The sequence below is a fragment of the Desulfurococcaceae archaeon genome (assembly GCA_038845865.1).
Classification (GTDB): Archaea; Thermoproteota; Thermoprotei_A; order Sulfolobales; family Desulfurococcaceae; genus UBA285.
In genome coordinates this window covers 114,604-172,274 of record JAWBQJ010000003.1, presented here as the reverse complement: position 1 = coordinate 172,274, position 57,671 = coordinate 114,604, and the positions used below count along the sequence as shown (strand labels likewise).

The following is a 57,671-nucleotide window of genomic DNA, read 5'->3' as shown; positions in this document are numbered from 1 at the left end:
CCCAGTAAAGGCGTTAAGGGCGTGAGGGAGGTGTTCAAGGTGTACGAGAGGCCGATCGTGGGCACGGTCCCGAAGCCCAAGGAAGGTTACACGCCCGAGGAGTTGGAGAAGCTGGCTTACGAGCTCTTGTCCGGGGGACTGGACTACGTGAAGGACGACGAGAACCTCACAAGCCCAAGCTTCTGCCGGTTCGAGGCAAGGGCGAGGGCCATTATGAAGGTCATCGACAGGGTCGAGAAGGAGACGGGTGAGAGGAAGGCCTGGTTCGCTAACATAACTGCAGATGTACGCGAAATGGAGAAGAGGCTTAAACTCGTAGCAGACTATGGTAACCCATACGTGATGGTGGACGTGGTGATCGCGGGTTGGAGCGCCCTGACCTACGTAAGGGACCTCGCGGAGGAGCACGAGCTCGCAATACACGCTCACAGGGCTATGCACGCGGCCTTTACGAGGAACAAGTACCACGGGGTTTCAATGCACGTACTAGCTAAGCTGTACCGGGTAGTGGGGGTGGACCAGCTACACGTGGGGACTGCCGGTGTAGGCAAGCTGGAAGGCGAGAAACTAGACGTGGTTAGGTGCGCAAGGATACTAAGAGAAGCGCACTTCAACCCCGACCCCGACGACGCGCTCCACTTAGAGCAACCAATGCACCACATAAAGCCGGCGATGCCGGTATCCTCTGGTGGGCTTCACCCGGGCATACTCCAGCCTGTGGTCGAGGCGCTGGGTAAGGACATAGTGGTGCAGGTGGGTGGAGGCGTCATAGGGCACCCCGACGGGCCTAGAGCGGGTGCACTAGCGGTTAGGCAAGCGCTTGAAGCGCTGAGTAAGGGAGTACCGCTAGAGGAGTACTCGAAAACTCATAGAGAGCTAGCGAGGGCTCTGGAAAAATGGGGGTTCGCGAAGCCGATCTAGGCGGGAAAGGAGCCCACGGGCCATTACCAGCACTGGGTGAGCCCCTTATTACGCGCCCAGCATCCTCGCTAAGTCGTAAATCACCGGCGGCTTCCACCACGTCTTTCCAAGCGATTTCACTATTCCGAGTACCCACACCACTAGCATTCCGAGGTTTATCAGCACTGAGAAAGCCCAGCCCACGAAGGGTATGAGTGCAAACACCATGCATGCAACCTGCACCGCGACGATCAGTATGAAGAACGATATTGAGAGGTAAGCCCAGTGCTTAGCGTACCTGTAACCCGGTTTAAGTACGAGTACGAGAACCCCCCCTATCAGCGGTATCAACCATGCAATAAAGCCCCACAGCTTCTCTTCATCACCCACCTCATAGACTCCACTAGAAGGCTCCACGCTAACACCGGTATTCCTTAAACGCCACTAGCTAATAAACCTTTGTAAGCCCCCTATTCACGGGGCTGAGCACGGCGGGATCCACGCCCTCAGAGGAGGGGTTTCAATGAGGAGGGCGACGCGTATACCGGTAAAGAAAATAAGTAGCCCGCTGGAATAAGAGGTAATGGTGCGAGGGGTTCAGCTCTTATGTTGGTTTGCACTGGTTGATTTCACCGCCTCATCTCTGTTTTCCCGCATTGGTCTGGGTTGGTCCTGAACGGGTTCAAGGCAATGCTAGAAAATAAAACCCGCATATCCTCGAAGCGCTGGATAAAGACATGTTTTTAAGCATGCCTAGTATGGGAGGGCCCGCTGGGCAGGCTATTAATGGGGATGAAAACTACGCTTTCTTCCTGGCTCTGAGCACTAAGTACACCACTACGGTGACCAGTGCGATTACAGCAGTGACCGCTATCGCGGCCACCATGGCTACAGGTATCGGCTGTTCCGCCTCGAGGGGCCCCTCCATTACTACCTTGTCACTGACGTCTATGAAACCGTTAAACTCCGCGTAGACTAGTCCTCGTAGGATGCTCCCGGAATCGCCTGTAAGTGCGAGCTTCGCCCTTGCAGTTAGCGAGACGCTACCATCGCTATACACGCTTACCACGAACGACTCCATGTAGAGCTCTCCCAGCAACGCGGCGGGATATAGAACTAGTAAGGCTACCGTGACCAGCGAAGACGCCTTCCCAGCCAAGTTCAAGGTCGACCTCACGGAGATCACCAGCTACTCAATACAAAGTGATGTGGAAGCACGTATAAAAAAACCCGCACTCACCGGAAAGCAGTAAGGAGCATGAAGAGGGGTCCAAGGTGCGGGCAAGACCGCGTACTACCCACAGGGGTACCGTTATACCGCTGTTAAGCTCGAGATCGGTGGTTTAAGCTCCACGGTAGATCCTAGCACGGCGTACACGGCCTTGAGGGGCTGGGCGGGAGGAGCTCGCAGGACCTTATAGGGAGGCCCGATCACGGGAGGCCGCGTTGTAGTGGGGGCTTTGCGTTCACTTCTATCTTGGTGGTGCACTAGGTGGTCTGCTACCCGCTGGAGGGCTCTCTGAGCCTTAGTTCCCTGAAGAGGGAGAGGAAGCAACTTAGTAGTATTATCCCGGCAATGAAGGAGAACAGCGCGGGTATGTAGTCTCCTAGCGCCGAGAGGTAGATGCTCGCGCCTAGGAATGCTATTGATGAAAATAGCGACACCATTAAAAGCGCTGTAGTCCGCATCAACTTCTACACCCGCTTAGACTAGTATAGTGTAGGCCCTGATTATAAGTACTATGAAGACTGGTATTAGCTTTGACACCGACTCCAAGAACACGCTACCCGTCTTGTCGAAGACCCTGTCCGCGATTACCACCGACACCGCGTAACCTAGCAGTACGGGTAGCCCCATTACCCCCCAGTACACGAGCGAGACCACGCTCATGATCAGCATCAACACGCCCGACACCAGCTCCAACCTGTCAACCAGGCTATCTATGTCCAGCGATATGAAGTCCGCGATGAAGGACATCCTCTCAGCCTTCGCGTCGATGATGTTAACCAGGGTGAGCGCCGTCATGGCCATGACCACTACCGAGGACGACCATTCATCCATTGCTGGGAGGACCATTTTCATCGAGATGAAGCTCGCCATGATTACTAGTAGGAGCACTAGTAAGGGCTCCTTAACCAGGTCAACGAACATCATTGGATTCCGGTAGGTTCTCGTTACAGATGCGAACAGCACCAAGAACCTCTGAACGACGAAGAGCAGGGCCCCGCCGATCACCAGAAGATCGTCGTAAATTACGGCACCCAGTAAAACCACCACAAACGACACGGTGGGGGTGATGTCCTTGGAGTACTTCAAGTCGACCACCACCGAGGAGATCACCACTAGCAGTGCCACTACCCCGAGGAACACGCCTACTCGCCCTCTACCACTTTTAACGGCTCTTCGAGAAAGATCACCCCACCTATTCCCGCCTCGCTGACGTGCTTGTAGGTAGCGTAGACCACCTGTTCCTTCCCGCTCTTTAACACCTCGTCGTAGTCGTATGCCGGGATAACTATGGTGAGCTTACCCCCCGTCGAAATGAAAATCCTCTTCAGCACCTCCGGCCTATTGTACAGTAGTGAAATGGGCGAGGTCAGCATGAGGACCAGGTCATACCTCTCAGGGCTTACGAAGAGGTATTCGAACCACTTCGCGTAGACTTCGAACGAGGTGCACCCGCTACCCACCGGTATGAAGAAGTGCGTTTTGCTAATCACCTCGACGGGATCTCCAGCCCCGTACACCGTCCTCACCGTGAAGCCTTCAACGCACGTGACTACGTCTATGTTGCAACCAGCTCTAGCTAGGTAGTTAACTATTGAGGCGAAAGTCCTAGCCTTAATGTGAGCTAGGCTGTTACGCCTGCTCCCAATTAACCAGTCAAAAGGCGCCACGTCCAGGATAACCAGCGCTTTCAGCACCGATTCACCGTAGTCTTCCCTGACGTAGAGCTTACCGGTTTTAGCGTAGTGTTTCCAGAGTATTTTCCTCGTGTCGTCGCCCGGTACGTACTCCCTCATGTTGGAGAGCTCGTAAAGGCCCGTTTTCGACTTGCCTGCAATGTGCGTTCCCGCGAGCTTCTCCAGCGACCTGAACTCAACCTTCATGTCAGTCGTTAACGGCAAGACGGTCACGGACCCCGGTACTTCGAGCGTTAACTCATCGTAGAAAAAGCCCTGAAACCCCGAAACCCTTAGCAGTGCTTCCTCGTAGGACAGGTGCCCTGGAGCCAGCGGCTTGACGTCGTAGTACATGTCTACCTCGGCTCTACTCGGTAGCGCGAGCGCGAACCTGTTCACGCTCATCGCCTTGGTGAAGTCCGGTTCCTTGTCGAGTATTTCAATCCACGGAATGGCTTCGCCCTGCCTGTTGGTGACCCTTAATTGCATGGTGAACCTCTCCTGCTCGTTCACAACGCTTCTCCTTATAACCCTCTCGACGGTTAGTTTCCTGGCTACGCTTAGGGCCTTTCTCGCGGTGACGTAGTCTAGGTAGAGTAGCATTATCAGTAGAACCGCTATTGAGAGCGCTAGCACGGACCTGGTGGATAGAGCGTAGGTGAAGATCACCGTGGTCAGGGACGCCGCTAAGACCCCTCTCCTCGAGATCTTCAAGGTACTTCGACCTTCTCCAACACGTCGTCTATTACGCTTTCAGGCGCGATGCCCGAGATCTTGGCTTCCGGCTTGAGGATTATCCTGTGAGAGAGCGCTGCCTTGGCGACGTACTTCAGGTCGTCTGGCGTAACGTAGTCCCTGCCCCTCATGAACGCTATGGACTTAGACAGCTTGTAAAGAGCTATAGCGCCTCTCGGGGACGCACCGAGTTTAACCCACGGGTGTTTCCGCGTGGCTTCGACGATGTAGGCTATGTACTTCAGGATGTTCCTTTCGACGTATACCTTTTTAACGGCCTCCACCAGGCTGGAGATGTCCTCGGCGTTTAGGACGGGCTTTACGTTGGATAAGTCCGTTATCTCGTAGTAGTTGTCAAGTATCGCCACGGTGTCTTCTACCGGCGGGTAGCCTATGCTGATCTTTGCCAGGAACCTGTCCACCTGGGCTTCTGAGAGCGGAAACGTGCCTTCGATCTCTATGGGGTTCATGGTCGCGATTACTAGGAAGGGCTTGGGTAAGCTATACGTTACCCCTTCAACCGTTACTTGCAGTTCCTGCATCGCCTCGAGCAGTGCTGACTGCGTCTTCGGCGGCAGCCTGTTGATCTCGTCTACGAAGAGGACGTTCGTGAAGATTGGGCCTTTTCTAAACACGAACTCGTTTCTACGGGCATCGTAAACCACCGAGCCTATTATGTCGGAGGGAAGCATGTCGGGCGTCGCTTGTACTCTCTTGAAGCCCAGTCCTAGGGCCAGCGCCACGGTCTTAGCCATGTGCGTTTTCGCCACGCCCGGAACACCCTCTAACAACGCGTGGCCTTCGGAAAGCAGCGTAGCTATTGTTAGCTCTATTTCCTTCGTCTTGCCCTTGACCTTCTCCTCGATCGTTCTAATCAACGATGGGATCCGCTTGCTCAAGCCCTCCACGAGGCCCTACCTCTTAGAGTACTTTTCCACCTCTTTCTTAACGGCGTTAACGACTTTATAGGTATCCACCGCCCTTCTCTCAGTGGTAACCAGCGGTAGCGGTATGATCGAGGATGCCAGGATCAGCGTTACCAGCGCCGGCAACGAGACGTAAACGGCCACCCTAATTAGTAAGTCCCCTTCTTTAACCAGTTCAGCCCCTCTCGTCGCCGCGCGCACTAGTAGTGAGAGGGCGCCCATCACGTTCTCGAGGAAAACCTGCCTTTTCGCCGTGTAGGTGTCGTATATTATGATCTTCCTGTGCGACGTCAAGGCGTTCAGGAACTCTACGTTCCTGCTCTTTATGTCGGGGTAATCTACCATCTCGTTTATTACTAGGCTCGAATCCCCCAGCACGTAGATGACTCCCCCACCGTAGTTGATCTTCCACGCTACCACGTCACCCCTAATCGTGCAAACAGGCTCCATTAGCCCGCCTTCCGCCGCCTTGCGCAACGTAACGTACTTGTTAAACGTAACGTTGATTTCCAGCCCGTTGACCACGCACCTCGCATCCTCCACTTCTAGCTCCGTAGTGCTTGAAGGGACTAGTCCAAGCCTCTGCAACAAGCCCGCTGATTTATCTGTCTCGTCCATTAAGACCAGGATGCCCCCTTCTTCAACCCACTTAAGGATTCTTTGGAAGCTTATGGCATCAATAGCCGTTCCAAGCCCCGGTATCAGTAGCGCGTGCCGGGAGGGGTGCTTACCGTACACGTCTACAGCGTCCTTGACGACTATTACTTTCGCGAAGTTCTCGGTGTAGAACTGGGACAAGCCCCCGGGTTTCATGTTGCTCACGGATGGGGGGTCGTACTCGGTGAAGACCTCCACGGCTACCGTTGCCTGGGATACCGCGATTAGGATGAGGAGTGCTATTACGATGATATTACTCTTCAATGCCGAACACCCGTTTAACCGCGTTAACTACTGAGAGGGCTTCACCGCGCTCCTTATCCCCGTACACGACGTCTTCGTACATTTCCGCGAACTTCTCCAACTTCCTGTCCATGCCAGCCATCTCTCTGGGTGTTTTATTACCGGCGTTCAGCTTCTTCCTTACCTTTAAGAACACGTCTCTAAGCACCCGCTTTAAACCGGCGTACTGGTACAGTGCTTTCTCGAAGTACCTCTCGCTGTGGTCGACTAGGCCCCTTAACTGGATCGCCCCTCCAAGAGGGCTTGACCTAAGGACCATTAAAGCTAGAAGAACCCCCATTACGGACACCAAGACGAGGCATACTAGTAACCACACGTTCCTGGAATGCGCTAGTAGCTGCTCATAGCTAGTTACGATGTTAGGTTCCATGGTGGCACTAGTGGTTTCCGCGGTGGCGTTATACCCGTGCTCCCAGTAAGGGGCCCCCTCCGGCCTGGGGGGTATGGGTATGTACCTTAGTGTTATACCCATGCCTTTTCGCCAGGACCTCCTCGAAGCCTCTACACTCTTAAACCAGTAAGCCGTTCACCGCGTTATATACCTTCCCCGCTGAAGCGCGGCTCGAGGCGAATCCGGTAGTGCCGGGTCGCGGCGCCCCTCGAAGAGACTACTCGTAGTGTTCCTCTACGTTAAGGCCGCGACCCGCTCCTACCTTACCGGGAATATTCTCGGAAACCTCCTAGCCCTAGTAGGCCTCGGTGTAAGCGCCATTACCACCCAGTTCCACTTCTCGTTAGACGCTACTTGCGTTACGGCCAGGTAAATACTGTCATAGACGGCGTCCATGGACCCCGGAAACGCGATCAGCATTTGCGGCTCCCCCGCTAGCCTCGCCGAGCTGACTGGAGATAGGTTCTCGCTTGAAAGCAGGTAGAGTTCGCTGTCTGACGCGACGGCAACGTAAGCGCTTATGGGCGATGCCCTATCCTGGGAGGCGTAGATCTTCATTGCTTGGGGTAGCTCCACGGACGCGACCACCTTACCTTCCGGGTCCATCTTCACGACCCTCTTCCCGTCTACTGCGTATATGAAGCCGTTGGCGTCTACGGCTAGGCCCGATATGGAGCCCCTTATTCCCGGTTTCACTACCTTATCCAGCTTCAAATCCTCGTTGTGAAACGTAACGAGCCACTCCAAGCCCGACTCTGCCTTGGCGTAGCCCCCTACGACGACCTGCTTGGTTGTGTTGTTGTAGGCCACCGCGTAAGCGCCTGCCCCCAACCCTTCAGAGTCCGCCGTGAAGCTACTTACTATTGAGAGGTCGCTTGCGGATACCTTAGCTACATACATCGCCGTGGTGCCTTCTCCTGGTACGGTCGTCCCGGCCACGTAGAGGTAGAGGTTAGGGTACCTGTCAAGTATTATCGAGGAGAGCGGTATTACGTGAGGGTTATCCACGTCAACTCTACTAATGACTTCGAGCATCCTGTCAAAGACTAGCATGCTCCAGAACCTATCAGTGGCGCCGAAGGCGTATACGCGGTTCCCGTAACTAACGCACGTGAAGAAAGAAGCCAGTGGAAGGCTCCGCCCATCAGTCCACGCGGCGATCGTCTTACCGTCCTTGACGCTGAAGGACTCTATTCTAAACCTCTTCTTCCCCAGCCCGTGGTACTCGTCGAAGCCAACCGCGTAAACCCTATCCCCAGACGCGCACACGCTGTAAACGCCGTCCCTGTAGTTGCTGACGCTGATCACCCTGCTCCAAACAACTTCCAAAACACGCCACCAAGAAAATATATGGTACAGCGGGTTTTATTATACCTAAAGGCGGACAGCGCGCCCACCAAGCAACGAGCACTAACCCTTAAACCCGGATCTCTAGCCACGGAGCACACCTGACAGGAGGTTAACCTCCTAAACGGGACCCCCCTGAGAGAGGCGGGGAGTACAGTGAAGGAAAACATGCACGAAGACTGTGAGAAGGGGTGGAAGGAAGTAAAAATGCTCTGAGGGAATGAGGCACTCAGCCCATCTACTTCGCCTGCACAGTCGCCGAAATGACGTTACCTGCTCTAGTGTATATGGTGACCTGGTACCTGGTGCCAGCAACGGCTGCTGTTCCTAAACTGCACTCTATCCACCCCTCAGCGCCCGGATCTACTTTTACTTCTCCACCGCTAGGCGCACCAAGGGTGCCATTGGTATTAGTAATACTTGCTGTTCCTAACCCCGATACCTCTATCTTGTATATTACTGCTGCGGCCGATCCTTCGTTCTTGATGTGCAGGTAGAGCATAGTATTCGTGATGTAACTGTCCGGGTATACCCTTATGCTCTCGGTCGCTCCGAATGTCCCCCACCACCCCATTATCCAGCCTATTACTCCAATGGCTATTACCAGCGTCACCGCTACCAGTATTACTACTGCTATGATCGGTTCTATGCCCTTGTAGCGCCTGCTCATAGTTTTCCCTCTCTTACTATATCCTCTTGTTAGGGGTTATTATAAACTTTGCCTATATTGCTTAAACCTATAGTGCTACATTCCACCGTAATACGCTACATACGGGTACTTCTAGTACTGTTACCGTTACCCGAGTAGTATGTCTACTATGTCTAGCCCACTCACGGCCTTATAACCCTTTCAAGCACGGGGTACACCGTCCCCGACTTCAGGTAAAGCCTTACAGTGTACATCGTTCCGTGCGTGTACTCCCTGCTCAGCTTGAAGTAAACCTCCCGCTGGTTTCCGGGCCCAATAGTCTCCGGGCTATCCAGCTCTATTGTCTCCATACCGTGCACTTCCACCCTGTATATCTCCGCCACCCCTTCACCCTCATTCACGGCCACCACTCTCAACCACCAGGAGCCATCCGTTTCGTTAAGGTACATCTCTATGTCCAGTATTCTCAGTACTTCGGGTTTCCAAGTCATGGAGCGGTAGGTTGTTATGATCCAGGTGACCGCTGCCGCCGAGATGGCTATGGCCACCCCCAGGAGCACTATTACGGCGAAGAGTCTGTGCAAGCTACACACCAATAAACGTGAACGTCACGGACAGCGTAAGCACCGTTACCAGCGTAAGCACTATCGCGTGCTGGAAGCCTGCGGCCATCGTCGCCTGCGACGCCTTCCCGGCGATCAGGCCCATGATGTATGAGTTTATCAGGCTCCCCAGCGAAAGCACCAGTAGTAGCGGGGTCACGGTCGCTATGGGTATTCTCGCCAGCGACAGCAGCATGTAGAGTATGATCATGGGGGTGGAGGCCAGGAGGACGGCGCCTAGATACGGTAGCACTACCTGCGACCTCATCCTCCTCCTGGTCTCCTCTTCGAGTTCGCTTAAGACCTGCGTAAACCTAGCTAAGGTGTCTATTACGTCGGGGGCGCCCCCACCGACAAGTATGGAATCTGTGAGAAACCTCAACGAGGCTATTACAAACCACTCCTTGACTCCCTTAAGGGCCTTCCTGAGCGCCTCTTCGAGGTTTAAACCCAGGGACAGCGATGCGGCCGCCCTCTCTATTATTGGAGTCAGGTTCTTGTAGCTTCTACTCGAAACCAGTATTATGCACTTCTCCGGGCTCAACCCCGTCTTCCTCACCTCGCTGACATCCCTGAGAAAGTCCGCTACAGACCTCACTAAGCCGCGCTGCCTCCTAGCCATGAGCCTGTACTTAATTGCCGGTGGCAGGGAGGCGCCTATGAGTGTTGCCGATATCGCGTAAACCAGCGATTTAACCTCTTTAATGCCCACCTTCCCGGCGAAGATGCTTATGCCATTTGTAAGTGCCAGGACTAGCACGAATATAGCTACGGATATGGGTAACCACACCAGTAGTACCAAGTAGACCTCCCCGTAGCGTACCGGGGTCCTCGGCTGGTTTACGTGGACTGCGAGCGTTATAGCTGAGCCTAGTAGGGGTAGGAAGAAGAAGTTGTAGATGGCTGGAGTTGTTACGTCGACGTTTAGTACTGTAAGTCCTTCAGGGGTTCTAGCCACCTGTGCAGCCGTTATCGCAGCTGACACGGCGAAGAAGACGAACAAAGTTATGGATACGACGACACCGAATATGGTGTAAACCTCTAGGAAGGACATGAGCCTGCCGATGGTGTTCCTGATCTCCACTATCCTGGACTCAACCAGCTCGCGCGTCCTCACTTCGAGGTAGTGTACTACGTCTCCACCGCTTCTCAGGGTCGTGATGTAGCCTAGCATGATGTCTCTAAACCTAGTACTTGGGTGGTGTAGAGCCACTTTTTCGAGGGCCGTTGCGGGGTCCTCCCCCATCATCTTGATCCTGGTCACGATCCTTCGAGCTTCCTCTCTAATGGCCTTAAACACTTTGAGTTGCGTAGCCCTCTCTATGACCCTTTCAAGGCTGTACCCGCCCCTGACCATCGTGGCTACGTAAGACATGAAGAAGGGTAGCTCGTTTTCGGTTTCACTCTTTCTCAGCAAGGTGGCCGTGTACGGCCGCGCGAGCCTGAGTACGAAAACCATTATGGGGGCGGTAACCGTGATGGTGGCCCCCACGATGGTTTCTACAAGCGTTAACCTCGTTGTTAGTAGCATGGTGATGAAGCCTAGGGTGCAAAAAACGGCCGCGATCATGACCAGGGATACCGTCTCGGCACCGTATTTGACCGGGTGGATGTTCATGCCGGCCCTGGTGAACTGCTTTTCCAGCTCAAATGTTCTAGCAAGCCATCTACCCGCGGGCTCGAAGAAGGATAGGGAGAACGCCGTGAAAACATCTCTAACGGTGATCCTGACCCCAACGGGTTTGGTGATTCTCGTTACAGCTAATTGTTCCCGCGTCTTCGCCTCTTCTTTCCTCCCGCTCAGCTTCTTCAAGAGGTTCATAAGCCTCTTCATCTACGTACAACCCCAATTTTCTCTAAGATGCTCTGCGGGTTCATGTAGTACAGGTAAACGTGCGTTGACACCGAGCTGTAATCGCTCAGCTTCCTATCAGCTAGCCACTTCAAAATCATTTTACGCCTCTCCACCTCTTCGAGGACGCCCTCTTCGGGTAGCCCTGACAGTTCCCGTATCTTCCTGAGAACGATGCTCTTATCGAGGTCTATGACCATCTTATCCTCCACGGGGTCCCAGCGGGCGATTTCGACGTAGTCTTCATGGCCCCTCACCTCCCACACGTTGGTTATTCTCCTGGCAGGCCTGATCCTACCCCTCTCGTCCCTCACCTGCACCCTTCTTATGACCAGCGCCATGTTGACTAGGGGTATGTAGGATGGGGGTATGTTCATCGGCGGCGAAGTGAGCCTCTTAACGGCGGCGTCAATGTTCTCTGCGTGTAGAGTCGTTATGCCGCTGTGCCCCGTAGCTATTGCCTGGAAGAGGACGTACGCTTCCTCGCCTCTAACCTCGCCTACAATTATGACGTCAGGCCTGTACCTTAGTGAGAGCTTAACCAGGTGGAATAGCGATACCTCGCCGACACCGCTACCTATGTAGGAGGGCCTCGAAACCAATTGAACCCAGTTCTCGTGGGGCAACCTCAACTCCGGGGTGTCTTCTATGGTCACGATCTTGTACGTTGGCCTTAGGAGGGTTGCCATGGCGTTTAGCGTCGAGGTTTTCCCCGCGCCCGTCGTGCCGAGGATTAACGTAGTCATCTTGTAGTCCATTGCCAGCCAGAAGTACGCGGCCACTTCCGGCGATATCGTCTTGAACAGCACCATGTCCACTATGGTTATGGGAGACTCGCTGAACTTCCTAATAGTGAACGTAGACCCGGAGGTGGAGACCTCCTTTCTGAACGTTGCGGCAAGCCTGTGCCCACCCGGTAGAATCGCGTCTAATATGGGGTACGCCACCGATATGTGCTTACCCGCCATGTGTGCTAGTTTGAGTATGTACTCGTCTAGCTCCTCCTCCGACTTAAACTCTATGTTTGTTGGTACGGACTCGTACTTCCTATGCCAAACATACACCGGTTTCCGGGGCCCATTGCACGATATGTCCTCTATGAACCTGTCACGGAAAACCGGGTCTAGCATGGCGAAACCTATGATGTTCCTCTCCACGTAGTACATGATCTTGCTCCACGAGAGGCTGGGAGTTCTCGTAAACCTGATCTGGAACTCCCTGATGATCCTCCTCGCGCTCTTCTTGATCTCGTTGGCTACGTCCACGTCCAGGCTCTTTACGGGTTTGAGCTCCCACACCAGGTGGTCTCTGATCTCCGAGTATATCTTCTCCTCTTCCGGTGTAAGGGAGATCTCTTGTATTTCGTAGATCAGCTTGCCGTTGGGGTCTTCCACTATGTTTATGTAGGCGAAGGGCTCGTACACGGGGTAGCTCTCTATAACCTGGTAGCCGGGTATCATGCTGTAAAGCTTATGAGTGAACATGCGCTCTTCAACGGCCTTGGTAATGACCTCCCTTTCAGCTTCCCCCTCCCCTTCTACGCGCTCTTCAACGGCCTTGTCCCTTCCCCTTCGTAACTTGCCGAAAAACCTAAACCACTTACTCTTCTCGCTCAAGGCATTGAACCTCTTTAACGAGCTTGATGGTCCCGTTTTATCACATATATATTATATTTTAAATGCTTATTATAAACCTAAGCCCCATTAAGGCGCGATCAACCGCTACGATGTAACGTTATTAAGAATATTGTAAAAATATAATAAGGGTGCCTGCCAATAAAGCTTTACTGAACGGCGCTGGGATTGGTGATGAGTACCGGTAGGCTGTATTTGGCGTGCTTGCTGGGCTTATTTCTAGTAGTCGTAGCCTTACCGCTAGCATTGCCGCAGGGAATAGTGCCGGCTGCGTTCATAGAGCCTGGTGACAGGGTTTACGGGTTTAAAGTAGACTTAGTTAACTTGGGCATAGTGCCGAAATACGTGAGCATAGTAGACGAGTCTAGAGTAGCTGTCATAGGATTGATAGGGGAGGTGTACGGCGTTGCAGTGCTTAGAATGGTCAGCCCCCACGTAGATCCCTTAATAGAGGACCTATACCCGTTAACCGGTATTCCAACGTACGTAGCGAAGGACGGTTACCCCGTTACGAGAATGGCCGTTGGGACTGACAAGGGTGAGGTGCTTCTCTTCAAAGTCGATAGAGGCAGGATCACGAAACACCTGTACCTGGTTCTCGGAGCAGACTTCTACGTAGATAAGCTATACCTGGCTAAAGACCCCGCTGGAAACGTGAAAATCGTGGCACTAACCGTTGAAGGGGGGAGCCGTGGATACCCGTGTCTAAACTGCTACGTTTACGTTTTAGATGAGGAGGCCCAGGGTATACTTAGAATAGGCCCTAAGGTCGGAAAGGCCACGCCGACGTGTGAAGGCTTGAAGAACATACAAGTACAAGATGTTGCCCCCCTGGTAGTGTACGCGCCGGATGGCTTTTACTGGGACGCCTCAAACGTACTAGTAGCGCACATACCCCAGGTAATCAGCCTCGTATTCAACGTAACGTACCTTAACGAAACCACGGGAGAACTCATACCACTACCTGCCACCCTCGTGGAGGTTTCACTAGCCTACGGCGACTTGAAAGAAACCCGAGTAGTATACGGCGTGAACGCCGACGAGAAGGGCGTAGCACGCGTACCAATACCCGTGGAGCAGGATAGAAAACTGACTATTAACTTAACCATACGTAACTTGGAGGGTAGCGTTGTCTGGAATTACACGTTCGTTTACGACCCCCAGCAGTACGTAGAAGTACCCAGCGAGATACCTCTCCCAACCGCAGTGCTTCCAACGAGCAACGTAGATAGGAGGCCCGCGATGAAGATCTACGGGATGCCCCCCTTCCTAGCGGTTAAACTAGACCTCGTTGATATGACGTACGCGCCGTTTGGGTGCCCCCGTAAGGGTTCCGCAGACTTTTACCTAACCCCCTCCGCGGTCGATATAGCGTTTATGCGGGGTAGGGATGACATTAAAGCTAGCGTCACGTACATGGACACCACCGAAGGGCTTCTAAACGTAGTTACCACCTCTCTCTTGCCTTCCGGTATTAGTAAAATTAACGCAGTAGACGACTACGTGGGCTCCAACGTGAGAATTACCGCAAGCGGCACGTACAGTAATGGAAACTACGTAATAATTGGTTTATCGGACGGAAGGCTGAGAATATACGTGTCCGGGGAAAACGGCTACAGGCTTAGGAACATCTACACCATGGGCTCACCACTAGTCAACTTAGTGACTATACCCGGCGTCGAGGGCTACACCTACGTAGCAATCTCGGCTAGCGGCATCCAGGTCTTCAAGGTGGAGCCATACCCTCTACCAGTGTACAGAAACCTAGCATCACTCTACTTGTCAATGCCGGGGTATATACACGGAGATGTCTCGGCGAACATTAAGGCCGTATCACTGGCCGATCAGCACGGCATGATCGTCGTTAAGAACAGCGATATAGCCGTGAAGAACGGCCTCGTACTAACGATGGACAGGTTCATGGCTAAAGATGTTGAGCTCGCCGTCAACATGCCCAGAGGCGAGGAGGTCGGTGGAACGCTCGTGGTACTCAACTACCCTGGAGGATCCGCCGAGTACAGGCTTCAAGGTAACAGCACGACTTTGAAGAACATCATACCCGGCGTGGAGTACACTGTAAACATCTACTCCCCGGTACCTTACGTTTACAACGGCTCACTGACGTTTACGCTCAGCGATACCATGAAGGTGAGCGTGCAAGGTTATCGAAACGTGACCGTGGAGGTACCGCAAGCTTGCTGCAAGCTCGTAGCTAACATGTTGTACAAGGAATTCACAGTAAAGCTGAGAATACTAGACGAGATCTCGGGCGTAAAGCTAATCGCACCCGTGGACATATATGTTGATGGAAAGGAGCTCGTGAAAGCTACGAATAGAAGCGAACACGTGTTCGGAGTGCTCTGGGGCGAACATGTCATCACCGTTTCACCCTCTAAGGGCTTTGAAGGCGTATACCAGGTCTCTGAAGTGCCCGTGATCGTCAACGACAACATGGAGCTGAACGTGCGGATCACGAGGGCAGCGTACTACATGATCATTAAGGTCGCAGACGTGTACGGAGAACTCATTTCACCAGTGGACCTCGTCGTAGAAGGCCCGGAGAGCGTAACTAAGACCGTTGAATCCACTGGCCTGCCCATCCAGTTACTACTACCCTATGGAGAGTACTCGTTGAAGATTATCCCGCACAACACCTCCATATACATACCCTACACTATGACCCTACTCTTAGACTCGCCGCGAAGTGTCGTTGTAACCGTTCAGCGCGTAAGCTACAAGCTCAATGTAAACGTTATTGACAGGTTTGGAGTTGTAGGGAGGTTTGAACTGTACGCGAATGAAACCAAGATCGCGGAAAACGTCGGGGAAAGGATCACCGTTGAGATCCCCTACGGTTCATACGTTCTAAAGCTCGTACCCGTACCTGGATGGGACAAGGCATATGATGCGTCTAAACCCCTAACCATCACCGTGACGAACGATACCTCGGTAACAATATACGCTAATAGAAAGTCGTACCGCTTAAGAGTAGTAGTAGTGGAGGAAGAAAAGCCCGTGGGTAACGCGATCGTATACATTTACAGCCTGGATATAGGCGATCTGATCACCATACTCACAACGGACATTAGTGGGACCATTGAAACGAACCTTCCCTACGGAAACTACAAGGTAGTAGTAGAGCACGGACAGTACATCCGGGAAGAAATACCCGTTCTCGCCGTGGACAAAGACATCAATAGGATTGTCGCACTGAGGCCCACAGTGCTGACCATACTATGGAGGTACGTGCCCGTGATCGCTGTCTTGATAGGCGTGGGCGTTGGAACGTATATTGCAATGAGGGTTAGAACAATTATAGCGAGGAGGCTTGTAGAGGAAGAGATGTTTTAACGAGGTCGAAAGCGCGAAAATTCAAAAAACGATAACTTTGCTGTTTTCTCACCGCTTACGCCTCTTCCATTACAGGCTTCGCTCGTACACGGTGTTAGCTAAATTTCAGCATAACGGTTCTAGGTACGTCATCTATGTAAACAACGAGTATTCTTAAACCCACATCCAGCCCGCTCAGAGCCTCAAGGTCCTTTCTGATAGCTGCTAGCGTGGAAATCTTGTTGTTGAGAGCTTCTACGAGGGCCTCCATGGCTGAGAGTTCTTGGTGAGGTGAGGGGTTTACCACTATTCTTAAGCTACGTAGTTCTAGTACGTTCGGCGGAGTCGCCTCCGTTACCCCCAGCTTTGTCAAGATGCTCTTCAGCTTCTTCTCCTGCTCGCTCTTAATCCTCAGTTCCTCGAGTTTTCTAAGTAGGTCACCTAGCATCTTCCTGTATTCGGCGATCGAGTCATCCAGGCTCTTTGCGAACTCACCTATGCTCGGAAACTCTCTTACAGTCATTGACATAATAGCCCACCATATCACGCTCCTTTAAATACTAAGTTAAGATGTACTTAAAAACCCATTAAGTAACTCAACTCCGCGAGATGTGCTGACTGTAGAGTTTATATTTTAAGTACTACTGCTAATTTAAAGTTAGGGAATCGCGGATGTCCTGGGTTAGCGGCACACTCGTAGAATCCGTCGAGACCAAGGTAAGGTCTTTGGGGCGCGTTCTGAGCGAGTACGTGGAAAAGAGGTTCACGGGGTACGTAGTTTACAGGAACATGTCCGCGGGTATATATATACTAGTAGCGATGATAGACGGTAACATCGTCGCGTGCAGGTCTATAAGGCAGACCCCTGCCGCCAGAACCATAATCTACGATGGTGTCGATTGCTGTGGAGTGGCGATGAAGTATATCAGTGATATCGACGGCGTCGTAGAAGTGTATAGCCTAGACCGCAAGATCATCATAGCGGACCTACTAACGTTCCCGCAGTCTAGAACGGAGGAGAGCGTAATACTGGCGAGCGCATTAAACACTGGAGCAGGCATCCCGGTAAAAGCGCCGCCGAAGCCCCCCACACCGCCTCCACCACCTAAACCGCCCGTGAGCGTGGCGGAAAAGCCCCCTGCTCCACCTCCCACACCGCAACCTCCAGCCCCCCCGGCGGCTGCGAAAGCCCCAGTTGCGGAGGCCGTGGTCAGGGAGGTTGGAGTCCGAATAATGGATGAATGTGTTGATCCCGTAACTCTCTACATGATCATAAAGTCCTCGCAACTCGTAGAGTCGGCGCGGGAATTGCCCGGCCCCGCTGTTCTCGAAAGAATTGAAGGCATGATTAAGGAGAAGAAGCCCAAGTACATTTACTTGAGTGGAAACGTTACGGGCGCTGCTCTCAGAGTAGTATACGATTCTCAGGCAAACGGTGTGAGCGTCGAGCTTGAAAAAAGCGGGACATCGAGGTGCGGAAAGGCAGTGGTGGATGAAGTAAGGAGCAAGAGCGTCACTGATGTAAAGATATGGATCGCTGTATAGCATGAGGCCTGGCCGCTACCTCGGACTCCTAACGCCGCACTGGCTAAGTACGGTTAGAGGTTAAGTGGGCTGCCCTTTACTTAAGCCTTTTCACGAGCTTTCCTCTAGGTGAAGGTATTACCTTTATTTTAGCATTAGTGAACTCCAAGTGTAACTCCCTGCCTTCGTTGAGTCTGTCCAAGAACACAGCTAATGCTGCGATTTCGGAGTGTGGCTGGTGGCCGATTGCGACGTTGTAATCGGCAATTTCGTAGAAGAACCTGGGCACTTTCCTAGCCCCCACGACTACGAGCACGTCGCGGGGATCCCTCTTAATATCTTCTAAGACGTCATCTACGTGAAGACCGTACATTGTCAGGTGCACTATTAACCCGCCGTCTGCTTTCCACCTTTTACAGTACTCCACCGAGCTAACGCCCATCTCGAAGTGCATGCTTCCCCCCCACGTCTCTAAAACCTTTGCTAGAGCCCTGTAGACCACCTCGTCGACCACGTCGGCAAGTAAGAAGCCGTGAGCGCCAAAAGCCCTAGCGACCAGTGCAACGTGTGTAGTGACCCTCTTGTCTCGTCCAGGCCTGTGCCCATATCTAAGCACGTATATCTTCTGCCTCACGGCGTCGCAACCCCCTGCTCTTCAGCTTTTGGTACATTTTATCGAGTAGGAGGTCTATGTTTATCCTCTTAGTGCAGGAGATGGCCACCACGTCGTCCTGTTGCTCCCTTACGTGCTTCGACACCTCCGCTAGCACCAAGCCTATGGACCCTACCCGGTCTACCTTGTTGAGGGCGTATATTACTGGCTTACTGTAGGCGCCGATTCTCCTAAGTATTTCTTTACCGATTTCCACCTCTGCGATCACGTCACTGAGCCTCTTAGACGCGTCCACCACGTCCACTACTATATCTGCCTCGACCACTTCTTCGAGCGTGGCGTAGAAGGACTCTATGACCTCGGGAGGTATGTCCCTTATGAAGCCTACCGTGTCGGTAACTATGAAGCTTAGGCCTTTGTACTCCACGCGGTAAGCCTTGGGGGTCAAGGTCGTAAACGGTTCAGGGCCTACGGGCTTGGAAAGCCCCGTTAACGCGTTGAACAGGCTTGTCTTGCCAGCACACGTGTACCCGACGATCGCGACGTGCGGCAAGCCAGCCTCTCTCCTAGCCTTTCTCCTCGTACTTCTCACTTCGCGCAGTTTCTCCAACTCCCGCCTTACTCTAGCTTCTTTCCGCTTGAGCACCAGGTAGTACTTCTCGTACCCGTACCTGCCAGCGCCCAGGAAACCGTGCAGTTCACCTAGCTTAGCGTACCTTATGGCCTCTTTTACCAGCGGGAGCGTGTACTTTAGCCTCGCCAGCTCTATTTGGAGTAGGGCCTCTCTAGAACCTGCGTGGTTGGCGAAGATCTCCAGTATGATCAGTATCCTGTCGACGACCTCCTTCCTGAGTTCCCGTGCAAGGTTTACGAGTTGGGATGGCTTGAGCTTGTCCATTACTACGAGCTTGTCGAAATCCACGCCCTTTAACTCCTTCGTCTTGTCCAGCGGTAAGTAGGCCTTCGTATTAGTGTTCCCGACGACGAAGTAATCCACTATATCGTTGTAAACGGTCCTTACGAGTGCTAGTTCCTCTTCGAGGAAGGGAGCGTACTTCTTGGGGATGGCTACTAGGACCTTCAATTACCTCCCTTATGCTGCTTTTTCTTTGATTCCTCTGTACTTAGAATATCACCTATAGTTAAAAACTCCTCCTTGTGCTTGGAGGAAGAAACACCAGGTTCTTCTACCACGGGCTCCAGTAGTTTAATGCCGAGTAGCCTTTCAAGCCTCTGCGCGAGCTCAATACTTGGTTTGAGCTTTCCGGCCTCTATCCGCTTAATGGTATTCACGCTCTCACCGGCCTTCTGAGCTAGTACTTCCTGGGGCCAGCCTTGCCTTTCCCTAGCAGCCTTAACCCTGATGGCGTAGTCTTCGACAACTTCGTACTCCTCTACCCGCCTTACGGGGCTCTTTACACCACCTCGCTGCTTATTTGTAGTCTTCGTGGGGGTCCTTCGGGCAAGGGAGGGTGGGGCCTCCCTCACTACATGCTGTTTTGAAAGCCTAGAGTAGCAACTGGGACAGAGGATGAGAATGGAGCCTTCAACTACCGCCTTCTTGGCTTCTTTCCGGTCTAGCTCTCTGCCGCACATTTCGCAATAATAGGACATCTCCATGAACCCCTCTCACTTCTTAAAACATTAGCTGAAGGCTATTATATGTGTGGGTTTTCACCATGAGTGGTGATTTCAAGGGTTCCGAGAACGTTGATGACAAGAACGTGAGCGCCCTAATAGAGAACGACGAAGACTACGTGAGGTACCTCGAAACGAAGGTCAAGTACCTGGAAGAAGAGCGGAAAAAGCTCTTACTCAAACTAGAGTACTACCGGTCGGAGATAGAAAAGCTGCTTTCTCCACCGCTCATAGAGGCCTATCTAGAGTACATGCTAACAGATAACAAGGCTGTCGTTAAGAGTAGTAGTGGTCCCAGCCTAGTCGTCTACGTCGCGGACACTGTTGATAAGTCCAAGCTTAGACCGGGTGCGAGAGTTGCCCTTAACCAGCGGGGCTCGGTAATAGTCGACGTGCTTCCAGAGTACTCAGACCCATACGTGCAGTTAATGGAGGTCATCGAAAAACCGAGCGTCCGTTACAGCGATATCGGAGGGCTTGAGGAGCAGATTAGGGAAATACGCGAAGTTGTGGAACTCCCATTAAAGCACCCCGAGCTCTTCGAAGAGCTCGGCATAGAGCCCCCTAAAGGAGTACTACTTTACGGGCCACCGGGATGCGGGAAAACACTACTAGCAAGGGCCGTTGCAGCCGAGAGTAGTGCGGTGTTCGTATCGCTGGTAGCTAGCGAGCTCGTACAGAAGTACATTGGGGAGGGAGCTAGAATAGTGAGAGAGCTCTTCGTGCTCGCTAGGAGAAAAGCCCCCGCAGTAATTTTCATAGACGAGATAGACGCCATAGCCTCTAAAAGGCTGGAAATAGGGACGAGTGGGGAGAGGGAAGTTCAAAGAACGCTCATGCAGTTACTAGCAGAGCTCGACGGGTTCAAGCCCCTCGACAGGGTGAAGGTAATCGCCGCTACTAACAGAATAGACATACTAGACCCCGCCATTCTGAGGCCCGGTAGGCTAGACAGGATAATAGAGATACCTCTACCAGACAGGAAGGGGCGCATCGAGATCTTCAAAATACACATGAGAAAGCTAAAAGTAGCTGATAGCATAGACTACGAGCTCTTAGCCGAGCTCAGTGAGGGGTTTAGCGGTGCCGAGATAAGGCTAGCCATTACGGAAGCCGGTTACCGTGCCCTCAGGGAGGGGAGGAGACGCGTTACGTTGAGCGACCTGATCAGCGGCATTGAGAAGGTCAAGGTTAAAAAGGAGCTTAGAGGCCTGCAAAGCCAGACGTATGGAGAGAGGAGGCCTGTTTACATACTTTAACGGAGTTACCTGCGTGGAGGCGGGATCGGCAACCACGCGGCTACCTAGCCCGTTGCGTTCTACTGGCGGGGTTTTTAAAGGTACTTGTTTGTCTAGTTACTGAAAGGGCCGCGAATCCCGGCGGGTCGTGTACGCATTGATCATAAGAAGACCTACAAGGAGCGAACTAGAGGAATTGCGGGAAATCGCGGAATTGCAGTTTGACGTTAACGGGGAATCACTGATACCTGAAACGGTAAAAGTGGCTGTTAGTCCCAATACCGGGAAAATACGGTTCCTAGTTTTAAACGGTAAAAGGTACCTCGCACTGCGCTCAAAAGACTACAGGTTCAACCTCTACGTAGCTGCAGGCGAGGTTTTAAACGGGATTTTACCCCACCCACGATTAAGGGTGTACGTTAAGGGCGACTACGTAGAGTTCGTGTCGAGGGGGGGCTCGCTGTTTTGCAAGCACGTACTGATGGCAGACCCCGACATTCGGCCCGATGACGAGGTTTTAGCCGTTGATCCGCAGGGCAGGCTCGTAGCCGTGGGCCGCTCCCGCCTAGCCGGATGGGAAATGGTATTTTATAATAGGGGAGAGGCCGTTAAAGTGAGAGAGGGTGCCTTGAAGTGGTAAAGCTCATCCAGCTAGAGGGCGCGGATTTAAGTAAGCTAAAGGGGTCGTTTTTCATAACGGGGTTCCAGGGCTTCGGGCTCGTAGGTTACCTCTCCACCAGGCACCTTGCTAGGGAGCTAAGGCTCGAAAAGGTGGGGTTTATAAGAACGAGGTTCATGCCCGAGGTTACCTCGTACAATAGAGATCTCGGCTTACAGTACCCGTTTGAAGTGTACGCCGGTAGGGCCGGCTCTAGCAACGTGGTAGTCGTGGTACATAACAGTACGCCAGTAGAGCGCGAGAGAACGTCTTACGCGGAGTTCTTGGCTGTGTTCGCCAAGCAGCTTGAAGCGCGAGAAGTCATACTAATAGGTGGATTAAGCCAAGAACTCCGCGAAGACCCCAGCGAGCAGTATAGGTGGATCCCGATAAATGATACGAGCATAGTACTAAACGACGCAAAAATACTAGAGGATAGGCACATAATAGGTCCGCTTGCACTTACAATGATGTTCATGCACGCTTACGGGCTGAGAGGCGTCATCATACTGCCGTTCACGGAGCCCTATAGACCCGACCCCAAGGCGAGCGCCGTTGCCGTTGAAGTAGTGTCCAGAGTTTTGAGCGTAAAGGTAAGCGTACAGAAATTGATGGAGGAGGCCGCCATTATTGAGGCAGTTGAAGTAGAGCGTGAAAAGATGGAGAAGGCTATTGAAGAAGCAGAGAGGAAATCTCGTTTAACTTACATATAAATAAGGGAGCGCGAGAGACCCCCTCCGAGAGGTACTTGGTTGTTTTTCTAAACAAGTCTTCGGTAAACCAGCCTGCTTGTACGACTACTACCTTACGTGCACCTAGCTCAACCACCTTGTCGATCAGCTTCGCTATTTTAGCTGGGTTAGCCGTTCTTCTCGTGATCCTGCATTCGTGCTGGTAAAAGGGATACGTTGACGATACGCTTGGTTTAAATACCCCTAGCAGTGGGTGTATAAATAGAGCTTCTACATCGGCTCGCGTACCAGTAAGCCCTGCAATAGCCTTGTACTCTTCTTGTAGAGTATAGGGTTTTCTGTAAGCCGGTATGAGTATAACTGTTTTGCCCGTAACCCCTACTCGCGATAGGGCTTTCCGCACGTTCACCCTCAATCTAGGGTTTACACAGGAATCCGCGTTAAACAGTAGTAGCGCCTTACCGCTCGGGCTGGTCGTGGAGTCCGTCTTCTCGAGTAGCTTAACGTACTTCTTAATCACATTGAAAGCCTCGTATAGTGCAGGGTGTGCCCGCGACCTGTACTCTAGGAGCTCCCACAGCCTACCTTCTTTTATTGCCTCTTTGACCGTTTTAATCTCCTTGATTAGCACGTGCAGGTTGTGGGTTGCTATGACCTCTTCTCTCCCTTCACGGGGCATTTCCAGTACTTCCTGCGGCGTGTACTTGGAACACACGGGGCAGTTACATGGGAAGTACACTAGGTCCCTAATGTTCCTGGTCCCCGTCTCCGTCATGTACCTCTCACCGCGCGCGTAAAGTATGTAGCTTGCCGAGTCGAAGAGGTCTCCTCCCACGGCTACGAGAAACGGTATTATCATAGGGTGCCCTACACCGAATACGTGTAAGGGCTTACCCGGCGGTAGGCGTGCCCTAACCGTTACCACTAGCTTCACGAGCTCCGAGTACTTGTACTTCTCGAGCATTACTGTTGGAGAGCCCACTGCGTAAATGTCGTAAGGGAGTTTATTGGCAAGTATTGTAGAGCGCGCCACCAGCTCTTTGTAAGGTGCCCCCTGTACGGGGTATACCCACAGCTGATCGGCGTCCATTATCAGCGGCAGTGCTTCGATGCCACGCCTATACGTTTCCCAGACCGCCTTCTGCGCTTCCTCGAAACTCATTTTACTGCCAGTCGGCACGTCCAGTATTACCGCTATGTCCGACCCTATGCTTTTTTCGTACATCACGATGGTCTTGTTGTCGGCCTCTACGTCGCCATATATCAGTATCTGGTAACCCCCGGAATCCGTCATTATGACGTCTGTCCACGCTAACTCGTCGTGTATGGGTTTAATTAAACCCCTACTCCGCTTATAGAACAGATAGGCATTTGTGATTATCCCATTAAAGCCCATGTCCCTGATCTTAGGCAGTCCCGGCACCTGCCTGTGAGGATCGATCACTGGGAACAAAAAAGGTGTTTCGAGCACGCCATGCCGGGTTACGAGCTTTCCTATGCGCCCTCCCAAGTCCCTCGTTTTAACCTCAAACAAGTTCACTTAACCCTGCAGGGCCTTCTTACGCTGGTCAATGTACTTCCTGTAAAGGCTGTACAGGGTCTCCGCCATGGGGCCTGACCCCATGACCCCCTCCTCGCTCACTCTATACCTACCCAGTATCTCCACTGCCCTGATATCGTGTAGCACCCTTACCGCGTGTTCTTGTAGCTTCATTTCTCTCAGTATAAATTCCTTGAACTCATCGGGATCGAAGAGGGGCTCTTCCATGATTATGATCTCCGACACCCTTTCACCTTTAATTACTATTCTCGAGTACCTATTCCCCGTGTCGTCGACAGCATTTTTCAATAAGATGTTCAGCCCAGGATGGTCGAAGCCCGCTAAAAGGCCTTCGTACAGTTTACCGCTATTTAACACCACTTTTACTCTCTTATCTAAAAGTGCTGCGAGTTCCTGTACAAGCCTCCTTGACGCCTCTGGCACGGCCACTTCTAACCACCTACACTTTTATATACCCTAGCAATAATTTTAACAAGAGTTTAATTAAGGTGTGATTCTTGGTGCTGGAATGCCGCGTCTCCGATATAATGGCAATTAAAGTACCCAAAGTGTACAGGTTGAAGGGTACTTGTAACGATGTTGAAGTGGAAGTGGAGTTCCACGAAGACGTGGTCGAAGCGCCCAAGAAAGACTCCAAGTTCGTGGTGGAAATAACGAGTAGTAAAGACGAGTGCTTAAAGCACTACTTCTGTGCACAAGGCTATGTAGTATCGAACACGCGACTGGGAGACGCCTACCGCGTAGTGATATCACTACACGGATTCCTGGCAGTAATTAAAGGCAAGCAGAAAGTAGACCTGAACGTAATGGAGCAAGTATACCTAGGAGTGTCGTTTAGTCGTTGAGCCCGCTCTTCCTCCCATCTTCTAAGGCGGCTTTTAACGCTTTACTCGAGTAACGCCTTTTAACCCGTAAGTATTAAGGGGGCTCGCGATGTCCGAGTTCGAAGCCGTTCTTAGGCTCTATAGGCTAATTAATGGAAGGGAACACGACGTGGAATCGGAGCTGAAGAGGCTTGGAGAGATCATAAGGACAAGGTCGCAGCTAAACAGCGACGTGGAGTATCTCAGCGTAACTAGGATTAGTAGGGGGGATGTTAAAGGCCTCATAGTCATAAGGGGTAAAAGGGAAAGGGTGCTTAACGAGGTCCAGCTCATAACAACCCTAGTAAAGTCTGACTTTAAGTCAATAGACGTTGAAAACGTTTCACCCAAAAGCACGTATACCGCCATTATCAGCGAATTAAAGAGTTTTTTATGAGAAGGAGGCCCATAGGCTACGTCCCGCCAATAGGCCTTGAGGGTAAGGTTAAGTACCCAGTACAAGACGTACTGGTAGAGTCCACTAACGAACTAGAGTACGTAGTCATAGGGAAGGTCATCAACACCGTTCCCGAGTACCCCGCTAAGCTTTTCAAGAGCAGTATTTTCAGGCACATACTGATCGCCGGGACTACGGGCTCCGGGAAATCCTACACGGCTTCCGTTATGGCTAAACGGGTCGTGGAGCAGCTGGGAATAAGCACGGTAATCCTTGATTGGCATGGCGAGTACGCCGCTTTAATACCGCGCTGCACCGTTGTGGATCCCTATAAAATGCCTCTCCGGGTATTTACTGGCGATCCCGGCGACCTGGCCGTAGTGTCCAACGTATTCGAGTTGACGCCGCCCCAGGAGTACGTGCTCGAAAAGGTACTCAAGAAAGTCGACCTTTCAAGGCTAAAAACGATCGACGTCTTCCTCGACTACCTCGAGAACTACCCCGATGAGTCTACTTGGATACGCGAATCCAAGCTCGCACTACACCGAAAGCTCAGTTTACTGGCTAGGGAGAACTACGGCTCGTTGTTTAAACTCCATGGACCTCACCAGGACATGTCTAGCGTGCTTGAAGGTGGCGTGCCGTGCGTAGTCGACTTAAGCGGAATTACCGACACGAGTATTAGAAAACTGTACTCAGCCTTCCTCTTGAAGAGGCTGGTCAGCCACGTTACCACGACGAGGAGGCCCGTTATGATCGTGATCGAGGAGGCCCAGAACTACCTGTCACGGAACCAGGCCATAAAGCCCATTTGCGAGATGCTCAGGGAGGTGAGGAAGTTTAACGTGGGATTAGTGGTAGTATCCCAGTCAATTCAGCAACTAGTAGAAGACGCCATGACCAACGCCAACACCAAGGTAATACACTCGGTTAAGTCGAGGCATGACTTGGAGCTCGTTGAGAGAGCCCTCTACCTGGATCAGCAAATAATATCCACGCTTCCGTACATTGACCCGGGAGAAGCGGTGTACTCTTCACCTTCAATTAAAAAACCTGTATTGATAAGAATCGAGTAGCGGGTTTACGTTAACCCTACTCCTCTTCCTTCTTCTCTTTTTCCTCTCCAGGCTTCTTACCGGCTTCTTCCTTCTTTTCTAGTTTACTTGCCGCTATGATGTCGTCTATTCTCAGGATAATCGTTGCCGCCTCCGTGCCTCCCTTAATGGCCGTTGCCACAATGCTCACCGGCTCGATCACCCCCTGCTCCATCATGTTGACGAGCTCGCCCGTTGATAGGTTGATGCCTATCCACTTCCCGTCTTCTTGCTCGTGAGCCGCTCTAAGCTTCATTATCATCTCGATGGTGTCGAGGCCCGCGTTTTCGAGCATTGTTACCACGAGCCCCTCTAAGGCCTTCGCGAAGGCTTCTATGGCCAGCTGTTCTTTGCCTCCAACCTTGACAGCGTACCTTCTCAAGTGCTTAGCCAGCTCCATTTCAATGGCCCCGCCACCTGCAACGATTTTGCCGTCTTTGAGCGCGTCAGCTACCGCTGATAGCGCGTCTCTAAAGCTCCTTTCAGCCTCGTCTACCAGCCTCTCCAGGCCTCCCCTGATCACTATGCTAACTGATCGTGGGTTCTTGCACCCCTCTATAAATACCATCTTGTCTTCTCCGACCTTCTTCTCCTCTACAAGCTCCGCATATCCCAGGTCCTCGGCCTTAAAGTCCTCGACGTTGCTTACAATCCTTCCACCAGTAGCCCTTTCCAGCTTTTCTAGGTCACTCCTCTTGACCCTTCTCACGGCTAGAATGCCTTTTTTGGCCAGGAAGTGCTGTGCGATCTCGTCAATGCCTTTTTGCGTAATAACGACGTTGGCACCCACTTCTACGATCTTGTCAACGTACTTCTTCAAGATCTCCTCTTCCTGCTGTAGGAATGCCTTCATCTGGGTGGGGTCGCTAATCCTGATCTCGGCGTCGATCTCCGGCTTCTCGATTTCTAGCGGTGCGTCGAGTAGCGCGATCTTGGCTTTTTCAACCCTCTTAGGCATGCCTGGGTGTACCACCTCCTTGTCCAGTACAATCCCGTAAACCAGTTGAGTGTCCATCAAGGAGCCTCCATACTTTTTAATTATCTGCACGTTGTCTATGTCAACGTAGATCTTGTCGCCCCGTGGCTCTGCCACCTGCTTGACGGCCTTAACAGCTATATTTGCAAAGTACTCCCTCGCATCGTGCACTGCTTTACTCGTAAGGGCGGTTCTCGCCACCTTCCTTAGCACTTCCTCGTCCTCTATGTTTATCGGTGTCGCTATTTGCTCGAGGACTCTTAACGACTCCTCCATTGCCTTCCTGTACCCGGATACTATTACGGTTGGGTGTATGTTTTTGCCGAGGAGGTCCTCTGCGTACCTCAGTAGTTCGCCTGCAATTATGACAGCCCTCTTAGTACCATCACCCACTTCCGCGTCTTGGCTCTTAGCTACGTGAACGAGCATCTTCGCAGCTGGGTGTTGTATTTCAGCCTTGTCCAGTATCGTCGCACCGTCGTTGGTTATGGTCACGTCGCCTAATGCATCAACTAGCATCTTATCCATTCCTTTAGGCCCGTAGGTTGTCTTGACCATTTCCGCTACAGCGCGCGCGGCCATGATGCTTATTCTAAGCGCATCTCTACCAGCCGTTCTCTGCGTGCCCTCTTTGAGTATTAACACGGGTATACCCGTAGGCTCTACAGTGGTCATGTTAATACCCCGTGACTAACCATAAGCTAGAAATGTAAAGGGGTTCTATATAAGCTTTTTTAAAACACACATAAAAATGATCTTTGAGGATCTTCCGGCGACGTGGGTTTTAAGTTGATTAAACCCTAAAACAAGTATTACCATGAGTGAGGCTGAAAGTGGTTTCACTACTGACGACGGCGGTGATGCCCAGTTGAATAGTAATGCAGGAGATGGCTTTTTGGCGCAGAACGAGCCCCCACTGGAGGAAGATCTATTAAGTATCGCCAAGGTAATTATCGGAAAGCTGTACGGCGAGCACGCGAGAGCGCTCCTAGAGCACCTCGCGGAAAACGACTACGTCGCGGAAGAGAAGATAGCGGGTACCCTGGAGTTCAGGTCGAATGAAGCCCGTAAAATACTCCAAAAGCTTTCAGACGAGGCGATAGTAATACCGGACAAGGTAAGGGTCGAAAACGAGGTGCTACACATATGGCGTCTTAACAAGCCCGCACTCAAGACATTCGTACTCAACAGGCTGAAAAGAGCCCGGGAAAAGCTAGAAGTGCTGTTGAAAGGTGAAAGCGAGAACGTGATATACGAGTGTAGGTCGTGCAGACGGAGATTTCTACTCGACGACGCGTACGCGTACGGCTTTCAGTGCCCCCACGATGGGGAAGTACTCGTCGAAGTGAACAACCCCACCTCCCTTCGCACGGTTAAGGGAATTATCAAGAAACTCGACATTCTAATACTCAGAATAGAGCGGACTAAAAGTGCCTAGACAGGTTTACAGGTTCATCGACCTGTTTGCCGGGGCAGGAGGCTTCTCCCTGGGATTTCACTTAACGAGTAGGTTTAAGTCGCTACTAGCGGTCGATAACTCCAAGTTCGCCGCACTAACCTATAAGGCGAACTTCCCTCACACCCTCGTCCTAGTCGAGGACGTGAAGGGGATTCCTAGAAAACTACTACTACAGCTAGTTAGGCCGGACGAGGTGGACGTCGTTATCGGGAGCCCTCCATGCGAGCCGTTCACAGGCGCTAATCCCCGCAGAGAGAAAAACCCGCTTGACCGGCTTTACGCGGATCCGCAAGGCCAACTAACGCTTCACTTCGTAGAGGTGGTCGGGCTCTATAAGCCCAGGGTTTTCGTGATGGAAAATGTACCGGCAATTATGGAAAACGGGCTTAGAGACGCGTTACTGTATGAGTTTAGAAGAGTAGGTTATAGTAGGGTGTACTTCAACGTCCTCAGAGCGGAAGAGCATGGTTCGCCCAGCCGGAGGACGCGGGTGTTCGTGTCAAACGTGCCGATCAGCCCGAGGCCGCTGAGCCGCACTATCACGGTAGCTGAGGCTCTGAGAGGGCTACCACCGCCTGGAACACCATACGTGCCAAATCACGAGCCGCCGCCAGAGTTGCCTTGGAGGAAGCTGAGAAGAGCGTCCCGGTTAAAAGCGGGTAAGGCCCTGGTGCATTACCAGGGGGCTAGCCGTTTACTACCAAACCTAGTGAAGCTAGAACCCTGGAGCTCTGCCCCACCGGTTCTCGGCTCATCCAGGTTCATCCACCCCTTTGAAAACAGGCTCTTAACCGTGAGGGAGCAGGCGAGGTTAATGGGGTTTCCAGACACCTTTATTTTTATTGGAGGAAGGGATTCACAATATAACATGGTTGGTGAAGCCGTGCCCGTGCCCCTCGCGAAGAGCGTTGCGGAGTTCGTTGCAATGCACCTCGATGAAGGTGAACACCCGTGAAAGAGCTGTACATAGTTCTCTATTCCCCCAGTAGTGTGCAGAAGCTACTGGACTTCCTCAAAACCGTATACGCCGTAAACCGTCCTGTACCGGTTATTGTCAAGCCGTTCGGCGCAGCCGCGCAGATCGGGATACCGGAAGCCCACAAAGTAGCTTACAGGCTCGGCAAGCCGTTAATAGTGCTCCCCGAGCTTGCTGATCTAAGCTACGTCTTGAGGTGTGATGCATTTTACTACTTAACCGAAGACGGTAAAGAAGTCGATTTCTCGCAACTAGTAGGCGAGGCCCTCAACAAGAGGGTGGCGCTGGTAATGGGCTCTGGAGACCGGGAGCCCAGTGGTAAAGAGCTTGAGGGATTTGAGGTGATATGGTTAAAAGGAGTCCCCACCGGCATGCCGTGTACGGCGTTAACCGGAATAATCGCTTACGAGATATTTAAATACTTGAAGCATTCCGTTGACTTAGCGGGGAAGGTGTAGCCCGGTGTTCAGGCTAAGAACGGCTACGATGGCTTTCAGGCTGGAGGCGCTCAAAGACAGGTATGACGCCATAGTGGTGGGGGCCGGCCCCGCGGGTTTAACTGCTGCTCTATACCTGGCGAGGTACGGGCTGGATTCCGTGATCGTTTCGAAAACGGTCGGCGGCTTGGTTTCCGAGGCACCGCTAATAGACGATTACCCGGGAATACCTGAAATCAGGGGAAACGACCTAGTAGACCGGTTCGCCAAGCACGTAGCGAAGTACGGCGTGCCCATAGTACTAGACGAGGTCGTAGATGTGCGCAGGGGCGGGAACGGGGAGTTGTGGTGCGTGGAACTTAAGAATAGCCAGAAAAGCCTGTGCGCATATGCAGTTATCTTAGCTACTGGCAGTGAAAAGAGAAAACTGGGTGTGCCTGGCGAGGATAGGCTTGCGGGTAAAGGAGTGTCTTACTGCGCCGTCTGTGACGGCCCGTTATTCAAGGACAAAGTAGTAGCCGTGGTAGGAGGCGGGAATTCCGCGCTCGTAAGTGCGCTTTTCTTAAGTAACACGGCGTCAAAGGTTTACTTAATACACAGGAGAAGCTCTTTCCGCGCATTTTCAGTGTACGTCAACGCGGCGAAGTCCAACCCCAAAATAGAGGTTCTAACCAGTACGGTGGTGAAAGAAATAGTAGGCCTGGAGAGGGTAGAAGGCCTTAAAGTAGTCAACGTCGAGACGGGCGAGGAAAAGCTACTGAGAGTAGACGGAGTATTCGTGGAAATAGGCTTAAAACCCTCCACGGAGTTCTTCAAGAAGATAGGAATCGAGGTAGACGAGGAGGGGCGCGCCAAGGTAAACGTAGATAGGAGTACTAACTTACCCGGAATATTCGTCGCTGGAGATGCAGCGGGAGGCCCCTACAAGTACAAACTAGAGCAGATCATAACGTCGGCCGCGGAAGGGGCAATATCGGCAGATGCAGCTGCGAAGTACGTAATAGCGGTTAAGGCGAGTCACGGTGCGACCGCGCACACTAAAATTTAAACCCTTAACAGGTCCTATTATCTAGTTGGTGGGCCCGTAGCTCAGCCAGGTAGAGCGCCCGGCTCATAACCGGGTGGTCCGGGGTTCAAATCCCCGCGGGCCCATAAAAACTACTTCTAGGAGGTACCGTGCTTCCACGACGCGAGGTATTCTATTTGTTGCTGCGTTAAAGTATCTATTTCAATACCCATAGATTCGAGTTTAAGCCTGGCAACCATCTCGTCAAGTTCTCTGGGCAGCTTCAGCACCGCTCTCGGCAACTTGCCTTTGTTTTCGAGAATGTACTTGACCGCGAGGAATTGATTGGCGAAGCTCATGTCCATGACTTCGCTGGGGTGCCCTTCCGCCGCAACCAGGTTTACGAGCCTGCCTTCTGCTAGCAGGTATAATCTCTTGTCGTTTCTCAGCCTGTACTCGGTTACGTGAGGTAGTATTTGCCTCTTCTCCACTGCGAGCTCTTCGAGGTCGGGGATCCACACCTCTACATTAAAGTGACCTGCATTTGCCAATACCGCTCCATCCTTCATTTTCTCGAAGTGCTCTCTCCTGATCACGGCTATGTTGCCTGTTGCCGTTATGAACACATCCCCCGCCTCGGCTGCCTTACTCATGGACATGACCTCGAAGCCATCGTACACAGCTTCTAGCGCTTTGATGGGATCAACCTCTACTACTATGACCCTTCTAGCCCCCAGGCCCCGCGCCCTCGTGGCTACTCCTCTCCCAACCCAGCCGTAACCAGCCACAACTACCACCTTTCCAGCTACGAGCATGTTCGTCGCTCTGAGTATGCCGTCAAAGGTGCTTTGACCGGTACCGTACCTATTATCGAAGAGGTACTTCGTGTACGAGTCGTTTACAGCTATTACAGGGTATTTGAGCAGGTTGCCTGCCTCTAGCGCGCGTAGCCTGTTTACACCCGTTGTCGTTTCCTCTGTTCCGCCAACAACCTGCTCCACGACGCTGATATACCTCTCGTGTAGCAGTGCGTGTAGGTCGCCACCGTCATCTATCACGATGTCGGGCTTGTTTTCCGCGACTTTGCCTAGGCACCAGTAGTACTCTTCCGGCGCCTGGCCTTTCCACGCGTAGACTCTTATACCCCTCGTCACGAGGGCGGCAGCCACGTCATCTTGCGTTGAAAGCGGATTACTTGCCGCAAGCACTATTTCCGCGCCAGCTTCCTTCAGCGCTAAGGCAAGAACGGCCGTTTCTTTAGTTACGTGCAATACCGCGCCTACGCGAACACCATCGAATATCCGTGTTCCCCGGTGCTTTCTCCTTAAGAGCATTAAAACGGGCATGTTCCTTTCAGCCCAGGCTATTTTCAACTCGCCGCTACTAGCCATGGACAGGTCTTTCACTTTAAACTCCACGGCGGGCCCCCCTTAGCAGTAAAGTCTACTTCTTTAATAAGCTTCTTTGACCTAACCCACACCTAGTATGGAGGCGGGGGAAGGGACTGGGCGTGACGGGAGAAGCAGAGCGCCTGCCGTTTCGTAGTAGGGTACTCAAAAGCGTGTTCGCCGCCAGGCCGTGGCTGTTCATTACAGCTAGTAGCTTGTACAGTAACCCGGGCCTAGCTATGGAGGACTTGAAAGAGCTGACAGGACTCGTAATGGATGCCCTGAAGAGGAGCATTTGGTGGTTGAAAAAGTACAGTGTTATTGAGGAGAAGGGTGGGAGATACTTCTTGAAAACCGAGTACATGAAGGCCATGGAGGAGCTTCACCGCGATCACTGCAACCTGGGCGGGGTTCACGTGCTACTACTCGATAGGGTGTACGTGGTGCTCACAGTGAGGAAGGGCAGAGTCCACTACTGGTCCCTGCCCGCCGAATACTACGAGAAGCTACTCTACTACGAAGTGCTTACAGACCACCCTTACAGTGTCGAGGAGATTGCAAGTATTCTACGTGTAGACGAGAGCACGGCCAAGAAGGTTGAAAGGCTAAGAGAGCTACTGAAACATTGCAAGACAACTCTCAGCTCCGCAGGGCGAGGTCATGCTCCCCCTTAGTGGTCGTCGCCACCGGTCTAGGCCCTGGTAGCCCAGTTTTATAAGCCTCTCTACTAATGAGCATTTAGTGGCACGTTATTGAACTAGGTGTACTACATGGGTAAGGTCAGGACAAAGCTCGTTAAGAGGATTGCAAGAGAGCTACTCGAAAAGTACCCCTACCTGTTTACGCGTGACTTTAACCGCAACAAGCTAGTAGTCGCTAAGCTAGTGAGCACGTCTTCGAAAAAACTGAGAAACCAGGTAGCAGGCTACATAACACACTTAGTCACCGTTTCAGCGAGGAGGAAGGAAGTTATCGTGACGAAACCCGAAACTGCGAGTGAGAGTGGTGCTTAGTTACGAGAATTACCGTGACGAATTACGCGTGGAGATAGGGTGGAGAGGCCTTCACCTAAGCATCTACCTTTACTACTGCAAGAACGAGACGGGAAATCTAAACAGCGAACTGCAATTACGAAAGGCCTCCCCCGCAAAGCCTATCACGCTAATTCCAGTTACGCTCGTGGAGACGCCTCTCCAACTAGTACAGGGGGCGCTTCACTACAAGTTCTACGCAGGTAGGGTTTCAAGGATTAAAAATCAAGGCCTACTACTAGCTCTTCTAATTACCGGGATGAAGCAACTGGACGAGCTAATAGAATTGTTTAGCTCGGAGCTGGAGAAGGGGGTAGACTACTACCTGGTTGGCGTTGACGCGCTGCCCGGAGACCTGGAAGGCTGTAAGGAGGTCGACGTCACGGGGGCGGAGAGTAGGTCTTTGAGAGCGCTCGTAAAAAATACTAGGCTTGCACTCTCATTGACCTAAGATCACCACTCCTCTTCCCACTCCTCCTCTTCCCACTCTTCTTCCTCCCACTCTTCTTCCCACTCCTCCTCTAGCATCCACTTCAACTTTATCCCCCAACTCGTATATTGTGCCGGTTTTTAAATATTTAAGCATTCGCGTTCGCTGTGTCCATCAAAGCGCTGGCCGTTGCGAGCAGGTGCAAAGACCGGTGCTACCCTGCACACATATAACTTAGCTCCGAGTATCTAGCTCTCGGGGCCAGCCCATGTACTTTCAAAAGGGCCGGTTGAGTAAAGGAATAAAAGTACTGGCGACTATAGGGCCTTCCTCAGCTAACATGGATGCAATAAAAGGCATGATCAGGTATGGCGCGTCCGGCTTCAGGATAAACATGTCCTTCGGGGATGCAGATACGTGGAATACTTATATAGACTACGTAAGAGGCGCGGCCTCCGAATTCGATGCAGTAATATCCCTAATGGGGGATGTACCGGGACCCCAAATCAGGAGCGGTGATTTTAAGCCCTTTAACGTCCAAAAAGGCGAGATCGTGACCTTTAGGGGTGCCAGCAGGCCCGGCGCGAGCACGGCCGAAGTGCCGGTTTCACGCAGAGAGCTTTTTGAAGTACTCGAACCCGGAGATACCATCCTTTACGGAGACGGCGACGTGGAGTTAAGAGTAATAGAGGCGGGTGGAGACTACGCAAACTGCATTGTAACCGCGCCGGGCACTTTCATACCCGGAAAGAAGGTGGTAGTACTGGGTAAAGAGGTACCACTACCCTTCCTGGACGAGAAGCAACTCGCGCTAGTCAAGTACATATGCGAGAAGAAGTTCACGTACATCGCACTGAGCTACGTGCGCAACGAGCAGGACGTACTTCTCGTTAAGGACTTGCTAAACCAGTACGGCTGTAGCGATGTGGGTATAATCTCTAAGATAGAGACGCCTAGCGGTGTGAAGAACGCGGAGCGGGTTTCAAAGGTCTCCGACGCTGTATTAATTGCACGCGGGGACTTGGGAGTCCACTTCCCCATAGAGACCGTGCCTATTCTACAAGAACAAATAACGAAGCTTGCAACGGAACTGGGTAAGCCCGTCATCATAGCCACGGACATCCTGGAATCGATGATCGAGAGCGGCAGGCCTAGTCGTAGCGACGTCGTGGGCATCTATAACGTAGTGTACAGCCTCGCCGACGCCGTTCTGTTAACCAATGAAACGGCCGTGGGTAAGCACCCGGTAGAAGCGGTTAAGTGGGCTAGGATTGTAGCGGATACGGCGTTTGAAAACATGCCAGGCGTGCTCACCGACCAGTTGAGGAAGCACATTAAGCCGCAAAGCCTACTGGAAAAGTACGTTCACGGGCTGGTTTCGTTCGCGGAGAGCTTAGAGGGATCCATCATAGCGTACACGAAAACCGGGCGCACTGTCCCCTTAATATCCAGGCTCAGACCCAGGGTTCCCGTCTACGTGGGTAGTTGGAACAGGAGGCTACTGGAGAAATACACTGTTTACTACAATGTACACCCCGTAGATGTCTCCATGCAATTAACGGAGACGGATGACTACGAAAAGGGGGTTCAAGAACTATACTTGAAGGCGAGGAGTAAGGGTTACTTGAGGCCGGGCGAAGTAATAGTGAAGTCCTACGTTAAGCCGGGGTTAAACGTTCATGAGATAAGAGTTGAAATAATAATGTAAGCCGCCGGCGGGATTTGAACCCGCGTCCACCGGCTTTCTCGACCTCGGTCTATTACGCAACCATACGAGGCCGGCGCTCCACCAGGCTGAGCTACGGCGGCCCTTATCCATGTTACCAAATCTGTAAGAATCTAATAAATCTCAACGGGGATAGTGCGCTTTACCGGTTAAAAGTGGAGTGCAGAACTAAAAGTACGTGTATCCCATGCCTAGATCAAGGGGCCGTCTTTTTGGGGTGTTGTAGCTGGTAGTTAAAAGCAGTGAGGTGTGCTACTCGGCGGTAAGCGGCCGAGGTTATAGGTCAAAGCGCCCTAAAGGACGTAATAGCCAGGCACATTAATGGACAGGCTGCATAAATAACAACGGGTAGTAGGGGTTTCTTTAAGTAACTGCCAAAAGGTTCAACGAACTCTCGGTTATGGAATAGCACTACGCTTTAACCAGGTTCTCAAATAACCCTGGGCAAATACCACACTTAGCGGGATTAATTGATTTATCTAGTGAGTAGTGCACTCCACAAGCGTATTTTCTAGCCAGTACGTATACAGTGAGCTTTACTATTTCGTAGTAAAGATCATTACCGCAGATCCCGCTGTCCACTACTTTGTTAGCTAGTTCTTCGATTCTTAAAGCAACATCCTTGATACTGGTAAAATCATGCAATCCCCTTTCTTTCTTAACGTACCTGGTAACGAGCGGAACGGATATACCTAAACACCTCGCAATACTTGACCTCGACAGCCCGCGCCTGGTTAAAGACTCAACGAGGCTTCTCTTTATAGAGGGTTCAACGTGTTTTGCAATGAGTTCAAAAACGCTTTTCAAGGCTTACAACACCATGATCTTTTTCTTTATTTCCTCCGGTTTTTTCACCACATCTGTTAAGTCCTCAACTATTTCCAGTACTCCCAGCAGCTCGCCGTTCCTGTTCTTCACGGGTACAACTATAACCCTTAGGATTCTCTCCCCCATTGCCGTCCAGAACTCCCTATACTTTAGATTTCCTTGTTTGAGTGATTCAACGTTCATCATCACGTACTTCTCGAGCCTCGGTGGATGACAGTAAAGAAGTCTTCTACCTAGTATGGTCTTCGTTCTCACGAAGCCTCTTGAGAGCTCGCTCTCGGTGTAAAATCTCACTCTATCGTTTACATCAGCATATGTTAGTTCAAGCGGTAGGTTCCTGAAGATGGCCCCGATCTCTTCTTTACTCAAGAACCCGGTATCCAGCTCTATGTCCCCTTCCCGCCTGATCCTGTAATCGTCCATATTAAGGGGCTGGTTTAAGGCCCGCCTAAACTCATCTGGTAGCTTTTCTACTTGCTCTCCGTTAATGAGAGGTGTCCACTCGTACGGGTAAATGGGCTCTGTTCCCGGCGTCCACTGTGACTCGACTACTTCAACTAGGTATCCAATCTTGCCGGCACCTTCATGTATAGCGGCCCAAGCACCTTCCGGTAATAAAGCATAGGTAGCAGGGTACAGTATCTTGTTTTCCCTGAAAACTAGTTCGCTAATTTCACGCGAGATTTCAACGGCTCTCATAGCGTGTTCGCGCATCTTATCCATGCTCGCGCCGCGTTCATCCCTCTGAATGTCCAGTAGCAGTGATCTTAACTTAACGAGAACGCCGTCCTCGCGACTCCACATCACTCGTGGAATGGCGTTAATGCCCATCCTCTCGAGGTAGGGGAAGATCAGCATCTGCACTTTCCTATAATGGATCCTGATCCCTTTCAGCTCTAATAGGGTCTGTTCAATCACCTTTAGTGCTTGTCTAGCCCTCTCCTCGTCAGTGGCGTTTAACACTGCCTGCGCGTATAGATTCAGTATTTCGGCTTTTTTCAATATCCACTCGTTCTCCCTCATCAGCAAGTCTATGGGATGCCCCTTCTTCAGCCCCCTCAACTCCCTTTTTAATAGTGATTCGCGAAACAGCTCTACGTGTAGATCACATAAACCAAGTATTTCCTGGATTTGAACGCCCTCTTTAACCAGTTGCTGTTCAGCCATAAGTATTTCGAAAGGAGATATCTTACCCAGTTCATCTTTGTACTTCTCTCTCAGTTCAAGTAAGCTCGCCCCCCTATGTATTTCCTTTAGTAGGCTTTTAATTAGCTCTACTCGACTGCTTACATTTTTTGACACGTGTCACCACCGAATGCTAACATTGATTAAGCCCCTTTTATATTTTACCTGTGTCAAAAAGCCATATCCTTTCGGGATTTCAACTATGGTTTTTAAGCCAGGACCCGGCCCTGGGTCGCCGGTCAGTGTAGCCTAATAGCCTAAGTATGCATAGAGTACAGAAAGTACGTGGAAAACCCCTAGTTACCCCATTCTAGCCCACTCCTCTACGCTAGGAAAGAGCTTACAGGGGTCCACGGTCTCCTGGCTTCGTTTCAACAGGCAACGGTGATCTACTCGCTCGCTTCTTCGAGCGCCTTTACCGCGGCCTCCGCCATTTCTCTCATTACTTGGTATACGTCTTTTGCTTTTACAATTGCCGAGGCTACCAGCACTCCTACTGTCCCTAGTTTAATTGCGACGTAGACATCTTCGCCGGTTGAGATGCCCGCTCCCGTTAGTATTTTTACCTCGCTATTTACTTCTCTAATCAATTTAACGCTATTTGTGATTACCTCGGGCTTGGCCTTACTAACGCTTATTCCCGTTCCAATAAGCTCCGGAGGCTCCACGGCCACCATGTCCGGCCTCAATACCGCTATTGCAGCCCCCGTTTCCGGGACATCTGCGCATGCCAGTACCTCTAGGTTTAGGTTACGGGCCCTTCTAATCAAGTAGTTTATGCCGGCCAAGGTTAACCGGTGCTCGCTGTGATTTATTATGACGCCGTGCACACCCAGCTCCTTCAGCCCTTCCAAGGGAGTAAACCCCGTTATGGCGCCCGGTTCCATGGGGTCCGCATGCTGCGCGTACACCTTTATGCGGGTCCCCGCGACCTCCATTAATACCCTGTAGAGCTCGGTGAAAGGGGGTGCTAGAATGATGTCTACGCTGTATTCCCTTTGAACGGTGACCGCCGCCTTCGCTATTTCGAGTGCGCGCTTGCCGAAGCTGTGAGGGTAGTATGCCTTGTAGTTGACTACTAGTACCGGGTACACGAAAAGGCCCCTCAAGGTGTAGGCTACTAGTTAAAAAGCTGACATTAAGGTGCTTCGCTCTCCTTTCTCACTACTTTGTACGCGTCCTCGGCCTTTACGAACCTGTCTTTAAGCTTCTCGAGCACGTCTGGCAGAGTCGTGTACTCCATTTCCTCGGGTCCAAGCCTATGCGGCATGAACGGCCCGTGTCGCCTCATGTACTCGGCTACTAGCTGCGCGATCCTCCTGGTTTCGTCGAAAGCTACATCGTCGAAGAGGTCTACGGGCCCTATTAACCTACCTCGAGATATGTTCCAGCCCAGCGCGATCACTCTGGGCGGGCCGTCAAACCTCGTCACTTTGGCGTACTTGAGGGGGACCGGTATCAGGGGGCCGTAGTGACTGCCCCTCATCCACCCCGCTACTAGGTGGGGAAACGCGAATGCCTCCAAGATCTCGCCAACTGCTGGGAGGCCGTGCTGCGCCCGTATGATCGCCACCGGGTCGTCTTTTCCGACGTACCTCCCAGCGATCAGGTTCAGCCTTTCTACACTTACCACAGCTGCTAATAGGTTATCGCTTTTTCTGTAAACTCTTCTGACAATGTACCTACCCGTCGTGCCTATGAGCGCGAGTATGTCGTACATCTCTTCGGGGGCCTTTATTAGCACGCTCTTACCTTCATAGACGTCATATACTTCAAACACGAAGCCAGCGTGCATTTTAGGGTCAATGACTAGCCCGGCCGTGTTGAAGGGGTCCGCGAAGATCCTGAAAACCGGTAGATTGAACGCACCGGGTTCAGTCTTGTCGGCGTGGAACGTTATTACGGGCTCCGAGGGCCTTTCTTCCATTTCGAGCTCCGCGACTCCAGGTCCGAGTCCCCGCACGTTGCCAGAAAACGCCTCCGATAAGAGGTCCTGGCCGGCCGCATAGAGCTTTAATTCACGAGCGACCTTGGCGGCGACTTTGAATGCTTCCCACGCGAGTCCATGTATATCCGGGTTATCCGGTCCCTTCGTGTGGGTCATTATTAGCTGGAGATCGTCGCCTACGTTCGTCACGTAGAAGTCTATTATAACGTCCTTTTGCTTCGCCTCGGCTAGGACCCTGGTAGCGGCCGCCAGCTGATCTGGGTGAACCACGTGGTGACCGGCAATGCTACCTACATCAGCTTTTATTATGGAGAGCGTTACGCGCTCGCTCATAGAGGCATGACACCTTATTTACAGTTAACGCGTAACGGGAATTTATAGGCTTGCATAACTTTGGGTTAGGTTTTTAAAGCACCCTATTCGAAGACTAATCAACGTGGAAGTATCTCCTCACCTGCTTCTGCTCCCTATCCAGTACGGAGCCCGGTTTATTGATCCGGGGTCTACCAGTTTCGGGGTCTCTGCGCACGGTCACGTCAAGGTAACTCAGTAGCAGGTTCAACCCCTCTCTAAGCTCCATGGGCTTAGTCGAACGCCCTTCTACCGCGGGTTCCCCCCAGAAAACCACTACCTTGTCGCTTACGTAGGTTTGAAACAACAAGTCGTGCTCCACTACGATAGAGGCCTTCTGCCTCTCTTCGACGATCCTCCTAATCGTCTTGGCAACAGCTATTCTCTCCTCTACATCCAGGTATGCTGAGGGCTCGTCGAGGAAGTAGAGGTCCGCGTCTTTCGCCAATGTTACCGCGACCGCGAGTTTCTGTAACTCGCCTCCACTCAAATCTTCGACCCTTCTATCCAGGAGCCTGTTCAGCTTCAGCCTCTTAACCAGCTCAATGTAGAGCCAAGAAGTGGGGTCTACTGTGAGGGGGGATGCCGCCTTCAGGTTGCCCGCGACCGTTTCCTCCCCGAATATTTTCGGGGAGACCTCCTGAGGTTTAATGCTCACGCTACTGGCTGAGAGAATTACTCCGCCCGTGCTAGGTTCGAGGTCACCGCTCAGTAGCCTTATGAAGGTAGTTTTGCCTATGCCGTTCGGTCCACAAACGCCTAGGACCTCGCTGACGTGCACTTCGCCTTCTTCTACGTGTAGTTTAAAGCTCGATGAGGGGTACTGGAACAACATCCTGTCCCAGGCTAGGAGCGGGTAGGGGTGCTGATCCTTCACTTCGCCCCTCACCGTTACCCGGAACCTTATCTCGCCGTCCCTTATTCTCATGTTTTCCGCTGGCAGGTACCCGCGTAAATATGTATTAATACCCATTCGGGTGCCGTAGGGTTTTGAGGCTACCCCGAACACGCCTGGTTCGCCGTATATCACTACTACGTGGTCCGTAATGTAGTCCAGGACCATTAGGTCGTGCTCGACCACCACGACGTAGTTCTTTTCGGGCTTGGTAAACTCCCTTATAGTTCTTGCAACTCGTAACCTTTCACGGATGTCTAAGTAGCTACAGGGTTCATCGAAGAAGAACGCGTTGGCGTTCTTCACTAGCACGGCGGAGATCAGGAATTTCTGTAGTTCACCCCCGCTAAGTTCAGTCACCTTCATCGTGAGCAGCCTCTCGATACCCATCGCGTTTACGACGTCCTTCAGCAACCCCGTTTCATCGGCTTTAGACAGTAGCTCCCCTACAGTACCCTTTAACGCGCGCCTCGCTGCTTCGATATACTGTGGCTTTACGACTGCCCTCACCTCTCCACTAGCTAGCTTACTCAAATATGCCTGGACCTCCGTGCCACGGAAAGCCTTTATTATTTCATCCCATTCAGGGGGATTACTCAACCTGCCTAGATTAGGCTTTAACTGACCCGATAGGATTTTTATGCTCGTAGTCTTGCCAGAACCGTTCTGCCCAATGACGCCTAAGATCCCCCCGGCTCTGGGCGCTGGAAGGCCATATAGCTTAAACATGTTTTCTCCGTACCTATGCATGAGCAATTTTTCCAGCTCATCGGGTACGTTAACGATTGAGATGGCGCTGAAGGGGCACTTCTTGACGCAGATACCGCAACCCACGCACACGTCTTCGTATATTACTGCGCGGGTTCTGTCCTCCGAGAGTTCCACCGCCTTCTTCTTCCTACTCCTGTTAACTGGGCAGAACCTAATACACTCCGAGTTGCATTTATTGGGTTTACAGTAGTCTCTATCGATTACCGCGACCCTGACCAATGAGGGCACCCTTTACCCGTGTACGCCAGCACTACCTCCAGGTAGCGGCAATCGGGATTAAAGATAATAGGCTTTTAAGCGAAGAGATTACACGATGATGTGTGGTGACGGCACTGATTTGTGAGGAGGCCGAGAAAACTGATCCCAGTGAACTACTCCTCCGACTCGCTCGATTCACGCTCGAATTCCTCGAGAAAGATCTCATAGTATTCGCTAAGCATCTCCCGTTCTTCGGGCGTGAGCTTCGTTTCTTTAGCCTCACTTGCAACGGCCGTCGCAACCCTCTTAGTTGACTCAACCTGGTATGTCATCTCATACTTCTTCTCCTTCTCAAGCGTTTCAAACCCGCACCGGTTACACTTCAAGTAGACTTTGTTATCTTTCTTAGTCGGCACAAGTATAGAGCCACATTTCGGGCAGAACTTAACCATGGGCTCACCGGCACACTCCCATACATATGCTTTAAAAACGGCTTATAAACACTTCACCCGTAAGCCACGTTAAGGCGTGGACCTGTCTCGGCCCCGCGATGGGATTTCACAAACCATCAGAATGGCCGGGAAGTGGCGCCCGATCCCAGCTCAGGGCGGCTGCGAGGCCTCGCGGACCTCACGGCCGCCCTGACGTGGCCGGCTTAACTTCCGGGTTCGAAATGAGACCGGGTGTTACCCGGCCACTGTGGCCGGGTCGGGCGCCAGGCTTTTAATAGCACTAAATGGGTTTTTAAAGTTTGCCCCGTTCTACGGCGTATATTCCTTTTAGCTTAAGGTCCTCACCGCACTGGGGGCACTTGCCTTTCACTAGCCCTATGAAGTCTCCCGGTTCGAAGTCCTTTTCCACCCTGTAGTTGCACTTTACGCATACTAAGAGCTCTCTGACGACGTACACCGTCTTACGGGGTCTTCGACTATAAGACTCGTACACTAGGTAGAGCACAATTATCAGGAACAGTATGATGGCGATTACGCTTGTGTAGTCTTCTGGCATCGCCCCATCCCCCGCTCAGCCCGGTATACCCATCGTGTTGCCTATGCCCGCGACGATGATCGTCGCGTTGTTGGGGGTCGTCTCCTCGATTATTTTTTCGAGGTACAGTACCGCGCGCTCGCACGCCTCGAATATCACCTTCCTCATAGTTGTAATGGCCTCCTTCAAGTCCATTTTAATTACAAGGGCCCTTAGGGGTATGTTGTACCTTGATGCCGCTCTTTCAATTGCTATCTTCTCTGGGCCCGGATCCCCTATCGCCGCGCCCACCCCTTCAGCTATGAAGCCCGACTCCTCACCTTCGAGCTTGAGGGCAGCATCTATTGTAACTATCAAGTCCACCCCCCCTTTGAGCTCGTCAACTATTTTATCTATTACAGCGCCCGGGTGGCCTACATTACTACCCGGACCTTCAGCCTTGACTATTATCAGGCGCCGCCCCCTGTAAACCGCCTCAATTATGCTCGTATCGTCCATGACCTTTCTCGACCTGATCGTGCTCTTCTCAAGTAGATTATACACTACTAGGGGCCCCGCCCCGTCGCCTATAGGCCTTCCTTGCATGAAGGCATCTAGCGCTTCGTGGTATATCTGGACCGTTCTCAGTATTTGCGGCATTAGGTACTGTAGCTGCATTATAAGGATGAAGTTGTTCTCCTTTTCACCCAGGAGAAGGTAGTGCTTTACGACCTTGTAGATCACGTTTATGGCGGCGACAACGGAGAGGGAGGATTCCACTAGGCTCCTCTCGTACCTGCCGAGGCCCGGTAGCGCGGATTCCAGCATCCTTCTCACGCTACTCTCTGCTGTACGCAGTAAGTGGTCCATCCTCTTTATTATGTCCGTAGGCTCTATCTCCACCGGCTCTATCGTAAAGAACTCTAAAACCCTGCTTAACGGGGCCTCAGGCGCCTTAACTCCCAGGTTTCTGAGCATGTTCCGTACTTTCACCTTGTCCTCTTCGAGCAGGCTGTGAATGGCGTTGAGCTTGACCTTTATTTCGAAAATCCATAGCTTGAGCTGTATTTTCTGGTTTAAGCCCGTGATGATCAGTATGAACATGACGATCCATAAAATCTGCACTATTAGTGAAAAGTCGCCATTCACGCCGGACACCGACCTAAAGGCAGATATTGGGCAAAGAATATTTTATAGGTGTTAACTAGTGGACCGGCCGGGATTTGAACCCGGGACCTCCGCCTCTCCTCGACCTCGGTATTGGTTTTAGAGACCATGCAAGGGCGGCGCTCTTCCAGGCTGAGCTACCGGCCCACCCTTTTATCTAATAAAGCCCTATAGAGGGTTTAAAACCCGTTAACTACCTAGTTATCCTCGCCTCTTTGAGCTCTTCTAGTAGCTTCACCGTTTCTTTACACGAGAACACCTTTCTCTGGATTTCACCCAAAAACCTCGCCAGGGCCTCAGCAGTTGCCGCTTTCAAATCGAGCGGGTGTAATTTGCCCTGTACGTAGAGCTCTTCTAGCTCATTCGTGCTGTGAATGTCTATTGGCCCCCCGTACTCGGCCGGCCTTTTCACGTGCAGCACGAAGCGGGGTTGCTGGAAGAGAATGTACTTGTTTATTTCAATTACGGGGTTGTACTCTAAGACCCTGGCAGGGCAGTACGCCTTCATGATCTTGGATTCGACTTCTGCGGGAGGGTCGTGCACGAATACGGCTGTCTCCGGCTTGCTTTTGCTCATTTTAACCTCGACGAGGACTTCGTCGGCCTCTCCAGCGCCTTTGACTGGGGTCTTCTTGGTGGGGCCTAGAAGCCCCGAGATTATTGGTGTGTGGATCGCGACGGGCTTCTTCAGTCCCAGCTTCTCCGAGAGGTCTCTCGTCAACATATGCGCCTTGCGCTGATCGAGGCCTCCGAGGGCTATGTCGAGGTCTAGGTAAAATATGTCAGTGACCTGCATCAACGGGTATATCAGCTTGGAGAAGTCCGTTTCCGCCTCACTCGCTGTCCTGCCCATGATCGTCAAAGCCCTCTTCACCCGGGCCAGGCTCGTTCTCTTGGCCACCCTTATTAATAACTCCCAGTACTCCTTGTTTCTCACCAGGTCCTCCGCGTCTACGAAGCGTACGCGGCCTACATCAACCCCCACTGCTTCTAGGACTTTTCTAGTATACCTGGCTGCCTTTCTAATGAGCTCCATGTTTCCTCCGAGCTTATCGTTTATGTATGCGTGCCACGTCGCCTCGAGAACGTAGAAGTCCACTCCCGCGTCTACGAGGTCCTTTACCTTGAACATCCAGATGAGCCATCCCACATGTACCAGTCCACTTGGCTCGAAGCCTATGTACCCCTTTAAGCTCCGCCCCTCTGAGAGGAGCTTTACCAGCTCCTCCATGGTTACTACTTCAACTGCGTTCCTCACCGCTAGGTTGAGCTTCTCTTCCAGCTCCATCAGCATAACCTAACACGTATTGCTGGGCTTTACGGGTATTTATAACTCTCTCCAGGTTTAAGCACTACAACCACGGTAGTAGTTTTCTCCTCCACGAGCTTCTTGAACTCGTAGGGGTCTGCTTGAATGAGAGGAAACGTGTTGTAGTGCATTGGTATGACTACCTTGGGTTTAATCATCTCCACCGCCTTGACCGCCTCCTGAACGCCCATGGTGAAGTGCCCTCCGATCGGCAACAAGGCTACGTCGGGGCCATAGAGCTCGCGTATGAGCGCCATTTCGGCAAATAGGCCGGTATCGCCTGCGTGATATAGCCTTAGATCCCTACCAATGACCACGATGCCCACGGGCGCCCCTCGCTGGCTACTGTGCATGGCGGGTGTGAGAACTATCCCTAGATCAGGTACTTTGAGCGCCCCTCCAATGTTTCCTCCAATACCCTTCACGCCACGCTCCTCGGCGTATACCGCTATTTCGTATACGCCGACTATGGGGGCGCCCGTAATTCTCGCGAGCTCTACCGCGTTACCCAGGTGGTCCCCATGATCGTGCGTGACGATGATGTAATCTACCTTTTTACCCTCATAATCCCTAAGCTTGACGGGGCTTAAGGGGTTTTCAACCCAGGGGTCTACTAGGAGGGTCTTCTGCTGCCCGTCAAGCCCCGTCAAGGTCACCTCGAAAAAGCTGTGTCCAAGGTACCTTATCACGCCCATGCACTACACCACCTACCTAAAATACTATTAAATAAAGTCCTCGTTATTTAAATACTGTCTAGGGAAGGTGGGTTGCTCGGCGAGGAAGCCATTTCGAAGCTGCTGAAAGCGGGCGAGATCGCCAAGAAGGCGCTGGAACGCGCCACCAAGATTACGAGACCCGGAGTTAGGGTTCTCGACGTAGTCAACTCCATAGAAAACTACATTAGGGAGCTTGGAGGGGCGCCCGCCTTCCCGGTTAATGTCGGGATAAATTCAGTAGCCGCGCACTACACGCCGCCGTACGGAAACAACCTCGTCATCCCGGAGAACTCCGTTGTTAAGGTGGACGTGGGCGTTCACGTTGACGGGTACATAGCCGATACCGCTGCGACGTTGGCGTTTAACCCGGTTTACGAGGGGCTGGTGGATGCGCCTAGAAGGGCGCTGGAAAGGGCGATAGAGGTAGTGCGTCCTGGTGTCAGGGCCTCCGAGGTGGGCAGGATCGTAGAAGAGGTCATTAAGTCCTCGGGGTTTAAGCCAATTAAGAACCTAAGCGGACACGGCATTGAGAGGTACAGGATACACAGTGGCTTCGTAATACCTAACTACAACGACCACCTCAACAGGCAAAAAATCGGGGAAGGGGTCTACGCGGTCGAGCCTTTCGCAACAGATGGTGCCGGGCTCGTTAGGGAACTTAACTCCATCACCATCTACGCCCTGAAGCCTACTTCGCGCCCATTACCTGCGCAGGTAAAGGACTTCTATGAAATGATCTATAGGGAGCGGCGCGAGCTACCCTTTACCACTAGGTGGTACATTCGCGGAGTGGAGGGGGCAGCGCGCGTCCAGGACATGATAAACGGCCTTAGAAAGGCCCGGTGCCTCGTGGAATATCCCGTTCTAGTTGAGAGAAATAATGGTATTGTAACACAGTTCGAGCACACTATCGTAGTAACGGAAAAAGACGTGATCGTGATAACCGCTTAGCCTGAGGATGCGAGAAAATAATCGTTTTAAGTGGAAAAATTCGGTGACCGCTCCTTTAGTTGAGCTAAACGCTCCTTGTTGCTACTTTATCTTCTCCTCGACGACGATCATCGTGACGGTCGTCCTAATGTCGGGAAGCTTCCTTATCCTGTTCGTTACTATTTCCCTTATCCTCTCGAGGGTGTCGGTTTCTATCTTTACGACGACGTCATAAGTCCCGTAAACTATGTAGGCTTCCTTAACCTCCGGGATCTTCATCAGGTCCTCGAGAACCTTGCTTTCAGCACCTATTTCAGTTTGAATTAGTATTATCGCGGCCTTCTTGTTTTCAGGCATTTACACCCCCTCGCCAATATTAGTACCTAGAAGATAATAAGCTTCACGTCGAGGGCTACACCATGGGCATTCGCGTGTACGCTATTCTCTACTATGAAGATGACCCGGGCAAGAACACGGCGTTGAAGATGATAAAGATGGGGATCGCCGAGCCCATTAACAAGAGGGGTGTTCGGGGGGCCCCTGTAGTGTTAAACCCGTTTAGCAGGGTGTACCTAGGCGCGTGGCTTAAGGAAAGGATTCTTAAACACGGCATAGTGGTGGTAGATGCTAGCTGGAAGAAGCTTAGTGCAGGGAGATTCAAGGGCATCCGAGGCCTTCACGTTAAGCTCCCTCCACTGTTTCCGGGTAACCCGGTAAACTATGGTAAGCTCTGCATGCTCTCAAGCGTAGAAGCCGTTGCAGCCGCAGTATACCTTACGGGCTTCTTGGAGTACTACGAGAAGCTACTGGGTCTCTACAAGTGGATGGCAACCTTTCACGAGCTAAACAAGGAGCTACTAGAAGAGTACTCGAAGGCCGGTAGCAACGAAGAATTAATGGAGGTAATAGCTGAGTGCTGGGGTAACGAAAACCCATGCAATATGGTAAACTCCGAGAATGGCGGAGGGGCCGGGGCGTAACCCGTGTTCTGTCTACCCGCATCTGTCTAAGCGGCCCATACCGGTCACGCGGCACCTCATCCCGGGCCCGGGCCTTACACCGCGCGGGCCGGCCGTTTCAACGCCTCCACCACGGTCCTCTACCATTTGCGACCCCCGTTACCGGGGGTTGGATGGTGTCATCGCCATCTCGTAGTGGCCGTACCGTTTCTGTGCCGTTGCCACGGGGGCTACCCGTGCCCCTTACGGGGCCGCGCTGCCGCGGGGTGCACGGAGTTTCCTCACCCTTCACTAGGGCATCTGGGCGTGAGCGGGTCCCCGGCCCCCATTTAATTGTATGTTTTACGCGTCTCTTAAGCAATTCCCCGGGGGGCACGGAGGGGGTTGTGGAGTCGCAATTGAGGGGTCGAACCCTTGGTTAAAACGAGCTCGGTGCTCTTTTCAGCACTCCCCCCTATCCTTCAACTGCGAGGTAGCCTACTACATGGCTACCATTGCCTGGTCATAGTAGGGAGATTAGGTACTTATGAAGGGTATTAGCATCCAGCTTGTTTACTGTCTATTGTGTATTCAACTTCATTATACAAACACCATCCAGTAAACGTGACTACTGCTTTTGCACTCCAATTTGGTAATCCAGTTGAAGGATAGGGGGGAGTCCTTGAGGTGTGGTTCCAGCCGCAACTGGGGGGTCGAACTCCCCGGTTATAATGAGCGTTCATTTGACGTTCATGTCGGAACAGGGCGTGTACAGTCGCAGCCATCCCCCAGAACAATTGGTTTTAAATGGAATTGTTACCGGGTCGTGTTTTTATTTTCGCAACGGTTCAAATGTAGTAGAAGGGGATTTAAGTCATGAGTACTGATGCTGAGAGGGTTCTGGTAGTATCCAAGAAGCCCATTAAAGAGTACTTAATTGAGATCGCGCTACTGTTCCAGGAAAGTGCAGAGGTAGTCGTGCTGAAGGGGCATGGCAGGTTCATTAGTAAGGCAGTGGACCTGTACAACGCGGTCCTATACCGGATGAAGGATAGCGTTGAGCTCGTTAACGTATCAATTGGTAGCGATGTTGTCAAAGGCAAGGTTAAGCCTTATATCGCCATTAAGATTAAGAGGAGGTACTAGCGCGGGCTCGATGAGGCCTAACCCCGCTAGGGAGAGCAGAACACCCTGTATTGCCTCGTACCCCGTAACCTCCCCTCTAGAGATCATGTCCACAACGGCCTCCATCTTCCTCGTCACCTCTACGGAAACCAGCTCAGGATAGTGCTTGCTGAGGAACTCGTACACCTCAATACCTCGCTTAGTGGGAATGAGCTTTTTCTTGACCTTAGATTCCACGACGTAGCCGTGCCTCCTAATACTCGACAGTATCTTGGAGTATGTGCTGGGCCTACCAATAGAAAGCCTCTTCATCAAGAGCACGACGTCACCACTACTGTATAGCGGCACCATACTAGAATCCACGATCTTGACGTCGCGGACCTTGACGCTAAACCTGTCAAGCCCCTTCAGCTCGCTGTAAACTTTAACGGGCTCAACCAGGTTGAAACCACCCTCCAGGATGCTAGTATAGACCTCCACTCTGCCCAGGACGTTGTCACCTAGCGTGATGGAGTACACTGCTTTAATGGCCTTAAACGGCTTCATCTGGCTTGCAATGAACCTCCTGAATACCAAGCCGTACAGCTTTAGGTGAAGGCCTGTTAACGGGATGACAGCGGGCACGATGCCCTCCTCAACCGCCTGTACCAGGCCCTCGGGGTCTAGCGGATAAACCGGCCGCACGGCTTCGTGTGTTCCCTGCGCGCCCCAGTGACTCGGCTTAAAGTACTCTTTAAGCCCCCGCGAAGAGAGGTACTCGGAAGCAACCTTCATCCCAGTTGAGCTAACGTACGTGCAGTCAGTTCGATGGTAAGTTATTAGGCCGGACTCGAAGAGGTCTTGAGCGGTTCTCATTGCGACATCGACGGAAATACCGTACTTCGCGGCATCCGCGAGTAGCTCGTCGGTGGTGTACGGTGGCTTCGGATGTACCTCAACCACCTCCTCGGATTCCCTGATCACCGTCAACTCGGATGTACATCTCAACGCTTCAACCAGGTCCACCTGGTGTCTCTCTAGGTGAATTGAAAATGAGTACTTTAAGGGACTATCGGTTGTGATTATCACCTTCTTGCACTTCTTGTTGACGTGCTCTCTATACCTTTCGATGACTAGCCCTAAAACGGGCGTCTGAACCCTGCCGGCACCCAGGTACTTGTGGCCATATGTGCTTTGCAGTTTGTAACTGAGTGAAAAGCCCAGGAACCTGTCAAGCACTCTCCTGTATATCTCGGCCTCGACGAGCTTTCTGTCGATGTACCGTCTACTCTGGATAGCCTTTAAGAGCTCAGATAGCGTAATTTCGTGGAGCTCGATGCGCCAAATACTCCTGTTAAAGGGGCGGAGCGCTACGTAGACGTCGTACGCTATTTTCTCCCCTTCAAGGTCGGGGTCCGTGGCAATGTAAACCTCTTCAACCTCTGTGGCGAGTTTCCTGAGAACAGCGATGACTTGCTTGGAGTCCGAGTACATGAGGCTACCGCACCTGGGGCACTTCTCGTAGTCGACAAACTGCGTTCCACAAAGCCTACACTTCTTAATGGTCGTGTAGATCGGCGCAATAGTGGAGGGCTTCACCAAGACCCCGTAAAACCCGCACTCACTGTTCACGGTTAAGTCGTATACGTGGCCCCGCGTTGCGACCACGTTGAACTCGACTACCTCACTGCCTAGTTTAACTGGAATGGAGTACACGTTGACATCCCCGATCCTCCGTGCAGACGGCCTCCCAAAAAACCTAGCAATGGTCTTGGCTTTCGTAGGCGATTCCACTACCAGTAGGACTGAGCGGTATGCCAGTTCAGTGCCTTCGGAGCCCTCCCTGCTCGCCACCACGTACTTCTTTTCCTCGAAGAGGGAGACGTTATCCAGCGGCTTAAACTCCACGTCTCTACTAAAGGCTTTGAGCCTGCTTTCTAGCCCGGCGACTAAGTTTTTCAAGTCGTAGTGCTCTACTATCAGTGAGAAGCCGCGGGTCATCCTGTTCCCCATCAGCCGGCTCGTCCTGCCAGATGCCTGGATGTAAGTCATAGTGTCCGGTATCAAGGCAAGGTACTTGTCTCCTGAACGAACCAGCGTCATTGTTCCAACAACCATGACGCGCTCCCTATCCAGCGCCTCCTTCACAGCACTTAAAGCCCTGGAATAGGCTTCCTTTATTTCCCGGTACTGCGCCGATAACTTGTGCACGCTTTCAACGGCGCTCTCGGGGATTTTACCCGCTAAGCACAGGCTAAGCACCCTTCTCTCAGACGGTGATAATGTAAGTGACTTCTTACGAACCTCTACCGCGAGCTTCTTTAGGGCCGGGTCACCCCCCCTACCTGAAACCTCGATCAGGATCCTCGAGAGCATGTTCAACTTCGCAAGGAAGCTCTCCAAGCTAACGGCAAACACCGGCGTCCCGAGGAAAATGGCGTACCTTATGTGTACTGGCGAGTCCAGCCCCCTCACGCTGGTACCGTAGTACGTGGAGTACCCCACCAGGACGTCCAGCGAGCCCTTCGTAAAGTCGGCGATTGCCCTATAGGTAGCAGGTGATGCCTTCAAGCCCATCTTTTCGAGCTCGCCAAATATTCTCTCAACGACGCGCTCGTAGGCCTCTCTGAGCGGGTGGCGTGGAGAGATGTACAGCAGGCAGCCCTTTCCAAGGGCGCTCACGACGCTTAGTACGTGTTTAGCGAGCTCCTCGGGGTCTTTTACGAGCACATAGCTGTCAGTCACGTTGCGCCCATACACGGTTATCCCAGACAAGTCCACTTTTAACAGGTCTTTTAGCAGTCTACCTGCAAGTCCACGGCTCCTACCCGTGGCAGAGGCTACAACAAGCTGACTGGACCTGGTGGATGTGAGCTCTGCTTCGAGCTCCCTATCGAGTTCGATGAACTGCTTGACTAGCTCGTCTACGTTCTTACCGTATGCCCTGCCCAGTAAAATCCTCCAGAGGAGGTTTAATCTTCTCTTCGCCAGCTCTACCGATCTCTCGCTGTAGCCTAGTAGCCTTACGAGGTTATAGACGCCCCTCTCGTTCTTTATGAGGCTATCCACGTCATCTACTATTACAACATCTACTTTGCATCTTAACAGGGCTTCATGGTTCTTTAGCAGGAAGTTATTAGTCACTACGAGTAGCCCGAAGTCGCAGTTCTCGATGCGGTTGAGGACGATTTCGCGGCTTCTTCTGGACTGGTTAGAGTTATAGCACAGGATCTTGGAGGGGTCTAGCCCCACCCTCTTAGCGAATTCCTCCACCTTTACATAGGTCTGGTTCAACAAGGACTTCGTGGGGGTAACGTAGAGCACTCTTTTTCCTCTAGCAACGGAGTGAAGCGCGTAAACCATGAGTAACGTGGTTTTGCCCACACCCGTGGGGGCGATTAAGACGGTGTTTTCGCCCCGTGTGAGGCGCTTCAACCAGTGCCTCTGCGCGCCCCAGGGCTTGAGCCCCGTCACCTTCTCGAAGAAGGATATGAGCTCTTCTTCGTTACTAGTAACGAAGCTCATGAGCGCGTTTAACGTGGGATCGCACCTGTGGGCACAGTTTTCACAGGATCCGCGAAGCTCTATGTCGGTTGAGGCGGCGTCCCCTCCGCAGATCGGGCACGCAGATTTGTACAGCGGAATGACAGCGTCCACATATCCACCCGTTGATCAAATGTAAAGTGGCGCGTGGTTTTTAAGGTGCAAGAGGATGTATTACCGTTTACATGTTTCACCTTAACTACTCCACCGCAACCACGCACCACTAGACCCGTAGAGGCACAACTAAGCTGAGGGTAGAGATGATTCTCTACTACCCTAATCCTCCAATAGCGTTCACGCTTTTTCAGCGGAGGGCATGGTTCGCACTCTATACCACGTTTCTCGCTAGCCTCCCATCAATGCCGCCAGTTAGAGGTCCCGGTAGGTGCCCAGTTAGCGTGGAGGGGCTTGGAAGGCCCTCTTAAAAGATTCGTGAGGACGCGAGGACGGGGGTGTTCAGCGGCCTTGCCCGGTAGAGAAAAGTTTTTAAATTTCACAGCTGTGAGTGATATTTTGAGATATAAGTCTAAGGGGATAAAGAAATGGCTCAGCCGCAAAGCGCAAACACAGTATTAGTAGGCAAGAAGCCTGTAATGAACTACGTAATCGCCGTACTAACCCTAGTGCACCAGGGGGTAAAAGAGGTATACATCAAGGCGAGAGGAAGGGCAATCAGCAAGGCGGTGGACACCGTCGAGATAATAAAGAACAGGTTCCTACCGGGCAAGGTCGACGTAGACGACATCAAGATTGGTAGCCAAACGCTGACGAATCCACAGGGCAGAGAGGCTAGAGTTAGCATTATCGAAATAAAGTTGAAAGTAAAAGAATAGCGTCCAGCCCTATAAGTGACGTCTGCGAATAAAATAAAATGATTTTTATAGGCGCGCAACCTACCACTATGCACGTAGATCCGCATGCCGCGCATCCCCTCAGGATCCTACATCAAGGAAATAAACCTCTTCGAGCCGGGAGAGCTTTACACCACCCTTAAAGAACTCGTAGACCTCGGCGTGGATAGAGTTGGGATCACGCACGAACCAGTGGTCATCGAGGTCGACGTCGGTGGCGAGCACCTGGCCATAGCAGTGGGGTTTCCCGCGCTTATCGTAGACATGGAGGCCGAGCCCCCCCTGCACGGAAGGGGGCGGGTCTTCCGCGTAGTGAAAGATGCGTGGGCTGAATACACGTGGGTGAAACCTGAACTGCTCGCGCACGTGGTAAAATCATTACTGGAATGTACGGGTTTAAGAGAAGAGCGTATGGAGTTGAGGCCACACGGCAATTGCCCTCCCTGTACCGCGGTAACAGTAGAGACCCTCGCGCTGAAGTACGCTCAAAGGCCCTGGATTGCCGTGATCGACGTTGAAGGCGTGGAGAAGCTCGTTACGAACGCGCTTAAGGAAAACAAGTTGGTGCTAGTAGCTTGCAGCGATGTAAACGCGTTTAAACCACTCGTGTGGCTAACTCTAGAGAACAGTGTAAGGAGCGTTCATTTCTGCTGTCCGAGCAGGCCGGAGGATTTCGCACCCATAATACAGGCTTTAATAGACGTGGTAGCTAGTAGCCCTTAGCCTGCTACAACCGCTTGCTATATGAAGTCACCCATCTCCGCTAGCTTGTGCTTCTCGACGTAGTACTCCTCGGGGGTCCTTTCCAATACAATCTCGTATAGCACCGCGCGCACTCCGCTGGCCTTGGGCCTTAGGAGCCTTCCCAACCGTTGAATGAACTGTCTCCTAGAACCGGTACCGGACACTATTATGCCGACGTTCGCATCCGGTATGTCCAGCCCCTCGTCTCCGACCGTTGTGACCACCAGGATTCCCTGAGAAGAGTTCCTGAAGACCTCCAAGACGTTCTTTCTCTCGGCCTCGGGGGTGTCGCCGGTCAGTAGTAGGCTGCCCAGCCTTTTCGCGACCTCTTTAGCCTGGTCGACGTACTGCGTGAACACTATGACCTTACTGCCCTTCTTGTACTCGGATAGCGCGAGCTCTACTGCTTTCTCAATTTTTGCTATCGACTTCGCTAAGAGCATTTTCATTTCGCTGTGTACTCCGAGAGCCTCGGCAGCTTTAGGATTACCGCGGCGGGCTTCTTCCAGTATTTCCTGGAACTTCTTTCCACCTGCAAGGGCCCTGTACCTTCTCCGCAGCTCTTCGTATAGTTTGCGCTCCTGCGGGCTCATTTTAACCTTAATCGTTATAATGGCATATGGCGCCAGATAGCCCTTCTCCGCCAGCTCGGATGGCGATTTATAGTACACTATCCCGCCCAGTAGGGGGAATAACTCCTCGTGCTTGCCATCCTCACGAGTAGGGGTAGCGGAAAGCCCCATTCTGTAGGTGGCGAGGCTGTGAAGCGCTATGTGCCTGAACTTCTCGGCCGGCAGATGATGGACCTCGTCCACCACGATCATGCTGAAGTGCGGTGAAATAGCATTTATGTTCCTGAAGCCGCTCTGATAGGTGGTAATGGTGATTGGCGCCAACCTCTTCTCCTCACCGTAAAACAAGCCGATTATGCCTGCCGGCAAGGTAGTGTACTCCAGTATGAAGTCACGCCACTGGAATACCTGCTCCTTGGTGTATGCGACGATGAGCGTCCTCGCGCGTAACCTCACGATCGCGGCTATGGCGATGAGGCTTTTTCCGGAGCCCGTGGGGAGGGCTATCACTCCGCGGCACTTGTTTTCAAACCACTTATCTAAGGCTTCCTCCTGATAGGGCCTAAGTTTCACGCCCTTTAGCTCGGGCTCGAGCCCGAGATGCTTCTCGCGTAAAATGTTATTTACATCAATAAACCGTAAGCCCAGATTCTTGAAGTAGTTCGCTACTTCCTGCACGTAGTACGGTAATACCTCCACTACCACCTTGTCGTCCATTACCTCACTGCGCTTAGAGCCGGTCCTCTTCAAGTGCTCTTTAACTACGTTATACACGAGCCTCGACAGGCGTATTCGTATAACCCCCTTGGTGGGTGACCACTCGAAGACCGGGTAGTAATCTTCGAGCGCCCTTTCAACGTCGCCCATAGAGCCCTCGATCTCCGCGGCGTATTCCTCTAGCAAGCCCTTCACGTCCTCTACTAGGTATCCGTTTCTCAAAGCCTTCTCGATGTTGACTTTGAACTTCTTGTAGCCTGCTTCGTAGCCCAGGTAATCGGCTACTTTAAGCAGCTCCTGGAACTCCTCCTCTTCAAGCCACCTCTTCACCCTGAAAACTATGGGCAAGGAGATCACTCCCCTGCAAGCTCTTTAATCTCTTCGTAGTCCACGGGCTCGTAACCTCTCCACTCAGCGCTAATGCCTCTGCAGAGCAAATAGTATACCCCGAGACTATGTTCTTTCATCACGTAAAAAACACTCGTACCCGTACTAGTGTTGCTTACAATTAAGGAGGCGTGTTTAAATAGGAGGTGCACCCGCTCATCAACCTCAGTGCTAGAACTGACAGTTACAGACACGCCTACCAGTTCAGCCCAGCAGCTACCGGGCTCTAGCGATATATGAATATACACACATATCGTAAACTCGTAGCACGCTCCGCAGACCTTCACGTACTCCAGTTCAAGGGCTGCGGCCTCGATAACAGCTTCTTCGATGTTCTTAATTTTAAATTTGTTAATTGCTGGTTCTAAACGACACTCATAGCTCAAGCCGCTCGCCGCGTGGGTTTGTCATCAGTAGTCTCAGTACTTAAAACCCCGCTCATCGCCTTAAATATAAAGACTTCAAAACACCTTATTAACTACTAGAATGGTGCTCTAATTTTGCGGGCTTGGAGTAGGAGGGTACTGATAATAAGAAGACCCCGTGAACGGGAAGTAGAGCTGTTCGCCGAGAAGCTTGTAAAGGCCTACGGACGTAGCAAGGCCGACAAGGTTAAGATGAGGCTCCTGGCCTCGGAGGTCTTGAGGCTAGTAAAACCCGTACTCTCGTACAGGGACCTATACGAGCTGACCGGTCTCCCGGAATCGGTATTGTGCAGGTACGTGAAGGGGTCTATAATACCGGGCTTCGATCACGCCGTGAGGATACTAGCCAAGACCGCGTTGTCCCTAGATCTGGGGTACCTCCTAAAGGACCTTGTTGAAAGGGAGAAAAGCCCAATAATAGACCTCCTCAGAGTGTTAAAAGACCCCTACATAGCGAGGTTACTGTCCATTATGATAATGCTCGACCTCGTTGACAAGCAGATAACGAAGATCGTGGCGACGGCGGAAGCCGTACTCCCGATCGCAACGATGCTTTCAACGGAGTTTGGGGCACCAATAGTCCTCGTGAAGAGAAAAAGCTACCCCGGAGTACAGTACTACAGCATAACCGTGATGAAGGGGCCCAAGGACATAGAAATACTCTACCTAGACAGGGACTTAATCACGCGCAAGGACAAGGTGCTTATTCTCGCAGATGTCGTGTACACGGGTAAGACACTGGAGTCCGTAATTCACATGCTGGCGAAGTCGAGGGCAGAAGTAGTTGACGTCGTGGTGGTAATGGGGCTTGGGTCTGCATGGGAAGAGAGGCTTCAACCGTTTAAGGTGAAGGTGCTCTCAACCGTTCCCTTCGAGATCTAGGCGTCGCCGCTGATCGGCGGATTTTAATAAAAAGGGGGAATTTGGGTTATCAGTGCTTGGTGGTAACGAACATGTCTATAGAGGAAACAGTTAAAGTAGACTCGAAAGGACGCATTACAATACCATCTGCCATACGGGAGTTGTTTAACATACGTGAAGGAATGTACCTGCTGATGATTGCTGATAGGAACTCCAAGGAGATAAAGCTCGTACCGCTACCTATAGCAGCCCAATTATTGAAACTACGACTCGTAGTCGAAGACCGAACGGGCGTACTGGCCGAAATAACTAGGTTTCTCGCTTCTAG

General features: G+C 52.0%; 59 protein-coding genes, 3 tRNA genes, 1 rRNA gene, 1 other RNA gene and 1 pseudogene (2 of these 65 only partly in view). 26 read left to right on the top strand and 39 right to left on the bottom strand.

The genetic code is table 11. The features are described from left to right. Nucleotides 1-921, top strand: the 3' portion of a protein-coding gene (gene rbcL / locus QXU03_05335; GenBank protein ID MEM2171156.1) for a type III ribulose-bisphosphate carboxylase. The gene continues 417 nt to the left of window position 1, outside the view; only the last 921 of its 1,338 coding nucleotides appear in the window; its start codon lies beyond the left edge, outside the window; its stop codon occupies nt 919-921. 48 nt (nt 922-969) lie between these two features. Here rbcL and QXU03_05330 read toward each other — a convergent pair whose 3' ends face one another. From QXU03_05330 to QXU03_05270, 13 genes are all read right to left on the bottom strand, one after another. Beyond that, complete coding sequence (locus QXU03_05330; protein ID MEM2171155.1) at nt 970-1,317, bottom strand: hypothetical protein; 348 nt, start codon at nt 1,315-1,317, stop codon at nt 970-972. A 382-nt stretch (nt 1,318-1,699) separates the two neighbouring features. Beyond that, nucleotides 1,700-2,077, bottom strand: a complete 378-nt coding sequence (locus tag QXU03_05325) for a hypothetical protein (GenBank protein ID MEM2171154.1) — start codon at nt 2,075-2,077, stop codon at nt 1,700-1,702. 323 nt (nt 2,078-2,400) lie between these two features. Then, nucleotides 2,401-2,589: a hypothetical protein gene (locus QXU03_05320; GenBank protein ID MEM2171153.1), complete on the bottom strand. Its 189-nt coding sequence runs from the start codon at nt 2,587-2,589 to the stop codon at nt 2,401-2,403. A 16-nt stretch (nt 2,590-2,605) separates the two neighbouring features. Then, nucleotides 2,606-3,271 (bottom strand): hypothetical protein, encoded by a 666-nt coding sequence (locus QXU03_05315; GenBank protein ID MEM2171152.1) that lies wholly within the window; start codon nt 3,269-3,271, stop codon nt 2,606-2,608. 2 nt (nt 3,272-3,273) lie between these two features. Next, entirely contained in the window at nt 3,274-4,518 is a 1,245-nt protein-coding gene (locus QXU03_05310) for a DUF58 domain-containing protein (GenBank protein MEM2171151.1), read from the bottom strand. Next, nucleotides 4,515-5,447 (bottom strand): MoxR family ATPase, encoded by a 933-nt coding sequence (locus QXU03_05305; protein MEM2171150.1) that lies wholly within the window; start codon nt 5,445-5,447, stop codon nt 4,515-4,517. Before QXU03_05305 ends, QXU03_05310 begins: the two co-directional genes overlap by 4 nt. A 6-nt stretch (nt 5,448-5,453) precedes the next feature. Continuing rightward, the gene (locus QXU03_05300; GenBank protein MEM2171149.1) at nt 5,454-6,386 is read right to left on the bottom strand and encodes a DUF4350 domain-containing protein; all 933 of its coding nucleotides are present in this window, start codon (nt 6,384-6,386) and stop codon (nt 5,454-5,456) included. Then, nucleotides 6,376-6,897 (bottom strand): hypothetical protein, encoded by a 522-nt coding sequence (locus tag QXU03_05295; protein MEM2171148.1) that lies wholly within the window; start codon nt 6,895-6,897, stop codon nt 6,376-6,378. The genes QXU03_05300 and QXU03_05295 overlap by 11 nt, the downstream gene beginning before the upstream one ends. A 177-nt stretch (nt 6,898-7,074) precedes the next feature. After that, nucleotides 7,075-8,145 carry a hypothetical protein gene (locus tag QXU03_05290; GenBank protein MEM2171147.1) on the bottom strand — a complete coding sequence of 357 codons (1,071 nt, stop codon included), beginning with the start codon at nt 8,143-8,145 and terminating at the stop codon, nt 7,075-7,077. Between the two features lie 256 nt (nt 8,146-8,401). Then, nucleotides 8,402-8,833 carry an archaellin/type IV pilin N-terminal domain-containing protein gene (locus QXU03_05285; protein ID MEM2171146.1) on the bottom strand — a complete coding sequence of 144 codons (432 nt, stop codon included), beginning with the start codon at nt 8,831-8,833 and terminating at the stop codon, nt 8,402-8,404. A gap of 161 nt (nt 8,834-8,994) precedes the next feature. Further along, complete coding sequence (locus QXU03_05280; protein MEM2171145.1) at nt 8,995-9,396, bottom strand: hypothetical protein; 402 nt, start codon at nt 9,394-9,396, stop codon at nt 8,995-8,997. A 1-nt stretch (nt 9,397) separates the two neighbouring features. Beyond that, entirely contained in the window at nt 9,398-11,248 is a 1,851-nt protein-coding gene (locus QXU03_05275; GenBank protein MEM2171144.1) for a type II secretion system F family protein, read from the bottom strand. Next, entirely contained in the window at nt 11,245-12,882 is a 1,638-nt protein-coding gene (locus QXU03_05270) for a type II/IV secretion system ATPase subunit (GenBank protein MEM2171143.1), read from the bottom strand. Before QXU03_05270 ends, QXU03_05275 begins: the two co-directional genes overlap by 4 nt. A 192-nt stretch (nt 12,883-13,074) precedes the next feature. Between QXU03_05270 and QXU03_05265 the strand changes: the two genes are divergently transcribed. Next, on the top strand, nt 13,075-16,251 hold the full coding sequence (locus tag QXU03_05265; protein MEM2171142.1) for a hypothetical protein: 3,177 nt from the start codon (nt 13,075-13,077) through the stop codon (nt 16,249-16,251). Between the two features lie 94 nt (nt 16,252-16,345). Here the strand turns inward: QXU03_05265 and QXU03_05260 are convergent, their stop codons facing one another. Continuing rightward, entirely contained in the window at nt 16,346-16,759 is a 414-nt protein-coding gene (locus QXU03_05260; GenBank protein ID MEM2171141.1) for a hypothetical protein, read from the bottom strand. Between the two features lie 143 nt (nt 16,760-16,902). On the opposite strand from QXU03_05260, the gene QXU03_05255 reads away from it, so the two are divergent. Further along, on the top strand, nt 16,903-17,775 hold the full coding sequence (locus tag QXU03_05255; GenBank protein ID MEM2171140.1) for a hypothetical protein: 873 nt from the start codon (nt 16,903-16,905) through the stop codon (nt 17,773-17,775). Between the two features lie 76 nt (nt 17,776-17,851). Here QXU03_05255 and QXU03_05250 read toward each other — a convergent pair whose 3' ends face one another. From QXU03_05250 to QXU03_05240, 3 genes are read right to left on the bottom strand one after another with little or no spacing between them, the layout of a single operon-like run. Next, a complete protein-coding gene (locus tag QXU03_05250) occupies nt 17,852-18,388 on the bottom strand; it encodes a tRNA (cytidine(56)-2'-O)-methyltransferase (protein MEM2171139.1) in 537 nt (178 codons plus the stop codon). Continuing rightward, on the bottom strand, nt 18,363-19,451 hold the full coding sequence (gene hflX, locus QXU03_05245) for a GTPase HflX (protein MEM2171138.1): 1,089 nt from the start codon (nt 19,449-19,451) through the stop codon (nt 18,363-18,365). Before hflX ends, QXU03_05250 begins: the two co-directional genes overlap by 26 nt. Next, nucleotides 19,448-19,981, bottom strand: coding sequence for a multiprotein bridging factor aMBF1 (locus QXU03_05240; GenBank protein ID MEM2171137.1), 534 nt, complete (start codon nt 19,979-19,981; stop codon nt 19,448-19,450). Before QXU03_05240 ends, hflX begins: the two co-directional genes overlap by 4 nt. 65 nt (nt 19,982-20,046) lie before the next feature. Between QXU03_05240 and QXU03_05235 the strand changes: the two genes are divergently transcribed. The 3 genes from QXU03_05235 to QXU03_05225 all read left to right on the top strand — a co-directional run bounded on the left by QXU03_05235 (nt 20,047) and on the right by QXU03_05225 (nt 22,614). Then, nucleotides 20,047-21,264 carry a proteasome-activating nucleotidase gene (locus QXU03_05235; GenBank protein MEM2171136.1) on the top strand — a complete coding sequence of 406 codons (1,218 nt, stop codon included), beginning with the start codon at nt 20,047-20,049 and terminating at the stop codon, nt 21,262-21,264. Between the two features lie 127 nt (nt 21,265-21,391). Continuing rightward, on the top strand, nt 21,392-21,883 hold the full coding sequence (locus QXU03_05230; protein ID MEM2171135.1) for a PUA domain-containing protein: 492 nt from the start codon (nt 21,392-21,394) through the stop codon (nt 21,881-21,883). Beyond that, a complete protein-coding gene (locus QXU03_05225; GenBank protein ID MEM2171134.1) occupies nt 21,877-22,614 on the top strand; it encodes a PAC2 family protein in 738 nt (245 codons plus the stop codon). Before QXU03_05230 ends, QXU03_05225 begins: the two co-directional genes overlap by 7 nt. Here the strand turns inward: QXU03_05225 and tgtA are convergent. Then, nucleotides 22,571-24,127, bottom strand: a complete 1,557-nt coding sequence (tgtA, locus tag QXU03_05220) for a tRNA guanosine(15) transglycosylase TgtA (GenBank protein ID MEM2171133.1) — start codon at nt 24,125-24,127, stop codon at nt 22,571-22,573. The genes QXU03_05225 and tgtA overlap by 44 nt on opposite strands. A gap of 6 nt (nt 24,128-24,133) precedes the next feature. Then, nucleotides 24,134-24,583, bottom strand: a complete 450-nt coding sequence (locus QXU03_05215; GenBank protein MEM2171132.1) for an Lsm family RNA-binding protein — start codon at nt 24,581-24,583, stop codon at nt 24,134-24,136. 71 nt (nt 24,584-24,654) lie between these two features. Between QXU03_05215 and QXU03_05210 the strand changes: the two genes are divergently transcribed. From QXU03_05210 to QXU03_05200, 3 genes are all read left to right on the top strand, one after another. Then, nucleotides 24,655-24,999, top strand: coding sequence for a DNA-directed RNA polymerase subunit G (locus QXU03_05210; protein MEM2171131.1), 345 nt, complete (start codon nt 24,655-24,657; stop codon nt 24,997-24,999). A gap of 88 nt (nt 25,000-25,087) precedes the next feature. Next, nucleotides 25,088-25,414 carry a hypothetical protein gene (locus QXU03_05205; protein MEM2171130.1) on the top strand — a complete coding sequence of 109 codons (327 nt, stop codon included), beginning with the start codon at nt 25,088-25,090 and terminating at the stop codon, nt 25,412-25,414. After that, nucleotides 25,411-26,490, top strand: a complete 1,080-nt coding sequence (locus tag QXU03_05200) for an ATP-binding protein (GenBank protein ID MEM2171129.1) — start codon at nt 25,411-25,413, stop codon at nt 26,488-26,490. The genes QXU03_05205 and QXU03_05200 overlap by 4 nt, the downstream gene beginning before the upstream one ends. 16 nt (nt 26,491-26,506) lie before the next feature. Here QXU03_05200 and thsB read toward each other — a convergent pair whose 3' ends face one another. Further along, on the bottom strand, nt 26,507-28,159 hold the full coding sequence (thsB, locus tag QXU03_05195; protein MEM2171128.1) for a thermosome subunit beta: 1,653 nt from the start codon (nt 28,157-28,159) through the stop codon (nt 26,507-26,509). A 142-nt stretch (nt 28,160-28,301) separates the two neighbouring features. Here thsB and QXU03_05190 point away from each other — a divergent pair, with 142 nt between their 5' ends. The 5 genes from QXU03_05190 (at nt 28,302) to QXU03_05170 (ending at nt 31,508) form a co-directional block, all read left to right on the top strand. Continuing rightward, on the top strand, nt 28,302-28,922 hold the full coding sequence (locus tag QXU03_05190) for a transcription factor TFIIE (GenBank protein ID MEM2171127.1): 621 nt from the start codon (nt 28,302-28,304) through the stop codon (nt 28,920-28,922). Next, complete coding sequence (locus QXU03_05185) at nt 28,915-29,898, top strand: DNA cytosine methyltransferase (GenBank protein MEM2171126.1); 984 nt, start codon at nt 28,915-28,917, stop codon at nt 29,896-29,898. Before QXU03_05190 ends, QXU03_05185 begins: the two co-directional genes overlap by 8 nt. Beyond that, a complete protein-coding gene (locus QXU03_05180; GenBank protein ID MEM2171125.1) occupies nt 29,895-30,377 on the top strand; it encodes a RecB-family nuclease in 483 nt (160 codons plus the stop codon). Before QXU03_05185 ends, QXU03_05180 begins: the two co-directional genes overlap by 4 nt. Nucleotides 30,378-30,405: 28 nt before the next feature. Then, a complete protein-coding gene (locus QXU03_05175; GenBank protein ID MEM2171124.1) occupies nt 30,406-31,404 on the top strand; it encodes an FAD-dependent oxidoreductase in 999 nt (332 codons plus the stop codon). 30 nt (nt 31,405-31,434) lie between these two features. Further along, nucleotides 31,435-31,508, top strand: a tRNA-Ile gene (locus QXU03_05170). A 12-nt stretch (nt 31,509-31,520) separates the two neighbouring features. Here the strand turns inward: QXU03_05170 and ahcY are convergent. After that, on the bottom strand, nt 31,521-32,780 hold the full coding sequence (gene ahcY / locus QXU03_05165) for an adenosylhomocysteinase (GenBank protein ID MEM2171123.1): 1,260 nt from the start codon (nt 32,778-32,780) through the stop codon (nt 31,521-31,523). Between the two features lie 92 nt (nt 32,781-32,872). Between ahcY and QXU03_05160 the strand changes: the two genes are divergently transcribed. From QXU03_05160 to pyk, 4 genes are all read left to right on the top strand, one after another. Beyond that, nucleotides 32,873-33,424, top strand: coding sequence for a hypothetical protein (locus QXU03_05160; protein MEM2171122.1), 552 nt, complete (start codon nt 32,873-32,875; stop codon nt 33,422-33,424). A 96-nt stretch (nt 33,425-33,520) separates the two neighbouring features. Next, nucleotides 33,521-33,763, top strand: coding sequence for a 30S ribosomal protein S17e (locus QXU03_05155; protein MEM2171121.1), 243 nt, complete (start codon nt 33,521-33,523; stop codon nt 33,761-33,763). Further along, complete coding sequence (locus QXU03_05150; protein MEM2171120.1) at nt 33,756-34,232, top strand: hypothetical protein; 477 nt, start codon at nt 33,756-33,758, stop codon at nt 34,230-34,232. The genes QXU03_05155 and QXU03_05150 overlap by 8 nt, the downstream gene beginning before the upstream one ends. Nucleotides 34,233-34,479: 247 nt before the next feature. Next, entirely contained in the window at nt 34,480-35,919 is a 1,440-nt protein-coding gene (gene pyk, locus QXU03_05145) for a pyruvate kinase (GenBank protein ID MEM2171119.1), read from the top strand. Here the strand turns inward: pyk and QXU03_05140 are convergent. The 13 genes from QXU03_05140 to QXU03_05080 all read right to left on the bottom strand — a co-directional run bounded on the left by QXU03_05140 (nt 35,919) and on the right by QXU03_05080 (nt 46,250). Further along, nucleotides 35,919-36,020 (bottom strand) — tRNA-Thr (locus QXU03_05140). The two genes, pyk and QXU03_05140, sit on opposite strands and share 1 nt — an antisense overlap. A gap of 328 nt (nt 36,021-36,348) precedes the next feature. After that, the gene (locus QXU03_05135) at nt 36,349-36,744 is read right to left on the bottom strand and encodes an XRE family transcriptional regulator (protein ID MEM2171118.1); all 396 of its coding nucleotides are present in this window, start codon (nt 36,742-36,744) and stop codon (nt 36,349-36,351) included. 3 nt (nt 36,745-36,747) lie between these two features. After that, a complete protein-coding gene (locus QXU03_05130; protein MEM2171117.1) occupies nt 36,748-38,067 on the bottom strand; it encodes a DUF438 domain-containing protein in 1,320 nt (439 codons plus the stop codon). Between the two features lie 272 nt (nt 38,068-38,339). Beyond that, nucleotides 38,340-39,059 (bottom strand): triose-phosphate isomerase, encoded by a 720-nt coding sequence (gene tpiA, locus QXU03_05125; protein ID MEM2171116.1) that lies wholly within the window; start codon nt 39,057-39,059, stop codon nt 38,340-38,342. A 29-nt stretch (nt 39,060-39,088) separates the two neighbouring features. Then, a complete protein-coding gene (gene fbp / locus QXU03_05120; GenBank protein MEM2171115.1) occupies nt 39,089-40,231 on the bottom strand; it encodes a fructose-1,6-bisphosphate aldolase/phosphatase in 1,143 nt (380 codons plus the stop codon). Nucleotides 40,232-40,325: 94 nt separating this feature from the next. Beyond that, nucleotides 40,326-42,134, bottom strand: a complete 1,809-nt coding sequence (locus QXU03_05115; GenBank protein ID MEM2171114.1) for a ribosome biogenesis/translation initiation ATPase RLI — start codon at nt 42,132-42,134, stop codon at nt 40,326-40,328. 152 nt (nt 42,135-42,286) lie between these two features. Beyond that, entirely contained in the window at nt 42,287-42,565 is a 279-nt protein-coding gene (locus QXU03_05110) for a DNA-directed RNA polymerase subunit M (protein MEM2171113.1), read from the bottom strand. Nucleotides 42,566-42,705: 140 nt separating this feature from the next. Next, nucleotides 42,706-42,824, bottom strand: a 5S ribosomal RNA gene (gene rrf, locus QXU03_05105). Nucleotides 42,825-42,857: 33 nt separating this feature from the next. Beyond that, on the bottom strand, nt 42,858-43,121 hold the full coding sequence (locus QXU03_05100; protein MEM2171112.1) for a hypothetical protein: 264 nt from the start codon (nt 43,119-43,121) through the stop codon (nt 42,858-42,860). Between the two features lie 15 nt (nt 43,122-43,136). After that, complete coding sequence (locus tag QXU03_05095; protein MEM2171111.1) at nt 43,137-44,228, bottom strand: DUF1512 domain-containing protein; 1,092 nt, start codon at nt 44,226-44,228, stop codon at nt 43,137-43,139. A 59-nt stretch (nt 44,229-44,287) separates the two neighbouring features. Beyond that, nucleotides 44,288-44,393 (bottom strand) — tRNA-Ala (locus tag QXU03_05090). Between the two features lie 46 nt (nt 44,394-44,439). After that, nucleotides 44,440-45,534, bottom strand: a complete 1,095-nt coding sequence (locus tag QXU03_05085; GenBank protein MEM2171110.1) for a tyrosine--tRNA ligase — start codon at nt 45,532-45,534, stop codon at nt 44,440-44,442. Nucleotides 45,535-45,563: 29 nt separating this feature from the next. Next, nucleotides 45,564-46,250, bottom strand: coding sequence for a metal-dependent hydrolase (locus QXU03_05080; GenBank protein MEM2171109.1), 687 nt, complete (start codon nt 46,248-46,250; stop codon nt 45,564-45,566). 72 nt (nt 46,251-46,322) lie between these two features. Here QXU03_05080 and map point away from each other — a divergent pair, with 72 nt between their 5' ends. Next, on the top strand, nt 46,323-47,222 hold the full coding sequence (map, locus tag QXU03_05075) for a type II methionyl aminopeptidase (protein MEM2171108.1): 900 nt from the start codon (nt 46,323-46,325) through the stop codon (nt 47,220-47,222). Between the two features lie 81 nt (nt 47,223-47,303). Here map and QXU03_05070 read toward each other — a convergent pair whose 3' ends face one another. Further along, entirely contained in the window at nt 47,304-47,558 is a 255-nt protein-coding gene (locus QXU03_05070) for an Lrp/AsnC ligand binding domain-containing protein (GenBank protein ID MEM2171107.1), read from the bottom strand. 62 nt (nt 47,559-47,620) lie between these two features. Between QXU03_05070 and QXU03_05065 the strand changes: the two are divergent. Then, a pseudogene (locus tag QXU03_05065) lies at nt 47,621-48,115 on the top strand (DUF367 family protein). A gap of 50 nt (nt 48,116-48,165) precedes the next feature. Here the strand turns inward: QXU03_05065 and rnpB are convergent. Then, nucleotides 48,166-48,487, bottom strand: an RNA gene (rnpB, locus tag QXU03_05060) — RNase P RNA component. 528 nt (nt 48,488-49,015) lie between these two features. On the opposite strand from rnpB, the gene QXU03_05055 reads away from it, so the two are divergent. After that, nucleotides 49,016-49,285, top strand: a complete 270-nt coding sequence (locus QXU03_05055; protein MEM2171106.1) for a DNA-binding protein — start codon at nt 49,016-49,018, stop codon at nt 49,283-49,285. On the opposite strand, the gene rgy is transcribed toward QXU03_05055, so the two are convergent. Next, nucleotides 49,214-52,900 (bottom strand): reverse gyrase, encoded by a 3,687-nt coding sequence (rgy, locus tag QXU03_05050; protein MEM2171105.1) that lies wholly within the window; start codon nt 52,898-52,900, stop codon nt 49,214-49,216. The two genes, QXU03_05055 and rgy, sit on opposite strands and share 72 nt — an antisense overlap. Nucleotides 52,901-53,046: 146 nt before the next feature. Between rgy and QXU03_05045 the strand changes: the two genes are divergently transcribed. The 3 genes from QXU03_05045 (at nt 53,047) to QXU03_05035 (ending at nt 54,360) form a co-directional block, all read left to right on the top strand. After that, nucleotides 53,047-53,211, top strand: coding sequence for a hypothetical protein (locus tag QXU03_05045; protein MEM2171104.1), 165 nt, complete (start codon nt 53,047-53,049; stop codon nt 53,209-53,211). A gap of 117 nt (nt 53,212-53,328) precedes the next feature. Then, entirely contained in the window at nt 53,329-53,619 is a 291-nt protein-coding gene (gene albA, locus QXU03_05040) for a DNA-binding protein Alba (GenBank protein ID MEM2171103.1), read from the top strand. A gap of 84 nt (nt 53,620-53,703) precedes the next feature. Next, nucleotides 53,704-54,360, top strand: a complete 657-nt coding sequence (locus tag QXU03_05035) for a hypothetical protein (protein MEM2171102.1) — start codon at nt 53,704-53,706, stop codon at nt 54,358-54,360. A 17-nt stretch (nt 54,361-54,377) separates the two neighbouring features. Here the strand turns inward: QXU03_05035 and QXU03_05030 are convergent, their stop codons facing one another. Then, complete coding sequence (locus QXU03_05030; protein MEM2171101.1) at nt 54,378-56,018, bottom strand: DEAD/DEAH box helicase; 1,641 nt, start codon at nt 56,016-56,018, stop codon at nt 54,378-54,380. 5 nt (nt 56,019-56,023) lie between these two features. Next, complete coding sequence (locus tag QXU03_05025; GenBank protein MEM2171100.1) at nt 56,024-56,443, bottom strand: hypothetical protein; 420 nt, start codon at nt 56,441-56,443, stop codon at nt 56,024-56,026. A 114-nt stretch (nt 56,444-56,557) separates the two neighbouring features. Between QXU03_05025 and QXU03_05020 the strand changes: the two genes are divergently transcribed. Next, nucleotides 56,558-57,364 carry a phosphoribosyltransferase family protein gene (locus QXU03_05020; GenBank protein ID MEM2171099.1) on the top strand — a complete coding sequence of 269 codons (807 nt, stop codon included), beginning with the start codon at nt 56,558-56,560 and terminating at the stop codon, nt 57,362-57,364. A gap of 71 nt (nt 57,365-57,435) precedes the next feature. Further along, a protein-coding gene (locus QXU03_05015) for an ACT domain-containing protein (protein ID MEM2171098.1) crosses the window boundary here: on the top strand, nt 57,436-57,671 show its 5' portion. 172 nt of this gene lie beyond the right edge of the window; only the first 236 of its 408 coding nucleotides appear in the window; it begins with the start codon at nt 57,436-57,438; its stop codon lies beyond the right edge, outside the window.

Bases quoted from the DNA above. Each gene is read 5' to 3' on its own strand.
- thsB (MEM2171128.1), bottom strand. From the start codon at position 28,159: ATGACCACTGTAGAGCCTACGGGTATACCCGTGTTAATACTCAAAGAG.
- albA (MEM2171103.1), top strand. From the start codon at position 53,329: ATGGCTCAGCCGCAAAGCGCAAACACAGTATTAGTAGGCAAGAAGCCT.
- QXU03_05100 (MEM2171112.1), bottom strand. From the start codon at position 43,121: ATGCCAGAAGACTACACAAGCGTAATCGCCATCATACTGTTCCTGATA.
- QXU03_05260 (MEM2171141.1), bottom strand. From the start codon at position 16,759: ATGTCAATGACTGTAAGAGAGTTTCCGAGCATAGGTGAGTTCGCAAAG.
- QXU03_05190 (MEM2171127.1), top strand. From the start codon at position 28,302: ATGAGTGAGGCTGAAAGTGGTTTCACTACTGACGACGGCGGTGATGCC.
- QXU03_05080 (MEM2171109.1), bottom strand. From the start codon at position 46,250: ATGGGCGTGATAAGGTACCTTGGACACAGCTTTTTCGAGGTGACCTTG.
- QXU03_05175 (MEM2171124.1), top strand. From the start codon at position 30,406: ATGGCTTTCAGGCTGGAGGCGCTCAAAGACAGGTATGACGCCATAGTG.
- QXU03_05235 (MEM2171136.1), top strand. From the start codon at position 20,047: ATGAGTGGTGATTTCAAGGGTTCCGAGAACGTTGATGACAAGAACGTG.
- QXU03_05200 (MEM2171129.1), top strand. From the start codon at position 25,411: ATGAGAAGGAGGCCCATAGGCTACGTCCCGCCAATAGGCCTTGAGGGT.
- QXU03_05255 (MEM2171140.1), top strand. From the start codon at position 16,903: ATGTCCTGGGTTAGCGGCACACTCGTAGAATCCGTCGAGACCAAGGTA.
- QXU03_05055 (MEM2171106.1), top strand. From the start codon at position 49,016: ATGAGTACTGATGCTGAGAGGGTTCTGGTAGTATCCAAGAAGCCCATT.
- pyk (MEM2171119.1), top strand. From the start codon at position 34,480: ATGTACTTTCAAAAGGGCCGGTTGAGTAAAGGAATAAAAGTACTGGCG.
- QXU03_05035 (MEM2171102.1), top strand. From the start codon at position 53,704: ATGCCGCGCATCCCCTCAGGATCCTACATCAAGGAAATAAACCTCTTC.
- QXU03_05285 (MEM2171146.1), bottom strand. From the start codon at position 8,833: ATGAGCAGGCGCTACAAGGGCATAGAACCGATCATAGCAGTAGTAATA.
- QXU03_05295 (MEM2171148.1), bottom strand. From the start codon at position 6,897: ATGGGTATAACACTAAGGTACATACCCATACCCCCCAGGCCGGAGGGG.
- QXU03_05275 (MEM2171144.1), bottom strand. From the start codon at position 11,248: ATGAAGAGGCTTATGAACCTCTTGAAGAAGCTGAGCGGGAGGAAAGAA.
- QXU03_05045 (MEM2171104.1), top strand. From the start codon at position 53,047: ATGATTCTCTACTACCCTAATCCTCCAATAGCGTTCACGCTTTTTCAG.
- QXU03_05155 (MEM2171121.1), top strand. From the start codon at position 33,521: ATGGGTAAGGTCAGGACAAAGCTCGTTAAGAGGATTGCAAGAGAGCTA.
- QXU03_05205 (MEM2171130.1), top strand. From the start codon at position 25,088: ATGTCCGAGTTCGAAGCCGTTCTTAGGCTCTATAGGCTAATTAATGGA.
- QXU03_05110 (MEM2171113.1), bottom strand. From the start codon at position 42,565: ATGGTTAAGTTCTGCCCGAAATGTGGCTCTATACTTGTGCCGACTAAG.
- QXU03_05265 (MEM2171142.1), top strand. From the start codon at position 13,075: ATGAGTACCGGTAGGCTGTATTTGGCGTGCTTGCTGGGCTTATTTCTA.
- QXU03_05085 (MEM2171110.1), bottom strand. From the start codon at position 45,534: ATGGAGCTGGAAGAGAAGCTCAACCTAGCGGTGAGGAACGCAGTTGAA.
- QXU03_05320 (MEM2171153.1), bottom strand. From the start codon at position 2,589: ATGCGGACTACAGCGCTTTTAATGGTGTCGCTATTTTCATCAATAGCA.
- QXU03_05240 (MEM2171137.1), bottom strand. From the start codon at position 19,981: ATGTCCTATTATTGCGAAATGTGCGGCAGAGAGCTAGACCGGAAAGAA.
- fbp (MEM2171115.1), bottom strand. From the start codon at position 40,231: ATGAGCGAGCGCGTAACGCTCTCCATAATAAAAGCTGATGTAGGTAGC.
- QXU03_05070 (MEM2171107.1), bottom strand. From the start codon at position 47,558: ATGCCTGAAAACAAGAAGGCCGCGATAATACTAATTCAAACTGAAATA.